Raw genomic sequence first — 57,671 nt, forward strand, 5'->3', positions numbered from 1 at the left:
AAAAGACCTTATTTTGTCCACAACTGCAAACCCTATTGCAGGAGTAATGACAATAAAAGAAAAATGACCAGAAAAACCTTTTAAATGCTCACTGATAATTTCTTTTATCTTTTGAAAATGGTGGCCTGCATTTAACTGAAATATTTCTATTAACTTTATATTAGCCTTTTTACCTGAATAATAAGCGCCATCATACCAATATGACCCTATAGATATTATTATAATATCTTCAAGTATAGATTTGCTCCATTTTACATCTTCAGCGTAAATTATTTCGAATTTCATAAAATCCATTTTGTTTAACTACTTTTATTGCCATAATTCATGCATATTAAAGACAAAACATCTATTTATTAACAATAATTCTAAATAATAAATGATCATCTAATGATTTTATTAATTTATTTGATGGAATTAATAGTTTTTTAGGAGCAAAAGGATTCCATGAAATTGATGTTGGTATAAGAACAGGGAAAAGATTATATGGTTTAAATAACTTTTTAAGTTCTTTTTTCGTATAATATTTTACATGGGTATGATCATCGGTAATTGCACTTGGTAATTTCCCTATTATTACCCTTAATCGAGAAAGGAAAGAAAGTATATTTGGTATAGTCATCAAAATTAATCCACCGCTTTTAGTAACCCGAATAATTTCGTTTAAATAATTTTCTGGATTTTTCAAATGTTCGAGTACCATAAATGAAACGACAATGTCGAAATAGCTAGACTCAAAATTAAAAATTTCACATTCCACATCAGCTTTCTGGGTTTTATCACACAGTTTATTACATCGATTTAATGACTCTTGTGAAATGTCAATCGCTCCGCAATAGGAAGCACCATTATTTTTTACAAATTGAAGCCATCTGCCAGTTCCAGGCCCAATATCAAGATATTTCTTCCCAAAAACACCAACCTCTAGTAATTGTTGTTTAACTTTAAGATCTCGAATACTCAATTCATCATCATTAAACCTGTATGACAACTTTTCTTTTTCTAAAAATATTCGGTCAAATGCTTTTTCAGTGAATTCTTTTCTCTTATCCATTATATTCAAATGAGTTATTTTTCAATCTGATTAATAAACCAATCACAAAAACGCGACATTCCATCTTTGGAGATAGAATCTTTGTAGTAGTTTTGCCCATTATTTGCAATATTTATTCTCTGCTTTTCATCTTCAAGGAGATTAATGATTACTTCTTCTAAATTGCTAAAATCCCACTTAAATGGCTGGTAGGTTTTATTTTCAATAAATATTTCAGGCCAAGTTGAGAGATGCGAAATATCCGGTTTCAATAGTACCGATCCATTAATAAATGCCTCATAATCACGCACACCAATTTCTCCCCATCCAAAAGGACTTGGTATTATCTTGGAATCTGCCATTGCTTCACGTAATTTCTTTGTAGATAACATTTTACCTTGTATAATACCTACGAGTTTGTTTTTAATAATAATTTCATCTAATCTTTTAATTAATTCTTTTCGATGGAACCCTATCAATTCTCTTTCCAAATTTGTACTGGTCTTAAGAAATAAGTCTTTACTCTTACTCTGTAAGGGTAATGTATATTTTACATAATACCTACTCATTAGTTTACTTATCAAACTCGGTATTAATTTATTTTTAGAAAATGCCGAATACATATCCCCTAAACCAATATTCCATGAAATATTAACCTTGTCAAAGTACTTATCTTCTAAAGTGAAAAATTGATTAAATGGATTTGAGTCAATAATACTAAATTTATCGTGGTAAAACTGAGTAAATATTCTACCTCCATAAAAATTTTTTTTATATAGTGTCTTATCTTTAAATAATTGTTTTTTTAAATACAAATCAATAAATGGGAGTAACTCAAAATGGGTAACGCTAGTGCTGTCAGAAGTATCCATCCAAATAACTTTATTAGAATATTTTCTAGCCTTTATTAATAAATCCAAAGTTGGACTTGGTTCTTCGATAATTGCCATTTTTTCATTTAACATCTCTAAAACAGGTTTCGAAAAAAGGATTAGTATATCACATGTAAGGCATTTTTTAGTTGGCTTAAAAAAAAAGGACAAATTATATCCTCTACCGTATAGACTATTCTTGTTAAACTTAAGCGGTAATAAGGAATAATCAACAATTCTAGATTTATCAATCAGGAGATGTACTCTTTTATTCATTTCTATCATCTTTTTTTCTATTTAATCTCTTCTCTTCGAGGATATTCTCAAGCAACACTATTTCATAGTTAATTCTCTCGTCCCATGTCCAAATATTTTCATCTGCAAATCTCTTTATTTGTGAAGAATATTCTAATACTAATTGATAGTTTTCATATAAGTGAACAAGGATATCTACTAAACCGGTAACAATATTTTCTCTATTAATAATATTCACTTTATCATTCGGAATAAATTTCTCTGTAAATACATCGGTAAAATCAATATTATTTTTCCCAAGCATAATGATACAATTTCCCATATTCATACTTTCGAGAACAGTATTGCTAAGATTTCCTAATTTGTTTAAGGATATATACACATCAGCATCTTTGTAATATCTAAATATATTCTCATGTTCCACTGCCCCCATTAATTTGATATTATCCAAAAGATCTCCATTAATGATAGCTTTACGAATATCCTCTTCTAGATATCCTTTCCCTATTATTGTTGTATTAAAAACAATATTTCTTTCTTTTAAAAGAGTCAACGCATCAATGAGGTATAAAACGCCTTTGCTTTCTGCCAATGTTCCAACAAATAATAGAGATAATAAATTTCCCTTTTTCTTATTAATTTCTGATTGATACCTTTCAACTCCATTCAGTAATACAACTCTTTCTGTCTTTCTATGGAGTAATTTTTCTAAATAAAATTCAATCCCACTTCCATCTTGGGTACATACAGCTAAATTGTATTTAACTTTATATGCGAAATATTCTGCAAATCTAATAATTTTTGACTTTATGTTCGATGCAAGCTTTTTCTGATCTGGATACAATCCAAGTAATCTAATAACAACAAATTGACGTAAAAATATTTTAACAAATCCAGCCGTTTTAATGTTAGACCTATCGAAATAATATAGTCTTTTTCCTCTATCAAAGGTAAAATAAATACAATAAATAATGGTTATCAAATCATTAAGTATGTTTTTTATTTTTGCAAAATAAAAGATGTTTAAGTATGGGATAACGAAAATATTGTATTGATCTATCTTTAGGTGCATAAACCTATTACTAACAATCTTAGATTCTTTTTCCGTCTTGCATGAAATCAGCCATGTCAGTTTTTTAGTTTTAACTAATTGTTCCGCCAATTTGACAAATGTCGGAATACCTGTAGGATTCCACTCATTTTTTGCAAAAGATTCAAACAATCCAGAAAACATTCGAGTGACTAATATATAATGATTTTGATTATTTGGGGGCATAAAGCAATTGATTTATTATTAAATCTTTAGCTTTAAAATTATTCATATGGGGATATAATATACTTTAATTAAATATTATTTAGATTACTCTTAAAATTATAATTAAATACAAATTTCAAATGTGTTTTTCTCAAAACAGAACAGTTTATACAAGAATGTAAGACATTATAAAGTTTTATTAAAAATAATCTTTAACAACATTGATTTATTTTTCCAAAATTTCTACCAACTGATGAAATACTATTCTTATGTTTATATCCAATTGAATTGCCAAATACGGCCACTATTTTACTAATAGAATTTTATTAAAGGATATTATACTAAAACATATTTTGTCTTTTATGTAAATTTGAGTATACATTTAAAATTTATTAAGGCAGAAATAATTGTTGATCAATTTGCAGGTTTTTATTCCAATCAATATATTTAGGGTTGTTTATCATTTCCTGCAAAACATATTCATCATATTCCAAAAATCCATTTTTATCAAGCCACGAAGGTATAATATTACACCTCTCATAAAGAGCTTCGTGTATTTCTTCCCATACATCTTTTAAGAGATAATCAAAAAAGTATATGTTTTTATTAGTTGTTAATGAATACGTAAATGTAGTACTTGTTAAATTAGTAAAAAAAATAGAGTCTGCTTCATTATATACCGTTTCAAAAGGTTCAACCATCTCCTCATTTACAAAATTACTATAAAGATTCTCAGATTCAGACAGTCTATCAGGATGTCTCTTAATAATTATGGATTTACTGATTTTCCTCACAGATTTCATCACTCTTAGAACTAAATTTAACTGATATGGCCAAAACGCGTAAATATTATCGTGTCTGAGGTTAGTAAGAGGATATTCTAAAAACATTATTTTATAATTTTCATTTCTATAAGTTTTTATCCTATTTTTTTGGAGTAATATGCTGTAATAATCTTGCTTTGTATTAATAATATTTATTTTATTATTATTGTTTAATACTAAATCAAATAATTTAGTATATAATTTCTTCGATGTTTTATTTGGTGTCAAATATTGATCAACTAGACTAAGATCTATAAAAGCAAGAGACCTATTTCTATTTATCCCAAAATTATTTCCATGAATAGCCCCTACGATTGAAAATTCATTTAACTTTCCCGCAAAACAAAGTGCCCGACTAAAAGTTGTACCTAAAGAATCAACCATTAATAAGCCTTTTTTCTTATTTGTCAAATACTTTTCAAAACTTCTAACTAATAATAATATTCTTTGCAACATTTCAGTTGTAACTCCATCAAAATATGATAAATAACTCACATTTAAATCTAAATTATACTTGTATATGATCTTAGTTAATATATTTTGATATACATTACTAATTTTTTGTGTCAATTGAATATCCTCTTTTGAAAGTGATCTGTATTGAAAAAAGATCGGATAAGGAGAAAACATATGCAAATAATATTGATTACTCATGAAATCTTGAAATATTTTACGAGGATTTGAGCTTATAGAATATATAGGTCTCCTTTTATTATTCGATAATCTAAAATTTTTAAAATTATTATATTTTGATTTTGCTCCGTATTTTATATTTGAAATAAATGAAGGTGGATTAGGAACTAATTTATTACTATATTTTTCTAGTACTCCGTAATATTTATCATTACCTTGAATAAAATATTTGAAATCCCAATCTTTATCCAAAATTAATGGCTTTTGTTTATTATGATCTAGTTCCTTCGTTAGTAATAATGAATGGCAATACATTAATATTTCATAACTGATTTTGTATGTAGTATACAATAATAATTTTTCTTCAATTGCCAACATTTTGGTGCTTTTAGAATACTCATTTTGTATATCTTGAAACAATTTATAAAAGACCGTTTCATTTATGGGCCAACAAATATAATTATCAAGCCAATTATTAATTCCTATTTTCTTAATTGATTTTAAATCTAATGGATATTCCATTGCGAATTAAATCTCTTTCTTTAATAAAAACCAATTAAGATCATCTTGAGGGAAATTAGGGTCTAAATGATAGGAAAAACCATAATCTATAAGTTCTAAATTAGGATATAATTTAATTAATTCACCTGCAAAATCTCTTTTGAATAGTTTCCCTTTATGTCCACGATAATTTATTTCAACTGGAGTCGGATTATAATACTCAACTATCAAAATATACTTTTTAGACACGCTAAATAACTTGTTATAAACACTTTCTAGTTCATCTGGATTTATGTGTATTAAAACACCCTTAGAGAATACCAAATCATACCTTTTTTCTGATTCGAATGACAGTATAGATTCATTAAAAGTATAAATCCACGGCATTTTTTCTAATTCAATGCACGCTGATTTATTAATTTCAATTGCTGAGAAATTTCCAAATGGAATAAGTTGTTTTAAAGCTATTAAATTTAATCCAATATTTGCACCAAACTCAACTATTGAGTTAATTTTATTAGCTCTACTTAATATTTTAGAAAAAAGATTTATATTACCGGCAACTATTTGCAGATCATTATTTCTCTCTATATAGTTAGTGCCAAATTCACCTGCCCAAAATTTTTCTTGCTCCGTTTTATAATTCATCATTATATATTCCTTCAATTAATTTATACTTTAGTTTTGCAATTTTAAAATCTGCTTCACAATCGATGTCCTGAACTGATATTTCATCAATTATTAATGGAATTGATCCCCTACAAATTAAAATCTGATTTAATAAAAAACTTTTTGTTTTTATCCAATAGAATTGTCCTGCATCATGGAAAGTGGTTTCGAAATCCTGACTTCTTTTATTGATATTTTCAGGCCAAATAAATTCTAATATATTTTCTTCCGTAATTCTAAATGCTCTTTGGATTGGGTAGCTGAATTTCACTACTGGAATAACTCCTTCGGCATTTTTTTGAATCATTAAATCGTAAGTATCTTGTAATTTGACAGATGTAACAAAAGGTGCTGTTGGATAAACACAGCATAAATAATCAAATTCTTTTCCATCTTTTTTATATTCTTCCAAAACTTCTAAAAGAACATCTGCCGTTGTTGCAAAATCATTTGAATTAAATTTTGACCTCATAAAAGGTACACTAGCCCCGTATTTTCTTGCAATTTCCGCAATCTCTTCATCATCAGTTGAAACCATTACCTCGTCAAATAATTCCGATTTAATAGCAGCTTCAATACTGTATGCAATTATTGGTTTACCTAGAAAATCGTTTATATTTTTTCTTGGAATTCTTTTACTTCCACCGCGTGCAGGTATAATTGCAATATTTCTTCTTTCTTTACTCAATCATCCCCCATTCCAGTGGTGTTCCTCTTTCATAGTCATTCCTGAATTTCTTACCTAATATTTCTTTATAGTGTTTAGGATGAAGCCCATAGCCAGGCCTGATTGATCTGACATTATCTTCTTTGATTTTTTCTCCGGCTTTTACATCCGTCACAATAAATAGCGATCTCGAAAACATTTTACTTTTCTCAGCTTTTGGGGTCAAATCATAACTAACTTTCCCTAATGCTTTTTCCACAGTCCGTATTCCTTCAACAATTTGTTTAAATTCAGCTGGTTCCATTGAAAAAGCTGAATCCGGTCCACCAAGTTTTCTATCGAGTATAAAATGTTTTTCTATGATTTTTGCCCCTAATGCAACAGCTGCTATTGAAACTGCACTCCCCATTGTATGGTCTGAAAGTCCCGGTACAACATTAAACGTATCCCGTAAATGAGGTATTGTTAGTAAATTTGCTTCTTCAACAGGAGCGGGATAAGAGGAAGTACATTTAAGCAATGCTATTTCATTGTTTCCCATTCTTCTGCATGCATTAACCGCCTCTTCAATATCTGCTAACGTAGCAATTCCTGTTGAAATTATCATAGGTTTTCCTTTAGATGCGGTATATTCAATTAAAGGTATATCTGTTATCTCAAAAGACGCGATTTTATATGCAGGAACATTCATTTTTTCCAAAAAATCAACCGCGGTCTTATCAAATGGGGAAGAAAAACAAATTAAACCAATCTCTTCAGCATACTTCTTAAGCTTTGGCTGCCATTCCCATGGTGTGTATGCTTGTTGGTATAATTTGTATAGCGTTGTTCCGTCCCAAATTGTTCCTTGCTTTATTTTAAAATATTCCTTATCAGAATTCAAAGTAATCGTATCCGCTGTATATGTTTGCAGCTTAATTGCATCTGCACCTGCTTCCTTTGCAGCTTTTATGCTTTGAATTGCTATTTCAAGTTTCTGATTATGGTTAGCCGAAAGCTCTGCAATAATAAAAGCCTGATTGCTATTTTCTATTTCTTTGTTAATTATTTTCATTAAATATTTAATTGATATTTGGCTATATCTTTATCGATTTTAATATATTCGTAACCTAATTTTTCAAAAATTTTTACTGAGGCTTCATTAACATGAAATACGATTCCATAGACACATTTTATGTCATTTTTGCTTTCCATCAAATACTTTACTCCAAGTTGTAAGATTAATGTGCCATATCCTTTTCCAAATTCTTTTGGCTCAATTAAATAATTTATTTTAGCTTTGCCTTCATCTTCAAAATCAAATCTTATGGAACCAATTGCGTTTTCATTCTTTTGTAAAATCAAGTAAAGACAATCATTGGAATTTATTTTATCCAGATACCAGCTCTTATGTTTTTCATATTCAATTTTTTCTTTATTTAGTGAATATTCCCTTATCTTTGGATCATTTGCCCACAAATATGTAACATCAGTATCATACTGTGTTGCTTTTCTTATGAATCCTTTTGATGTAAACTTAGAATGGATTATAACATCTTTAAATTCTTCATTATAAAGAATATGACTTTTTAAAATTGCTTCTTTTTTAAATTTACATTCTTCTAAAGCCTCGTATAGTTTAGGTCTTAAATCAAACGCATAAGTATATAATTTGTGAAGCTCAAGATCTTCAAATGCAGCCAACTCTATTAAATCTAAAAATTTTAACCAGTGAATTTTAAAATGATCTTTTTCAAGCGATGTATCCATTATGAACGAAATCTCCGCATTCTTATCCTTCCAGTTAATATGAACAAGCCCGCCATATCCAATACATTTTTCACCTTCTAAATAAGAAAATAAAATCTGGTCAGGCTGTTCTTGTTTAAATAATTTTGCAACAACATTTTCAAAGTAAAAATCCTGCTCTTCTTTTGTTAATGGCTTTTCCTGCCTTAAATGATAAATCTGCTCATTGCGCCATTGCATTATCAGATACCTGTCTTGCATTCGTATCGGCACAATTGAATGATCTTTGTTTGTGTATATTTGTTTGCTTAATGCTTTATACCCTGTCACAAAAACCTATGCCTTTAAATTAATAAGTAATAGTTGATTTTATTATGAATAGAACTCTAATATTTTCGTTATTACATAGTTTTGTTGTTCATCTGTCAATGTAGGATACATTGGAATGCTGATGCAATTTCTATAATAATTCTCTGCATGCGGCATATCTCCGGGTTTCCATCCTAATTCTCTGTAATAAGGCATTAAATGAACAGGTATGTAATGTATCTGAGCAAAAATATTATTGTCTCTTAAATGCATATGAAGTTCTTTTCTTTTTTCTACTTCGATAACATACAGATGATAAGCGTGTCCTTCAATAATACAGCTCTGTCCTTTGATAAATGATAAACCCTTAAATGTATTGTAATATTTTTCTGCTATTTCTCTCCGTCTTTGTGTTCCTTCCTTTGCCCTTGTTAACTGGCTTATCCCCAATGCTGCTTGTATGTCTGTTAATCTGTAATTGTAACCTAATTCTTGCATTTCATAGTACCAGTCTGAATCATCATATAGTCTTTTGCTGTAATCCTGTTGTATTCCATGCGTTCTTAAATTAAGCAGCCTCTTATACAATTTTTCATTATTTGTGGTTACCATTCCACCTTCTCCGCAAGCAATATGCTTAACAGGATGAAATGAAAATATAGCTAAATCTGCAAAATTTCCGTTTCCGCAATTCTGTTTGTTTCCTTTGCTGTCAGTAAAATATCCGCCCGGTGCGTGACATGCATCTTCTAAAATCCATAAATTAAACTCGTCTCCCAGCTCTTTAAATTTCTCTAAATTAACAGCTCTTCCGGAAAAATCTACAGGAAGAATTCCTTTATATGTTCCCTTTGGTGATGCTTCTAATAACATTTTCACTTTTTCAATATCTAATAGATATGTTTCCGGGTCAATATCAGCAAAAATAACATCTCCACCACTATACCTCACGCAATTGGCTGATGCTGCAAATGTAATAGGTGTTGTAATCACTTTATCACCCGGCTTTACATCCAATGCCATTGAACACAAATGCAAAGCAGCCGTTCCATTTGAAACTGCTGCCGCATATTTCACTCCAATATAATTTGCAAACGCTGACTCGAACTCTTTTATCTTTGGTCCCTGTGTTAACCAGTCAGACTTTAACACCTCAACAACAGCGTTAATGTCTTCATCTGTTATATTTTGTCTTCCGTATGGTATGTGCTTCATACTGTTTTTTTCTTTAAATTCTTTTCATCCTTGTTCACAGATCACTGTTTACCGTTCTTAGTTCCTGCTCTTTCCCAACAGCCAAAAGTTGAACTTTCTCACTTTCCGCGTTCTTTGTCGAAGATCCGTCATCTTATTGGGAGGACGTCCGCCGTGGCGGATCATTTTCTCATTGCTCTTCATAACTTCTTAACTTCCTAATTGCTCCTCCTCCCTTCCTCACTTTTCCACTTTCTTACTGCCCTTCCCCTTCTCCCCGCTTCCACTGTATGAATAATAGTAATAATAATTATTATAATAATAATATCCGTACGCCTTTTTGAAAGAGAAATCATTCAAAACACATCCAAGCAGCTTATGGGAATTAATACTCTTTAATTTATTATATGTCTTGTAAAAAGCATCTTTGTTTGTTTTACCTGCCCGTGCAACCAGTATTGTGCCGTCTGTAATATTGAATAGTATCTCCGCATCTGTTACTGACATAAAAGGCGGAGAGTCAAGCATTACGACATCATATTGCATTTCGAGTTCCTTAAGCAATTTGTACATTTGCTCGGAGCCAAGTATTTCCGAGGGGTTCGGCGGAAGCGTCCCGCATGATATATAACTTAAATTCTTTGTTTCTGTTGTTCTTATTACATCTTTTAAATCAAAATCACTGAAAAATATGTCGCATAAACCGGGATATCTTTCCTGCTTAAATAATGTGTGAAGTTTGGGTTTACGAAAGTCACAGTCTATTATTAATGTTTTCTTGTCAGATAATGCAAATGTCATAGCAAGGTTACCGGAAACAGATGTTTTTCCCTCTCCCGGAACAGAGCTTGTTATCAACAGTGATTTGAATGATTCGTCTTTTGTTCGGGAATATTGTATTCTGGTTCTTAATGCTTTAAATGCTTCTGCAGCAGTGTTGTTCTTTGAATCCTGAATAAGTATTCGCTGTTCGCCGCTCCCATCCTTGAGTCCTTCCATTGACGGTATCCATGACAGCATGCTTACTCCCTGTTTTTCAAGCTGTTCAGGGTCTTTTATTGTACGGTCGAGAAAATCCCTTCCAAAAGCAAACCCAACCCCAATCGCTAATCCTATTGATATACCCATTAAAATTATTTTCATTCGATCCGGTCCAACAGGTCCGAAATTTTCTATGCCCGGGTCAAGTATGAATGCATTTCCTATTCTTGCGCGTTCGTTAATTGATGCCTCCTGAAATTTTTCTTCAAGAATTAAATATAGCTTTTCGAGAGATTTTTGATTTCGTTCAAGTTTTGCATATTCAATAGTTTTTTCGGGAAGCTGATTAAATTCGTTTTCATATTTAGACAATATTCTCGAAATTATTTTGTTCTTTTCGTTTAAGGAGGTTAATGTTAATTTTGATTCAAGTATCTTATCTGTTAGTGTTATCTTATCCTGCGGGGTTTTGGAAAGTATGCCGTCTTTTACAAAAACAACCTTTTCATCATAGCTTTTTTTTAACGGTGCAATTCTTTCATTGTACAATTTTTTAACTCTTTGCTTTGATTCTTCATCTTTTAATGTCGAAAGTTCTACATCCCTGTTTACTTCCAGCTCGGCAATCTTTTTTGTAAGACCCTCAACATACGATGTATTAAACTGGTTATCAATATACTTTGTAAATTCCGGGTCAATCTTCTTAAGTTCCTCATTTAAAATCCCCAATGAACTATTTACTGCCCTTGTTTCGATTTCGGTATTGCTCTTCGCGGCATCATAAGTAGAAATATTATTAATTATTAGACCTGCCTGTGTAGTTACAGAAATTAAACCTGTCTGTTTTTGAAAATCCTGAAGAGTAGCTTCAGCTATATTCAATTCGGAATATTTCTTCTCTTTTTCGTTTGCAAGGTAATTTTTGACAGCCGTTACATCAAGCCTTCCAATTATTTTTGTGTACTCCTCAAAAACACTTGAATATGTTGTTGTTATTAATTTTGCCTCTTCAAAATTTGGATTTTCAGAAGAAATTAATAATAAATTTACTTTTTTATTTGGCTGCTCAAATTTTACCAAACCGCTTAACATTCTTCTTATTTCATTCTGTGTTGCTGCTTTTCTGGTGCCGTCTTCCAAAGTTATGATTAATCTAGTAAACTCCTTTTTGCTTTCGAAATTTTTTATAGAATCAGAAAGCGCGTTTGCCACAAGATCACGAATATAGTAACTTTTCATAAGCTCAATCTGGTTCAGAATAAAAGTCTCTGTTTGATAGCTACTCATTTCACCACCCAATAAGTCTTCGGTTAGTATATTTCCTTTGGGATTGTCAATTTTCAACATAGCCGTTGATCGATATTGGTCTTTAAGGCTCATAGCATAAAAAATGGATACTACCGCTGAAATAATTAGTATTACTGATATAGGAATAATGTTTAGCAGTACTAAGTTTAAATAGTCCATAAACCCTTTTCCTTGAATCTCTTCCTGTAATTCTAAATTGTTTATATTATTTATATTTTGGTCCATCTATTTTGTATAATTTAAGATTGATACAATCAAAGTACCGATTGATACCAGTGGTGTAATTACTACAAGAACATCTTTTACTGTTTCCCAAGTCGTCATTTCGGGTTTTAGCGGTACTGCTATTACATCCCCGGGCTGGAGTACCGGGTTAATCTTGTCAACAACTGATACTGCATCATCTTTATACAAATCTGCATACTTTAGCAATATTACTTTGTTATCTTTTAATTTCCCTGTCTTTTCGCTTGGTCTTATAAACTTAATATTATCTCCAATCCTGTCATTAATAAGACCGCCTGTTAAACTCATTATATCCAGAAAAGTAGTACCATCCGGCACCAAATATTTCCCCGGACTTTTCACTCCACCAAGTACAATGACTTCAATATTTACTTTGTCGGGGTCTGAATAATTGAAATAATTCTGCCCGATCTTTTTAGTTTCAAACTCCCCTACGCGAGTGTCGTTCTGAGCAAATATAATCCCTGAAAACAACATCAATATTGCTATAATTTTAATTCTTTTCACTATTTTTATCTTATTTGTTCTTTAAATTTGTAAAATAAGTTTTTGTAAAATAAAGTTATACTGAATTATAACTTTATTAAAAATATAAAATCACTAAAGACCTTATCACCGTTCAACACTGTAATAACCTTTGTACCAGCTAATAAATTTACTAATACCTTCTTCCAATGAAATTCTTGGCTTAAATCCAATCTCTTTTTCTAAGTCAATAACGTCTGCATTTGTCTGCAATACATCTCCCGCTTGTAATGGCAAGTATTTCTTTTTAGCTTTTTTCCTCATGCTGTGCTCTAAAACCTTAATAAAATACTTTAATTCAACAGGCTGAGAGTTCCCAATATTGTAAATTTTATAAGGTGCAATTGAATTTGAAGGATAAATTTTTTCTGTTTTCTTTTTCCGCTTTGGTATTCTTGTCATAACTTTTATCACCCCTTCAATTATATCATCAATGTACGTAAAATCTCTTTTCATTTTTCCGTAGTTATAGACCTCAATTTCTTCTTCGTTAACAATAGCTTTTGCAAATTTAAAAATCGCCATATCCGGTCTTCCCCATGGTCCGTAAACTGTAAAAAACCTTAATCCGGTCGTTGGTAAATTGTACAAATAACTGTATGTATGTGCCATTAACTCATTTGCCTTTTTGGTTGCTGCGTACAAGCTTATCGGATGATCTGCGTTATCTCTCGTCGAAAGAGGCATTTTTGTATTGAGCCCATAAACACTTGATGTGCTCGCATACACAAGATGTTCAATACCATTATGCCTGCAGGCTTCCAGAATGTTTGCAAAACCAACTAAATTACTCTGTACATAAACATCAGGATTCGTTATTGAATACCTTACCCCAGGTTGTGCAGCAAGATTTACTACATAATTAAATTCTTCATTCTCAAATAACTTAAATAAAGCCTTTTTGCCTGATATATCTATCTTTGTAAATCTGTAATTATCGTATTTATTACTTTTTATTATCCTGTTCTCTGTAATATTCTTCTTTTCAATCCCTTTTTCTAAAAGCCTTGCGTATTTTAAATTAACATCGTAATAATCATTTATATTATCAAGTCCAACAACATTGTACTCTTCATTGACAAGCCTCTCTACTAAATGATAACCTATAAACCCCGCTGCACCCGTAACCAGGACTTTGTCTCTATATTTCTTTCTGCTTTCCGCCATTCTGTCTCTTTTCTTATCAGCCTTGAGCTACAAGCTTTCTAAGTCCCTGATCAAAACTAACACACGGTTCCCAGCCAAAGGTTTTACTGATTAAAGAAATGTTCGCGAAGGAATGCTCTATGTCGCCTTTTCTTCTTTCAACATATAAGGGTTTTACATTTTTTCCAAGTAAAGTGTTTATTTGTTCAACAAGATAGTTCAGCTCTATCTGGTCGTGACAGGCGGCGTTCATTAAGAGTCCCGGCTCGCATTCTTTTGTGGCTGCAAGAAGATTTGCTTCGACGACGTTTGCAACATACGTAAAATCTCTTGTCTGCTTGCCGTCTCCGTAGATAGCCGGTCTTTCGTCATTGGAAATCATTTTTATGAACTTCGGGATTACTGCGGAATACTGGGAATTCGGGTCCTGCCTTGGTCCGAATACGTTGAAGTATCTAAGTGCAACGGTATGAAGTCCGTACACCTTCGCAAATACTCTGCAGTATTTCTCTCCTGCAAGTTTGCTGACAGCATAAGGCGATAACGGATTCGGCGTCATTCCTTCGTGTTTCGGCAGTTCGGGTGTATCGCCGTAAATTGACGATGACGACGCAAAAACAAACCTTTTCACTCCTGCTTCTTTTGAGGCATCAAGCATGTTCAGTGTTCCGCCGACATTCACTTCGTTTGAAGTAATCGGGTCATTTATTGAACGAGGAACAGACGGCAATGCTGCCTGATGAAGTACTACATCAATTCCCGCCACCGCCTGCTTAACGATATGGTAGCTTCTGATGTCCCCTTCAATAAGTTCGACATCCTTCCCGAATTCTTTCAAATTTTCCCTCTTACCCGTTGAAAAATTGTCAAGAACCCGGACTTTTTCGCCGCGTTTGAGTAATTCCTCTACGATGTTGCTGCCGATGAAGCCAGCGCCGCCGGTGACTAGGTAGTGCATTTTTATTCGTTAATAGTTAATTGTAAATTGTTTTGTAAACTGTGAACTGTGAACTGTGACGAAAGAACCGTAAACTGTAAACTGTGAACTGTGAGAACCGTAAACTGTGAACTGTGAACTGTAAGCTGTAAACTGTGAGAACCGTGAAAACAGTGAACTGTGAGCTGTAAGAGCTGTGAGCTGTGAACTGTGAGCTGTAAGAGCTGTAAACTGTGAGCTGTGAGCTGTAAGAGCTGTAAACTGTAAACTGTGAGCTGTGAGCTGTGAACTGTTCATTGTTTACTGATTACTGATTTCAAAAGACCGGAAAGCATCTTCCTGATATCATACAACTTTTCAAGAATTGTGTTCATTTGTTCTTCACCGATGTATTTCAGGTTCTTACAGATAAAAATCTGCGTTTCGAGCTCTGAACTGCTTCCCATTGCTATATACAAAAACTGAATGAACTCTTTATCATGATTTCTTCCTGCCCCTTCAGCGATATTTGAGGGTATTGATACTGCTGCCCTTCTTATCTGGTTTGTTATACCATAAATTTCCTCTTTCGGGAAACTTTTAGTAATTTCATATATTTCGGCTACTAAATCAATGCTTTTTTTCCAGACATCCAGATCTTTATGTGTTCTTATTTTTTCCATTCTTTATTCTTCCTATTACTTGTTACGGGTTACGTGTTACGGATTACGTGTTACGTGTTACATGTTACGGGTTACTTGTTACTTGTCACGTGTTACTTGTTACTTGTTACGCATTACGTGTCACGTGTCACTTGTTACGCATTACGTGTCACATGTCACTCGTCACGTGTTACGTGTTACGTGTCACGTGTTAAGTGTTACGCATTGCGTGTCACGCGTCACGGGTTACGCGTTACGGGTTACGGTTCTTATCAGCTATCAGATAATATCCTCCAGCTTTTTTACTACCTCGCCGCTCGATTAATTTTTTTGCTACAAAATATTTTATATATCTGTCTAGAGTATCAATTGGTATTTTTGTTTCTTCTGCTATACGTTTAATTTGTACTCCGGGATTTTCGTTTATAAGTTTAAGGGTTTGAATTTGGCGGTCATTTAATCCGTCATTTAATCCGTCATTTAATCCGTCATTTAATCCGTCATTTAATCCGTCATTTACTTGTTTGGTTTCAAAAAAACGCTTCCCTAATGGTACTCTTGTTATAAATATATCCTGTTCTAAAAACTCAATATCTTCGCTACCCGAGTATGCTTTAGAGTATTTGTAAACTTTTCTTATCCCTGTTCCCAATTCTTCTGAACGTCCCATTTGGGTAAAGAACTGCGCTATATGTGGGTTTTTAGGAAATGGTTCTAAATTGGAAAGATTTATTTGTCCATAACTGTGTGGTTTATTGGCATTTTTAACTTCCACTCTGTTGTGGTAAATTGTAAAAGTTGAGGGAAAAGCATTAGTGTATTCCCTGTGAATTAATAAATTAACAATCACTTCTCTGAAAATGGTATCTCTAAGTGAAATCCTCTGTGTCCCTTCAAGATAAAATCTGTCGGGTAAATGCTTTGCAATAAAGTTCATCATTTTATCATATGCTTCTATTAAATTACAGCGGATGTTTTCACGGTCATCATAACGCTCGATATCCCTTACTCGTAAAAGCACGTCTATTTTATAATGAGGTAAAACACTGTTTATTGTTTCGGGTTTCCCGAAAAGCAATAATGCTGACATTGTGAATCCTTCTAAACCCGTAGCCATATCTTTTCTAAAAAGTCCGGCAGTCCTGAAAAACTCATCATTGTTCAATTCGTTCCATGGATGCTCAGGTCGTTGGATTTTGATTATTTTCCTGACTCTGTCAACAATACCTTCAGCGAAATCAGAAGTGAAGAGAAAAGGGTATATAGTGTTTTCAGAATACAATGAATTTTTGTTTAAATATAAGTTCTTTATCTGTTCACTTGATGTAATTTCAAAGTCTCCATCCATTCCGCGGTCAAATATTTTGCTGTTACATTTATGTACCTGCGATGAGATAGGAACATATATATGTATCAATGTTTTATCTTTGTATTTTATAATTTCGGCATTCAAGAGAAATACAGGGGAAAGTTTTTGTGGATTATTGCTTAGGTTTACAATGTCTTTACATAACTTTTCTGTCTTTTCCGGGATTATTCCCTCTATTGTTTTGTCGTCTTTTATGCCTAATAAAATTGACCCCCCATTTCGATTAAGGAATGCACATACAGTTTCAAATAAATTTGACGGAAGGTCTTCTTTCGCTCTTTTAAATTCGACTGAGATGCCTTCTCCTTGTTTTATAATCCTATTTATTTTCCTAACATTCAAATAATCTTGATTGTATATATTGTGAGAGCCGTGACTGTAAGAGCCGTGAATCGTTTCACGTGTTACGTGTCACGTGTTTCTCGTCAATCGTCACGTGTCACGCGTCACGGGTTACGCTTCACGGGTTACGCGTCACGGGTTACGCGTCACGGGTTACGTGTCACTGTTCTTAAAGTCACGGGTTACGCGTCACGGGTTACGTGTCACGGGTTACGCGTCACGGGTTACGCGTCACTGTTCTTAAGGTCACGGGTTACGCGTCACGGGTTACGTGTCACGGGTTACGCGTCACGGGTTACGTGTCACGTGTTACGCGTTACGTGTTACGCATTACGAGCAAAGCTAACCCCTGATCAAAACTAACGCTCGGTCGCCAGCTAAACACCTTCTCAATAAGAGAAATGTTGGCGAAGGAATGCTCGATGTCGCCTTTTCTTCTTTCGACGTATTGTGGTTTTATATTCTTTCCGAGTAATGTGTTTATTTGTTCAACGAGATAGTTTAGCTCTATTTGGTCGTTACAGGCGGCGTTCATTACGAGTCCCGGCTCGCATTCTTTTGTTGCTGCAAGAAGATTTGCTTCGACAACGTTTGCGACATAAGTAAAATCTCTTGTCTGCTTGCCGTCTCCGTAAATAGTAGGTCTTTCGTCATTTGATATCATTTTTATGAACTTCGGAATTACTGCGGAATACTGGGAATTCGGGTCCTGCCTTGGTCCGAATACGTTGAAGTATCTTAGTGCAACGGTATGAAGTCCGTACACCTTTGCAAATACTCTGCAATATTTCTCTCCTGCAAGCTTGCTTACCGCATAAGGCGATAACGGATTCGGCGTCATTCCTTCGTGTTTCGGCAGTTCTGGTGTATCGCCGTATATTGACGATGACGACGCAAACACAAACCTTTTCACTCCTGCTTCTTTTGAGGCATCGAGCATGTTCAGTGTTCCGCCGACGTTCACTTCGTTTGAAGTTATAGGGTCGTTAATCGACCTCGGCACGGACGGCAATGCTGCCTGATGAAGCACAACATCAATTCCGGCTACTGCCTGCTTCACAATATGATAACTCCTTATATCCCCCTCAATCAGCTCTACATCCTTCCCGAATTCTTTCAGGTTTTCCCTTTTTCCCGTTGAGAAATTATCTAGAACGCGTACTTTTTCGCCGCGTTTCAGCAATTCCTCCACTATATTGCTGCCGATGAAGCCGGCGCCGCCGGTGACTAGGTAGTGCATTTTTATTCGTTAATAGTTAATTGTTTTGTGAACTGTGAACTGTAAGCTGTAAACAGTAAACGGAAGAACTGTAAAAACAGTGAATAGTAAACAGTGAGTTGTGAGCTGTGAAAGCTTAAAAAATTTAAAAATGAATGAGTTTGTGATTTTTGATTATTCACTATATATATTATTTGTTTCTTTAAAATTTGTTAAATATATTAATTTTATTTGATAGTTGATAGTTGATAGTTTTAAGAACTGTGAACTGTGAGCTGTTACCGCTTACTGCTTACAGCTTACGGCTTACGGCTTTTAAAAGACCAGAAAGCATTTTCCTGATATCATACAACTTTTCAAGTATTGTGTTCATTTGTTCTTCACCCATTTATTTCAGGTTCTTACAGATAAAAATCTGCGTTTCAAGTTCTGAACTGCTTCCCATCGCTATATACAAAAATTGTATGAACTCTTTATCATGATTTCTTCCTGCCCCTTCAGCGATATTAGATGGTATTGATACTGCTGACCTTCTTATCTGATTAGTTAGTCCGTATATTTCTTCTTTTGGAAAACTTTTAGTAATTTCATATATTTCTGATACTAAATCAATGCTCTTTTTCCAGACTTCCAGGTCTTTGTGTGTTTTTATGTTTTCCATGTTTTGCTATTTGCTTTGTTTTTATGCTCTTTTTGCTTCTATTTACTGTTCACTGTTCACTGCTCACGGTTCACTGTTTACTGCTTACTGTTTACTGTTCACTGTTCACTGTTTACTGCTCACGGTTCACTGTTTACTGTTTACTGTTTACTGCTCTTCACTGTTTACTGCTTACTGTTTACTGCTCACGGTTCACTGTTTACTGTTTACTGTTTACTGCTCTTCACTGTTTACTGCTCACGGTTCACTGTTTACTGCTCACTGTTTACTGTTTACTGTTTACTGCTCACGGTTCACTGTTTACTGCTCACGGTTCACTGTTTACTGCTCACTGTTCACTGTTTACTGCTCACGGTTCACTGTTTACTGCTCACGGTTCACTGTTTACGGTTTTTCAAAAATGTCGGTTGCTTTATCAATAAGGAAATCTTTTATTTCATGGTCGGGTACCGGCTGCTTTAAAAATTCGACGGGTTCACTGTAATCGATGTCGTCAAAATAGCAGATTTGCGCCCGATATAATTTCTCGGAAAAAAGCTGTCCATAAAGTTCATTAGCCCTTTCAGAAATTTGTTTTATAGAAAAATAATCTTTAAGAAAGAAATAGATGTCTATATAATCTTTCCACTTCGACCTTCTTCCCATAGCATAAGCTTTCATTGCGGCAAGGTCTAAAAGATTTGGCATTCGAAGGATATCTTTCAATTTTTCGGCTGCACTTATTTTAAAAGGGTATTGATAAAATGTAAATTTAACATTGTTTATATTCACGTTTAATTGTTCGGTTACTCTTCTGGTAACGGTATATTCACAACCAAAGCGTTCTATTTTCTCAATAACATTTTGATGATTGATCCTGCTGTGTTTGAAAAGGTCAAAATCTATTGACCTGCGGTGTCCGATGTGTAATGCAATAGCTGTACCTCCAACAAGGTAATATTCTCTTTTAAATTGTTTAACAAGCGGCAGAATTTCAACTTGATTTTGGCTAAACACCTGGGTGTGCATATCTTTTAATAAGCATTGAAAAATAATTATAGATTTCGGGGTAGTAGTTTAATTTTTTTCGCCCATGCAAGCCATGAAACACTTCAGATAACTTATCAAGTCCCATAATATTGATAAGATTTTTTATGTCTTTTAAGTCCCCGTAATTTAAAATCGTCTCCACAAGTAATTCGCTGCTTATTTCCTCTTTTTTATCTTCGGGCGTGTACCAGAAAAGCGAACTGTTGCTGCGTATGAATTCTTTAATTTCGGGTTTGTTCATTTTTAGCTGGTGGCTGGTAGTTGTTAGTTGATGGCTCAAAACTGTGAACAGTAAATAGTGAACTGTAAGTTGTAAATTGCCTACTTGAAATACCAATTATAAAATAGATAGCATCTAATAAATAGTGTCAATGTTTAAAACCTTTGCAAGCCCGTCTTTTATTTGCTCAAATACTTCTTTGTTTACTATTCCGATTTGCTTAACAAACCTCAGTTCTGATATTGAGCGAACCTGAAAGCAATCTGCTGATGAAATTTTATTAAGATGATTTACATTATCAGGCTCAACTTTGACCATCCAAGGTACAACACTATATTTCTCTTTCCAATCTGTGATCGGAACAATGATTTTTAAAGGTAAACGACCAAAAGCATTGTCATTTACTATAACTGCGGGTCTGGTTTTTCTTATCTCGGCGCCGATAGTAGGATCAAGATTTATGAGCCAAATCTCACCTTGCTTCATAGAAATTCTCAAAATCAATTTCGGTAAATGCTGTTAGTTCTTTGTTAGATTTGTACTCATTTATCATTTCAGAAACAGCTTTTGTGATTCTTTCTTTTACTTCTTTTTCTCTAATGAATTTCAAGGTTTTCTCTATTATCAGCATTTTATCTTCAAAAGGTAACTTACCGATTTGTTTTAATATTAATTTTGTTTCCATCTTGAAAAATAGTTAATAGTTAGAGCAGTTAATAGTTAATAGTTAATAGTTAATAGTTAATAGTTAATAGTTAATTGTCATTTGTTAAGAGATTTTTTTAGACCTATTATCATTTTGCGAATGTTATTCAGCTTGTCAAGAATAGTATTCATTTGATCTGTGTTGATATATTTTATATTATTGCTGATTATTAATTGGGTTTCTAATTCTGAAGTACTTCCAAGTGCAATGTTTAAAAACTGCAAAAACTCTTTCTCGTGCATTCATGTAGCACCTTCAGCGATATTTGAGGGTATTGATACTGCTGCTCTTCGCATCTGGCTTGTAATGCCGTATATTTCTTCTTTTGGGAAATTTCCTGTTAATTTGTAAATATCCGTAACAAAACCAATACTTTGCTTCCAGACTTCCAGGTCTTTATGTGTCTTTGTCATACTACTTTTTCCGTTTTCAGTTATCGGTTTCAGTTTTTTGTTTTTAGTTTATGAAAATCACATCCAGGTTATAATACAAAACTTTCCTTTTAATCTTTCTTATCCCTTCGGATTGAACTGTCAAGTATTCCTTGACAGTTGAACTTTGATCAAGTTCTCCTTCTCTGAAAACATTTTTTATATGAAGACTTACGTTTTGTTTTGTGGCTTCAAATAACTCCATTTTTCAAGATCAGGTGTAATACTCTTTTTATTTCCTCATTTATTTCCTCATTTATTTCCCCATTTATTTCCTCACCTATCCGCTCATTTATCCGCTCATTTATCCGCTTCTCAGGTTTGCCGGTAAGGTCGTCATTGTTGTAAATAGCATCACTTAAAGGGACTTTAGCTATAAAGACATCGTTTTCTTCAAAAATAATATGTTGATAGTTGTTAGTTGAAAGCTGATAGTTGTTAGTTGTTAGTTAATAGTTGTTAGTTAATAGTTGTTAGTTGATAGCTCTTATGCCGACAATTTTTACTATTTTTTCTTCTTTATCGTATGCCTGAATTTTAAGACAGCAAAATTTACTTCTATAAATGTTTCCGTGTCTGTAATTTTCATATCGTCTTCAAGTATTTCAGCTATTATTTTACCGCTCTTTTTTAGCAAGCTGTCCTTCTTAACCTCATCTTCTATTACTGATAAGTCTTTTATATTCCTTGATAATTCTCTTATCTTCGCGAAAGTTTCAATAATTGCTAATGTGGTTTTTGTAGCAGCTTTACTCTTTATTATTGTTGCTAGCATATAAAGACCTTTTTCCGAAAAGGCTTTTGGTAATACTCTCGTTTTCGAAAATTTTGCGGTGGAAAATTTCCCCCGCAAGAAAGCGAGTTCATCTTTTGTCAATTCAATTACATATCCGGCTGGAAATTTATCTTGATTATTTTTAACAGCCTTGTTAATGTCACGAGTTTCAACATTATAAATCGTTGCAACATCGCTGTCAAGAATTACTTTTTCATCTCTTATTTCGACGATAAGATTCTCGATTTTTTCTATACTAATAATCTCTAATTCATTCCCCATGTTCTAACTTACAAATTTTTTTGGTCTGGTGCTTATTGTTAGTTGTTTGTTGTTTGTTGTTTGTTGTTACTTGTTAGTTGTTAGCTCATAGCTCATAGCTCATAGCTCGTAGCTCGTAGCTGGTAGCTGGTGGCTGGTGGCTCGTAGCTGGTAGCTGGTGGCTCGTAGCTGGTAGCTCGTAGCGAATCAGCTGGTAATAACTTACAAATATTTTCTTTACTTGGCTGCCTGGAATTGATGCTGCCACCTACCACTTAGCAACTGCATGCCGAATCATATTTTTAATCTCTTCCCAGCTAACCAGTTTTGTTAATACCGGCATCTCATCGGTTTCTGCATCTTCAAAATAGGTTAAGCTTTTTATAGCCAGAAATGTTGAGCCATCAGCTATCAGCTATTCCCCACCTTCCGCGTTCTGTGTCGAAGATTCGCCGCGGAGAACGTCCGCCGTGGCGGATCACTTTCTCTTCAACTCCTCTACATCCGCTAAATCTTTATGTCTTCCTGATTTAATCTTATTTTTTATTAAATCAGTTTTAGAAATAACTTTAATAGTAACTTTATTAACTTTAATCTTTTTTAATGATTTATAAGATTCCTTAAAACTTAACTCTTCCAAAGCAGTTATGATGTCTATCCTAAATGGCTCTTTTCCAAAATATAATCCGTTCATCGGTTCATTAGATGTTAAATCTTCAATCTTTATTTTCTTTACGGGAATTCCAAACTCGCTCATTGATTTTAAAACTTTTTCTGCATTCCTTTTCGTATTATTTATCCATATATCAATGTCACCTGTAAATCTCGGATAACCATAAAAAGAGACAGCATATCCGCCTATCAGCATGTATTCAACTTTATTCTCGTTTAATAAAACAAAAAAATCAAGAAAATCTTTCGAGAACTCTATTTTATTACTCTTTGCTGTTTCCTTCTTCTGCATATACTTTTGTCCATCCTTTTGGCAATGCTTTTCTCCGTTTTGTTCATCTCCATAAATATATTTCTCAAAATTTCAGTAACTCCAAAATTATTGACGCTCCCGCTCTTTATTCCCCGGCTCCTAAAATCTTCTTTCTTCCTGACCAAAGTTACTTCTTCATTTTTATTCATCCTATTGTTCTTATTGTTATTCATCTTTAAATAGTTATTGCTGAAACCACGCTATAATCTCTTCCTACCAGCTGTGAGTTATAAGCTATTACTCACTTTCTCACCTATTCACTTTCTCACCTTGCTTCATAGAAATTTTCAAAATCAATTTCGGTAAACGCTGTTAGATCTTTGTTTGTTTTATACTCACTAATCATTTCAGAAACAGCTTTTGCAATTCCTTCTTTTATATCTTTTTCTCTTATAAACTTTAGGGTTTTCTCTATTATCAGCATTTTATCTTCAAAAGACAATTTACCGATTTGTTTTAATATTAATTTTGTTTCCATCTTATAATTTGTAATCAATAACGTTTGCTAAAAAGATGAACATAATGACGAATCATACTCTATTTAAAAGATCAAAACCTATTGACTTGCGGTGTCCATTGTGTAATGCAATGCCTTTATCTGACATACATCCGCTGTTTCTTCTAAAAACCCTTCACCGTTTCTTCAAGCAAAACTTTCTATCAAAGGTAAAAACCTTATCTGATTTTCAGTTAGTATTTCCCTGAACATGCTTTTTAAAGTAGTGTAACATCTGAATTTTTCTTTTGCAATCCCGGATAAAAGTGAAATAAAAGATAAAGCTTTAGGTTCAAGTTCGCGAAACATTTTCGCCGTTTCACCAATTTTCTCTATACCGTAATAATCCTTTATCTTTTCCCAGTCTTCTTTCATTCCATACTCCAGCACCTGCTTGATTATATAGCTCCTGTTCTTTTCAAAATCAAGTAAACCCCTGTCAGTATCCCAGAACAAATGCTTCGAAAACTCCTCTATTTTAATACTTTTTCTTTCCATATCTTTTCGCTTTTACCGGCTCTCAGCTACGGCTGAATGAACATAGCTCCGCTGTTTCAGTCACATTTTGGATGAAATATTTTTGCAATATAAAAAATATATTAAAATTTGTATAACTCTAAATATGTTGTTCTTAAAAACAAAAAACAAGGAACATTTTTAAAATAATTAAAAATTTTTAATTCTATCATGTTAAATATAAATATTTGTTTATAAATTTCAAAATACTCTTTTTGTCCCGAAAATTGGATGGAAGAGCAGTAAATAGTGAATAGTGAATAGTGAATAGTGAATAGTGAATAGTGACGGAAGAGCAGTGAGCAGTGAACAGTGAATAGTGAATAGTGAATAGTGAATAGGGAATAGGGAATAGGGAATAGTGACGGAAGAGCAGTGACATAAGAGCAGTGACGAGTGACGCGTAACGAGTGACGGAAGAGCAGTGACGGAAGAGCAGTGAATAGTGAATAGTGAATAGTGACGAGTGAATAGTGAATAGTGACGAGTGACGGAAGAGCAGTGACGGAAGAGCAGTGACGAGTGACGAGTGACTCTGGACAAGACATCTTATATTTTTCCTCTATGTCTGTATTTTTCATTTAATTCTTTTATCATTTCGTCGATTTCTTCTTCGGAAAATCCCTTTTTTCCTGTTTTAAGCGATGGGACACCCTAGAAATATTGGTTTATGATTTTTGTCAATTTTCTTTGATTATCATCCATTTTCAATGTTTTTGTTACTTCTCTTAATGATTTGGGAAGGACATATTTAATCTGATACATGTTTTGTGTCATCTCTGAAGCTTTCTTGACTGAAAATCCTGCTGCAGAGAGTTTCAGTACTCTTTCTAAATCCATGTATACTCCGTAGGCAACAAATGAAATACAAATATGTGCTTCGATTCTTTTTCTTAAATGATGATATATAGGCCGTATTCTTAAATCTGTTTTTGATATTCTAAATGCTTTCTCTATTTGCCAAAGATGTTTGTAATTTGATATTACAACTTCAGGATTTAATTTTGTGTTCGTTACATAACCTTTTATTCCGTCCCATTTATTATCTGCATCAAACTTCTCTCTGTCTATTGTTACTTTAATTTCACCATCTAACTTTAAATATTTGTTGTATCCACGATTGTTAATATTATTCTTGGTAAGTTTTCCAGATGCAACATTCTTCTCTAATCGCTGTAACCCTCGTGTACGATTTTTAAAATCTTTTGATGCCCTGCTTGATGAATAACTTACTATTAATGATAAATTGTTATCCTTTTTTATACTGACCGGTTTGCCATTTGTCAGATTAAGTGATAATATTTTTTCTTTTATATTTTCCGTCTCATTCTTTACTCTTGCACCTATTATGTATTCATATTCGTTATCTTCTAAACTTTTTATGTTGTCTTTTGACAATAATCCCGAGTCTGCTATTACAATAGGTTTGTTTAATTTAAATCGTTTTTCAAATTGTCTTATCATTGGGATTAACGTATGACCTTCGCTTATATTGCCCTCAAAGATATCATACCCGATCGCATATCCATCTTTTGCTACTAATAGTCCTAAATAAATTTGTGGACATTGATGCTTCCCATCTTTTGAAAAACCTGTTTTTCGAAGATCATCTTCGTCCGATGCCTCAAAATATAATGTCGTCATGTCATAGAAAATTATTTCTATTCTTCCTCCAAGTATCTTCTTTGTTCTTGCAAAAGAAATGTTTTCTACCTGTTCTTTCAATTTGCTTTGAAGTGTATCCAAAAAACGATATATGCTGTCTATTGATATCTCCAAATTCTGATATCGTTGGAGATATTCTATCGTTTTTAATTTACTACCAGGATATACTAATCTTGTAATAACTAAGTGTCTGAATAACGGTTCTTGAATTGTCCCATAACCTATGTAATCAAATATGCGACCAAACACCATCTCAGGACCAATAACCTCTATCTGCGAGTTTGATATGCTGTCTAAAAAACTTTCTATTAAAGCATCCTTTTCTTCAACTATAAAACTTAATTGATTACAAAGTTTATTTATCTCATTTTTTGCCTGTACATAATATTTTTCAATTTGTTCAGGATAGATGGAACTACCGATAGTTTTAAATACTTTGTACTTACCCGAGGTTTTAGAAATAATTTGAATGCTAACACTACCGCTTTTATTTTGTTTTTTCCTTACAAACATACGCAAAGATAGCCATGGGACACCCAAAACCGCAAGATTAAAATTATAAACTACTAATAATATATGTGCTTATTTTTGTCGGTGGATAGCTTGCGGAAAACAGGAGTGAATAGTGAATAGTGACGAGTGACGGAAGAGCAGTGACGGAAGAGCAGTGACGAGTGACGAGTGACTCTGGACAAGACATCTTATATTTTTCCTCTATGTCTGTATTTTTCATTTAATTCTTTTATCATTTCGTCGATTTCTTCTTCGGAAAATCCCTTTTTTCTAGCGATTGATTCCACAGTTCCGAATACTGCCACACCTCTTACGAATACATTTATTCTGCGTTTTCCAAAGCAGGAAACCGCAGCCGGATAGTGACTTATTAAGTTTTCAATTGTTGTGTCTCTTTTTATCTCCATAATAATTTGTTAAGATGTTTAATAATATATTATGCCGATTCATTTTTTTCCTGTCCCCCCCTATTTTTGACGACTGTTTCTTACGTATTATATTACAACCAGAAGTGTTTTTGGAAAAAATGTTTGCTTTTTTTGTAAACTTTTTTAAGAGCAGTGACGGAAGAGCAGTGAATAGTGAATAGTGAATAGGGACGGAAGAGCAGTGACATAAGAGCAGTGAACAGTGAATAGTGAATAGTTAATAGTAAATAGTGAATAGTGAATAGGGACGGAAGAGCAGTGACGGAAGAGCAGTGAATAGTGACGGAAGAGCAGGGACATAAGAGCAGTGAATAGTGAATAGTGAATAGGGACGGAAGAGCAGGGACATAAGAGCAGGGACGGAAGAGCAGTGACATAAGAGCAGTTAATAGTTAATAGTTAATAGTTAATAGGGAATAGGGACGGAAGAGCAGTGACATAAGAGCAGTGACGAGTGACGCGTAACGAGTGACGGAAGAGCAGGGACGGAAGAGCAGGGACGGAAGAGCAGTGAATAGTGAATAGTGACGAGCGAATAGTGAATAGTGAATAGGGACGGAAGAGCAGTTAATAGTGAATAGGGAATAGTGAATAGTGAATCCGCAGCGGTTCGCCACGGGGAATCTACGACAAAACGGAAAGAGCGTATGGTTAATGGGGAGTTGGGAATTGGCTGATTTAAAGGAACTTGAATATGTTGATTCATTATCTTAATTTTAATGTGGAATTATTATTGGGGATATATAATGCTTTGCAAGATATATAATACGTTATTAATTACGTTTTTGCTCGTCTTTTTTGTGACGGTTTCCGCTTATACGCAGCTAAACTGGACCCCCGCTGGACTTGAGGGGGGTGTTATTAAGAGCCTTTTTGTAAGGTCGGATGGTGTCGTTTATGCCGGTACACAAAGAGGGGTTTATCTTTCGGTGGATTTCGGGACTTCATGGACTAAAGGAACGAATAATGTATATCAATACGGAATTAATGCTGTTATTGTCGTTGGGAATATGGTTTTCGCGGCTGCTGACAACGGCGGTTTTTATGTCTCTTATGATAACGGATATAATTTTTCACTTCTTAATTCCGGATACAACATAAATACTCTTTGCAATATTGATCAAGTTATTTATGCCGGACTCGGAAATACAATTACGAATTCGGGTATTGTTTACTCAACGAACTACGGCGTTAACTGGTCGCAGTCTAACCTTCCCGGAAACACTGTGGTTAATGATATTGTTACGGATGATGTAGCACTTTATGCTGCAACGAATAACGGCGTTTACCTTGCTTATCATCCGGGTTCAAGCTGGATAAAATATGACGCGGGTATTCCCGCAAATACAAAGGTTTTCTCACTTAAAAAAGCAGGGTTTATTATTCTCGCAGCTACGGATAAAGGCATATACAGGTCATCCGATAATGGCGGCACCTGGAGTGAGGCTAATAATGGTCTTAATACAAACCTGCCCTTCTTTTCGGTTACCACTCAGGGCACTAATGCTTACACTTGCCAGTTCGGAAAAGCGGTTTACAGGTCTTCTAACTATGGTGATGAATGGGTTCCTGTTTATACCGGGCTGACTGATTTTATGATATATAAATTTGCCGTTTATAATACGTATCTGTTTGCTGCTTCAGCCGGAGGGGGTATGTATGTAACTGTTGATAACGGCGGTACTTGGTTTCCAAAAAATTCAGGTTTAAACGTCCATACTGTTAATGCCTTGCATACTGCCGGGAATGTAATGTACGCGGGTACTCATGGAGGGGGCGTTTACAGGAGTTTGAATCTCGGTGCAAACTGGTCGCCGAGAAACGAAATGCTCGGGAATACGATTGTTTACTCTTTTACGGATGCAGGGAATTTTATATACGCAGGAACTTTCGGAGGCATTTTCAGAAATAATGGTAGCGGCGTATGGGAGGCGATGAACACCGGTTTGAATGATTCTGTGGTTTTTGCTTTAAACTATAACGGCGCAAACCTATTTGCCGGTACTCAAAGCGGCGGTATTTACAGGTCTTCAAACTTCGGGAATTTCTGGACCAAACTTTCCGGTATTATTTTTAACGATACTATATATGCACTTGCAAACATTGGCTCGGAAGTTTTTGCATCAACCAAAAGAAACGGTTTCGTAAAAAGCACTGACCAGGGAGATACGTGGCAAATAATAAACAATGGATTTACGAATATTCCATATTCTCTTTCGCTGGCAGTGAAAGGCAACAATATATACTCAAGTGTTTTTTACGGGTCACCTAAGACGGGAATATTTAAATCTACTGATTCGGGCAATTCATGGGGCTGGATAAGTAATCCCGTTTCTTCAGCAAGCTACTTTGTTCATACATTTCTTAACAGTATTTTTGCTTCATATTATGGGAATAACGGCGGTGAAATACGTGTCACTACGAACGAGGGTGCTAATTGGGTGCTGATTACACCAATACAGCCTCAATGGGGTACTAACTGCGACGTTAAATGTATTAAGGTTTTTTCTGATTATGTATACGCCGGTACATCGGGTAAATCACTTTGGAGAATTCCCGTTTCGTCAGTAATTTCGGTTAAGAATATTTCGGAAAATATACCGGATAGGTATAACCTTTATCAGAATTACCCGAATCCGTTCAATGCGGGAACGGTTATCCGTTTTCAGTTGTCAGTTGAAAGCAAAATTACTATTAAGGTATATGATGTACAAGGACGCGAAATCCAAACGCTCGTAAACGAACACCTAAAACCCGGTACTTATGAATCATCATTCGACGCTGCCTTACTGTCATCGGGGATTTACTTTTACAAACTATTAATAAACGGCAGCACTCTCAACTATGCCGATACAAGAAAAATGCTCCTTCTAAAATGATTTTTATTTATAAGTAATTCTCCATTGCTTAAATATTTTAGTCAATATATTTTCACCTTTTAATAATAAAAACATTATGCCCAATTACATTACACCCGAAACCTTAAACTCTAAAACTTCTGAGTGGCTGAAGAAAGTCTCTCCGTACAATAAATCTGATTTAAAAATTAATTCGGATAAATCTGCACTGCTTGTTATTGATATGCAGAATTTTTTCCTTGACCCGGCTTCTCCAACTTTCACATGCGGAGGTCCGGTTATCTTGCCGAACATAAAAAGTCTTATAGATATATTTCGTGAGAAATCCAGACCGGTAATCTATACCTGCCATGTCCATCACCCTGAAAAATTAGACGCCGGTATTATGGAATGGTGGTGGAATGGTATGTGTATCGAAGATAGTGAAGAAAGCAAGGTTTATAAGTCCATCGCCCCCTTGAAAGGCGAGAAGATTGTTTACAAACATCGGTACTCTTCCTTTTATAATACCGATCTCGAAACCGTTCTAAGAGTTTTAAAGATTGAAGATGTTGTTATCACAGGAATAATGACAAACATGTGCTGTGAGTCAACCGCACGCGACGCTTATTACAGGGATTACAGAGTTTTTTTTCCGGCTGATGCTACGGGAAGCATAAACGAAGAAATGCATCTCGCGAGTTTGCTAAATCTTTCTTACGGCTTTGCAAAAATTACTACAACGACTGAAATTATTTCGGAAATGTAATTATAAGCAGGGTTGTCTGCTTTTCTGAATTAGTTACCCCGTTACAAATCAAAATAATTTTCCTCTGTGCTACTATGATTAAAAACTGTGTAATAAAAACAAACTTTTATAAAAGAAAAAGGCTTAACAGTTTTCTTTGTCTCCTTTGCTATAAATATTTATTAAACAACAATATAATATGTTTTCTCTGCGCTTTCTGGGTACTCTGCGGTTAAATTCTTTTTTAGTGTTTGTCTTTATTTTGTTTGTAGCTCTAGCTACGCCGTGGGCTCTGTGAACTCTGTGGTTAAAGACAGTTCTTTATTTCGAAAGAATTCTTTTTGAATTTTGCGCCCATTCTGTTATTAATTCTGCCTCCTCGTCGGATAACCTGGCGGAAGGATGCAATAGTGTATACATCGTCAGGGGCATTTCACCCTTTTTCACCGTCTTTTCAATCTCATCGAGAAGGTCTACCATTTCCTGTTTATCATAATCCGCCCACAGCGAAAAGTTCAGGTGCTCACGCCCCTCCTCAACATCATTCTTTATCAGATAAACTATCGGAGAGATTTCGCTGTACCATTGCCAGTCCGTCCGATAAGAATGACAGTCATAACAAGATTCTTCAAGCTTCCTCTGCACATTCTCCGGAACCTGCAGGTTCAGCGTTATTAATTTTGTCCTGTTTTCTACAGGATTAACTGTCTCTGGCTTTATAAATTGAAGTATGATTACTCCAAAAATTACTAACAATAATATTCCCCTTAAGAAATTTCCCATATTATGATTTTTATTCAACTTACATATTCTTCAATCTCTATAAAATGAATTTTTTCCTGCATACTTTATTAATTTTCTGTACGCTGTACGCTGTACGCTATCTCTTTGTTCTTGCTCTTTCCGCACGCCGTCCGCTGCACGCTGTACGCTATCTCTTTGTTCTTGATCTTTCTGTACGCTGTACGCCATCTCAATCGCTATCTCTCCCGTCCGCTGTAAGCTGTACGCTGTCCGCTATCTTTTCCGCTGTACGCTGTACGCTATCTCAATCGCTATCTCTTTGTTCTTGCTCTTTCTGTCCGCTGCACGCTGAACGCTGTACGCTATCTCTTCCGTCCGCTGTACGCTATCTCTTCCGCTATCTCTACCGTGTTACTCCCTGTTTAAGCATAGTTCTTTCATACGTATTTAACGCTCGAAATTGTAGTATATAAAGTACTAAACAAAAAAACCGGATTGTTAATCCGGTTTTTAATTCTTTCTCAGAGTCTTTTCTCCTTCTCTATTTGTTCTTTCCCTTATTCTCTTTGTTTCCTTTGTCATTGTCACCGCTCTTGTTATCTTTGTTCTTATTTTCCTTTTTTGTGTCTTTATCATCAGTTTTCTTTTCGTTCTTCTTTTCTTTTTCCTTCTTTAATTCTTTTTCTTCTTTTTTCTCTTCCTTCTTCAAATCTTTATTCTCTTTCTTCTCTTCCTTTTTTATGTCCTTCTCTTTCTGTTTTTCATCTTTTCTTATTTCTTTCTCTTGCTGTTTTTGTTCTTTATCCTGCTCTTTTAATTCTTTCTTTTCATCTTTTGTAATCCTTTTGGCATCTTTGTAAGAAACCCTCTTCTCTGGTTTTGAAACTGGCTCTTTCTTCGCGTCATCAGTTTTCTTAAATTCCGGCTTGTAAACGCTTATCACATCATCCTTTACACCCGTTTCATCCTTCTTATCCGATTTATTAATTTTATATTGTTTAATCTTTTTCCCTGATGATTTTTCAATGTCCTCTACGTCTGGTCCTTTGTTTATTACTGTTTTGTTCTTTATCATGACACCGTCTTTCTTTACCATATCCTTTATCATTATTTTGTTCTTGTTCTCAACGTATTGGTACCTGTGCTTTCCGCCGTCTGCGTCTGTAAAATATTTCTTCTCTACTATCGTAAATTTATCCTCTTTTATCTCTGGAGTTATTACGGCATCATTTTCTATGTATCCGCCCGGTGGTATTGGTGCCCAGGCTATGTTATCTTTGTCCTCTCTCCATTCAACCCATGCAGGCGACCAGGTCTTTCCCGGCAGCCATACGTTCCCTAACTCCTCATTGTCCGACCATCTGCCGTAATGCGAAGTGATTTCTTCCTGCGATGTCGGTGCCTTGAAATACCAGCCCGCATCAGTGTTTAGCCATTCTCCATTCGTGTAAGGTATGTAGTTCGGTGTCGTTTCACTGCTTTGTGTTAATTCCTTGTTGATAAGTTCTGCCGTCGGTCGCCAGACAAATAGATTGAATATATCCGCATCCGTCTGTGCAACTGCGGTCTTAATCCCGAATATTTCTGCAATAAATTTTGTGTTCTCACTCTTTATTTCTGATAATTTTTTTGAATCAATGTTTAATCCTATATCTTTTGCATTTACCTCTATCCATTCACCTCCGGTCGAAAGCTCATCATAAAAATATTTATAATCTACAGTAAGAAAATCTTCATTGCTTTCTTTATACTGTGCAGATTCATCGCTCGGCTTTTGATTTTGTGTTTCGATTTTGTCCTCTTTGCCGCAGGATGAGACTAATAAGGAGATAAGAACAATTACTAAAATGCTTTTTGAAACCTCCAGAGCATTCATTAAATTTCTTTTTGCTTTCATAAATTAGTTATTTGGTTTTTAAAATTAATAAATATTTTATTTATGGGGAATATTAATTTAATTATTCCGTCGTTAACCTGTTTTTGCCAACCTGTAAATTTCATAAATATTTGATTATATATTCAAGTCATTAATCGTTTCTTGCGTATAATAAAAAACCGGTCGCCGCTTTCGCAGCAACCGGTTTCGTCTATGTTTCTACGTTTGTTTTGTGTCTAATATATTCTTTTGTCTCGTCTTATAAACATATTAATATTTCGGCTCTTGTAGTAATGAACGACATGTTCTTCTTCTCTGGATTCGTTAAAGCCGGGTCCGTATTCCTGAATACTTCAAATGTCTTAGAATTAATCCCTGAATTCTCATTGTACTTTACGTTCACGTCTAATCCAATTCTAGGAACGAGATGAATGTTTTAAATAGTTTTCATAATTTCAATTTCTTATACTATCTGACTCCTTGCAATGTTCCATTTACTCCCTCAAAAATCCCTATTTTTCAATTAAATATAATTTATTGTTATTTCATTTATTTAATAATATCTAATACAGTACTAATACAGTGCTAATACAGTATAAATACAGCACTAATACTGCATAATTTTACTTGCATAAAACCTGCTTAATAATTACTTTTATAATGAATTTAATCTATCTGTCATGGCAATTATAAACAAAAAAATTCTCGGTTCGCCTGCTGGAAAAGTCGGCGATGTAGTGTTCAAAAATAATCGCGGTACTATTTATTCTTCAAGTAAACCCGCTAAATACAAAAAGACAAAGTCTGTTCCGCTTATCAAAAATCGGAAAACATTTACTCAACGTGCAGGTTTTTGTAAGTTTCTTATAAAGTCAAAGCTTATTAAAAACATCTGGAATTATTCTGACCTGCCCGGTTTCTATCCTTACCACCGTATTTTCAAATACAATTATAAATATATAACTATAAACGATATCTCCGATCAGGCAAGTATTCTCCCCGAAAACTTCAGCATCCGTTTTAGTAATTTTTATATCAGCGATAATTCGTTTTCCTATGATTTCTTGCCGTCACAACAGTTTATCGAAAAGATGAATGGTACTCTCGTGTTTGTCGCTTTCCTATACATGAATACCCCCGTTGATACTGGCTCTGAGAAAAAAGATTGTATGATTCTCCTCGTTAAAGAAGCACCCGGTTATATTATCGTACCGGACCAATATAACCACTTTGAATTTTCTTATGACGATTCTCCTTTTTCTGTCGTGAATAACTTTCAAAAAGTTATGGCATTTCCGGCTATTATATCAATAAACGAAGGTAATAAGTATGAATGGTGCAGCGGAAAATGCGAGTACATTAAAGGCACAAAGCCTCAGCCCGCTCCTGAAGCGCCTCAACAGAATACACAAACAAAAACTCCTTACAACTCAATTATAATCAAATGATTATTTGTAAATTATATTAAGTGTGTCGTTGTTTGTTTTAAACTTTATATATTTTTCCAGTTTGTCCTTGTCTGAGCTGCTCAAAATCTCATTCTTTCTTTTCGATAAGGTGAGCGTCAGCGAGGGTATGCTGTCTCCAAGATACTTAATATCCGTAATAGATGGATAAAGCATGCTCATTTCAAGTGCTAATTTATTCGTTCGAAGCGAATCTTTGAGATTAATAACATTATCCTTTTCGAGTTTTTTAACTCTCTCCTCAAGCAAACTTTTATCGTTTAATAATGCCTCCAGCTTGTCCCCGATATCTGTATCAATCCTGTTTTCTATCGATTCAATTTTTTCCGCCTGATCTAAATGTTGAAGACGTAATACAATAGAACCAAAATCAGAGTTAAGATTTTGTCTAAGAGTGTCTTCTTCTCCGATCCTATAAACATTACCTGTATAAAATATCCTTAGAGTCATTGTCGTATCGGATTTTATAAGTTTCCAGTTTAATACGTTGCGGTTTTTGTCATCAAAATTTTGTGATATTATTGTTTTTAATCTTTTCTGTTCGTTAGCATCTTTAATTATTCTGTAGAATATTACGGCACTGGGTATTGATACGATAAGCACAAAAAGCCATATCACTCGTCGTATCTTTGCTTTCACAGTATTATCTAAATATTTCTTTACCGGAAACTTTAAGTATCTTACAATTAGCACCGCCGATAGACTTATAAACACAGCGTTTATAAAGAATAAATAAAACGCTCCTCCGAAAATATATGGGTTTCCGCTGGCAATCCCAAAACCTGCAGTGCATATTGGGGGCATAAGTGCCGTAGCTATAGCTACACCGGGTATCGATGTTGCCAATCCTCTTCGCGTTCCCGCAACGATTCCTGCAATACCTCCAAAGAATGCAATGCCTATATCAAGTAGTGTAGGTGTTGTCCTCGCTATCAATTCATTCGTAGCTGAACCAAGCGGTGTTAGTATGAAATATAAAGTACTGATAAAAAGACTCAATAATATAGCAAACACAAATTCTTTCATCGATGCTATCAACAATTCTTTATCATATATACCTACACTCAGCCCCACACCAAGTATCGGCGACATTAATGGAGATATAAGCATAGCACCAATAATCACCGCCGGTGAGTTCGTGTCAAGCCCTATCGATGCTAGTATTGCCGAACTCACTAAATACCATAAGTTCGCACCTTTTATGTATATGCTGCCCTTTAAATTGCTTATTGCATACTCTTTGTCGCTGTCTGTCCTGATGTTAACAGCACTTATAAGCCACCTGAAAGTAAATTTGTTCATGCTTCTAAAATATACAATTTATTATTTACATTAAATAAAAATATAAGCACATTAATCTTTCAACATAATATTTAATCTTTAAAACCCCTTGATTATTACTTTTATCATTTCTATATTTAACGAAATGATAATACTATATGCTTAATAAACAAGAACAGATTTTTAAAGCTCTTTCCGATAGCAGTAGGATAAGAATTATTAAAATGCTGCAGAGAAAGCCGCTTTGTGTATGTGAAATACGCGAAATTCTTAATCTTGCAACATCCACCGTCTCAAAACATCTTAGCATTCTCCGTGAAGCAGGACTAATAGTGGACTGGAAAGACGGGAAATGGATAAATTATAAAATTAATCCGGCACCTGACTCCCTTGCTTCAAATGCACTGCTTTATATTCAGATGCAAATTGAAGATGATTCTACTATAAAAAATGATAGAAAGAAAATTATGGGGGTCGATAGAAACATTTTGTGCTGTAACTAATTTGGTTTCATTTCGTTTAATATAGAAATGAAACTAATTAACACTTTATTTAAAAATTAATTATTGCAATATGGAAAACTCAAATGAATTAAAAAATCTTGTAAAGGAAAAATACGCCGAAATAGCAAACCAGTCAAAGACAGTAAATGAAGCTTCGTGCTGCGGTGTTGGCAGTTGCTCTGGTGTTGATTACACGGTCTTCTCCGAAGACTATTCGAAACTTAAAGGTTACAATCCCGATGCTGACCTCGGTCTTGGATGCGGACTTCCTACCGAGTTCGCACTCATTAAAGAAGGCAACGTCGTTATTGACCTCGGCTCTGGCGCTGGCAACGATGCTTTCGTTGCACGAGCAATAACCGGAGAAAAGGGCAAAGTTATCGGTATCGATTTCACTGACGAGATGATTAATAAGGCACGTGATAATGCAGATAAACTTGGCTTCCATAACGTTGAATTTAGATTTGGCGATATTGAGAAGATGCCTGTAGCAGCAAATAAAGCCGATGTTATCATTAGCAACTGCGTACTTAATCTCGTCCCTGATAAAGTAAAAGCCTTTCAAGAAATCTTTAGAGTGCTTAAACAGAGCGGACATTTTTCTGTTTCCGATATTGTCGCATCAGGTGAACTTCCTGCTTCAATTAAATCTGGTGCCGAACTTTATGCTGGTTGCGTTTCAGGCGCCATAAAGAAAGAAGAATACCTTGATATAATTCAAAAAACCGGATTCGAAAACATAAGAATACAAAAGGAAAGAGTTATTGCAATCCCTGATAATATCTATTTGAAGTTCATTTCAGAAGAGGAACTGAAAAAGTTTAAAGAATCAGGTGTAAACCTCATCAGCATAAATGTCTATGCTGATAAACCAAAGTCTTGCTGTGAACCAGGCAGCGGATGCTGTTAAGCTAATGCAAACATCTTCCTAGCGGAAGGTAACGCAAGCATCTTGCTTGCAGATTGATAATAATAAAATCCCGTAGGGATTATATATCGGTAAGCAGCAAAGTTTGTTAAAACATTTTTAAAATCCCGTAGGGATTATATATCGGTAGTATGAACAAAACCAAAATATTATTCGTCTGCATACACAACAGCGCCAGAAGCCAGATGGCAGAAGCTTTTGTGAATGCATGCCACGGCGATAAATTCTATGCCGAAAGTGCAGGACTCGAACCCGGTACCCTTAATCCTTTAGTCGTTAAGTCAATGTCAGAAATCGGCATAGATATATCAAAGAATCTGACAAAGGACGTCTTCACTTTCTTTAAAGAAGGAAGATTGTATGACTATGTAATAACCGTATGCGACGAGGCTTCAGGACAAAGATGTCCCATATTCCCTGGGGCACTGAAGACAATCAACTGGTCTTTCAAAGACCCTTCTGCTCTCATTGGAAACGAAAACGATAAGTTAATTAAGATTGCTTCTATTAGAGACAGCATAAAGAAAAAGATTAACGAATTTCTGAAAACTTTATAAAGATTATTATGCTTGAAATAAAAGTGCTCGGTACGGGCTGTGCAAGATGCAAAGAGCTCGAAAGAATGTGTTTTGATACAGCCGCAGAAAACAACATAACCGCTGATATTAAGAAAGTTACTGATTTAAAGGAAATTATGGCTTACGGTATTATGCAGACTCCCGGTCTTGTTATTAACGGAGTTGTAAAACTTAGTGGTAAACTCCCGACAAAGAGTACACTTCTTCAGTGGATGAAAGAGCAGTGACACGTGACTCAAGAGCCGTGAATTAGTGACGGGTAAGCCGTTAATCGGGAAGAAAAATTTATTTTATTACAACAATATTTTGGATAAAAATACGAAGAGCTTTAAAAATAATATCTGGTTTGCAGCATTATTAATTGTCTTATGGTTTTTAATCTACTTTAATCTTGAAAGACTTTCTGCTTTATTCAACGATTTTTCGGGGTTATCGTCAGTAAAAGAAGGTTATGCAAGAGGAGTTGAATTCTTTGTTTACGAAGTTCCAAAAGTATTATTGCTTCTAACACTGATTGTTTTCGTCATGGGTATCGTAAGAACATTCTTCTCCCCCGAAAAAACACGTGCTTTGCTCGAAAAGAAATCTCTATTCCTTGGTAATGTTCTTGCCTCTGTACTCGGTATTTTTACTCCGTTCTGTTCATGTTCCGCTGTACCCTTATTCATTGGCTTTGTTGAAGCAGGCGTTCCGCTTGGCGTCACGCTTTCATTCCTCATTGCAGCACCGATGATTAATGAAATAGCAGTAGTACTTCTTTTCGGATTATTCGGCTGGCAGACAGCTGTCATATACGTATCAATGGGGTTATTAATAGCTATTGTTTCCGGATATATTATTGGCAGACTCAAACTCGAAAAATACGTAGAAGAATGGGTGTATGAAATAAAAAGCGGTAAACATGAATCAGTAGAAGAAAAAATTCAATTGCAGGATAGAATTGAAAGCGGATACACAGCAGTAAGGGAAATCGTCGGTAAAGTATGGCTATATATCATCATTGGTGTAGGCGTCGGTGCGGGGGCACATGGATACGTTCCCGAAGACTTCATGGCAAGCATCATGGGAAAAGATGCTTGGTGGTCGGTTCCTCTTTCAGTTTTAATCGGCATTCCTTTGTACTCTAATGCAGCAGGTATAATTCCAATAGTATCGGTTCTGATAGAAAAAGGTGCTTCGCTCGGTACTGCACTCGCATTCATGATGTCAGTAATTGCTTTATCGCTTCCCGAAGCTATCATTCTGAAAAAAGTTTTAAAAATTCAAATGATTTTTATATTCTTTGGTATTGTGGGTGCCGGTATAATGCTTGTTGGATTTATTTTTAATATAATATATTAAATGGAAAAACTTACAAAGAAACTTTCGTTCTTGGACAGGTATCTTACTCTCTGGATATTTGCTGCTATGTTTGTTGCAGTATTGACGGGGTACTTGTTTCCGGGTATTGTTGACTTCTGGAATCAATTTCAGTCAGGAACTACTAACATCCCGATTGCAATCGGACTTATTCTGATGATGTACCCGCCTCTTGCAAAAGTAAGGTATGAAGACCTCGGTAAAGTGTTCCGTAATTTCAAAGTGCTCGCTCTGTCTCTCGTTCAGAACTGGATAATCGGTCCCCTGCTTATGTTCTTTCTTGCTATAATATTCCTGCAGGATTATCCTCATTATATGGCAGGCTTGATACTGATAGGTCTTGCACGATGCATTGCAATGGTTATAGTTTGGAACGAACTTGCAAAAGGGGATACAGAATATGCCGCAGGTCTCGTAGCATTCAATTCCGTCTTTCAGGTTCTTTTCTTTTCCGTTTATGCATATTTATTTTTGACCGTTCTTCCAAATCTGTTCGGGCTTACTTCATTTACGGTTAACGTAACTATAGGTCAGATTGCGGAAAGCGTCTTTATTTACCTCGGCATTCCTTTTATTGCAGGATTTCTGACACGGTTAATACTCGTAAAGATGAAAGGAAAAGACTGGTATCACAATAAATTCATTCCAAAAATAAGTCCGATAACTTTAATAGCTTTGCTCTTCACAATTTTTGTAATGTTTTCGTTTAAAGGCGAGACCATTATTAAAATTCCGCTGGATGTCATACGTATTGCAATTCCATTGATTATTTACTTTGTCATAATGTTCTTCGTTTCATTCTTCATGGGAAAGAAGGTCGGCGCTGATTATTCAAAAACGGCGACGTTGTCGTTTACTGCCGCAAGCAATAACTTCGAACTTGCTATCGCCGTCGCAGTTGCCGTGTTTACCATAAACTCAGGAGAAGCATTCGCCGCAGTTATTGGACCACTTGTCGAAGTACCGGTGCTGATAGCTTTGGTAAATGTTTCATTGTGGCTTCAGAGAAAGTATTTCCAAAATGCAGAAAAAGGCGATATTAAACCACCGGACTTATGCCCTTAACTTTATAATTATTTTAAGATGAAAAAATTTGTTATAATATTTCTGTTGAGTTTGATTTTTGTTTCATGTCAGAAGGAAAAATTTGTCGGTACAAATGATGTTATTTATAAAGTTTACTATTTCCACCCGACCACAAGATGTGAAAGCTGTATAAACATTGAAAACTTTACTAAAGAACTCGTTACTACAAAGTATTCTTCCCCTCTTCCGATGAAGTATGAATCACTGAACATTGAAGACAAAGAAAACGAACATTTCAGAAAAGACTTTAATCTTAAATTTGGCTCTGTTGTAATAACAAAGTATAATAAAGGACAGGTTGAAAAGTACAAGAATCTCGATAGTATCTGGTCATACAGCGACAATAAGTTTAACTTTTTCAAGTACGCTGACAGTGAAATTCAGGCTTTTTTAAAATGACTATAAAAATTCTCGGCAGCGGGTGCAGCAGATGTAACAAACTCTATAAGAGAGTAACAGAGGTAGTAAAAGAAAATAATATTCAGGCAGAAGTGATAAAATCAGACGATATAAAAGAATATGTAAAGTTCGGTATAATGATGACACCCGGTTTAGTGATTAATGAGAAGCTCGTATGTTCAATAAATGTTCCTTCAGAAAAAGATATACTTAAATATATTTATGAATATTCTTAAAATTAAATTTCCCTTATGAAAAAACAGATTGTAGTATTATTGTTGATTGTTTTCACCATTATTTCATGCAAGAAAAGCAGTACAGAAAACACACACGAAACAAGCGGTGTCGTGGGTAAAGATTCCGTTAAACATAAAATTGAATTTGTTGAACTCGGCTCTGTAAACTGCATTCCCTGCAAGAAGATGCAGCCAATCATGAAATCAATAGAGGAGAAATACAAAGGGCAGGTCAAGGTTACATTTCATGATGTATGGAAAGACGATGCTCCTGCTAAGAAATACGGAATACAATTAATACCAACTCAGGTATTTCTGGATGCCAGCGGTAAAGAAATCATGCGGCACGAAGGCTTTTTCCCTGAAGAAGATATTGATAAGTTTTTTCAGTCTCAGGGCTTAACCTATAACAACTAAGCAAATGGTAGATTCAATATTTGAATTTTTAAGCAGCGCTCTTTCGGGAAATGCATATACCGCTTTATTTGCTTCGTTTGGCTGGGGTATAATAAGCGTTTTATTAAGTCCGTGTCACCTCGCAAGCATTCCTCTGGTTGTAGGATTTATTAATTCTCAGGGAGAAATATCATACAAAAGAACTTTTAATATATCCCTGGTTTTTGGTATTGGCATACTTGTAACCATTGCTCTAATAGGAATAATTACTGCTATTGCCGGAAGATTATTAGGCGATGTCGGAACCATAGGTAATTATTTAGTAGCAGTAGTGTTTTTTGTTGTCGGTTTATATTTAATGGATATTATTAAACTTCCATGGGATGGTGCAAGCATAAAGCCTACAAAACATAAAGGTATAACTGCTGCATTTATTCTTGGTTTATTATTCGGCATCGGACTTGGACCCTGTACATTTGCTTATATGGCTCCTGTACTTGGAATTGTATTTCAGGTATCTAAAACAAATATACCGTACTCTGTCGCTTTGCTTCTTGCTTTTGGCGTAGGTCATATTTTGATTATTGTTGCTGCTGGTACCTTAACAAAGAAAGTTCAGCAGTACTTAAACTGGACAGAAAAATCTAAAGCATCAACTTACATTAAACGTATATGCGGAGTGCTTGTAATATTTGGCGGTATATACATGATTTATAACACATTCTAATTAAATATCGCTCTTGTTTTCATTTTCAAATCAAATTCTTGTTCATCTTAGTAGTGGTGAATAAATCTTTTTTCTTGTCATTCCATCATGCGCGTTCTTTGTCAAAGATCCGCCGTGGAGTTCGTCTCAAAACACCCCCCGCTGTCATCCCCGCGTGTTTTTGGCGGGGATCTAACCCCGTTTTCAATGTTTTATATTTGCTTTTGTTACAAAATTTAAGTCTTGAGACAAACTCCGTGGAGAACGTCAGCTGTGGCGGATTTGTAGAAGGGGGTACCCTCTGGGTCATCCAGAAATGGAACCACTTTCTTTAACAATCTTGCTCTTATTTTTTCTTGTCATTCCATCATGTTTGTAGATGGAATCCAGAAATGGAACCACTCTGTTGAACAAACTTGTTCTTATCATCATCAACTTCTTCCTATCAACAAACAACTATAAACTTTCAACATTTTCTAAATCAGTGATAATCATAAATCAATCAGTTATTTCAGTGTGCCAAGATCTTATTCTTTCGTGTTTTCGTCGCAGAGAAGTTTATCCCGATTTTCTTTATCGGGACCGTCTTGTTTGGAGGATTTGGAGGATTGGGAGGACGTCCGCTGTGGCGGATTTGTAGATGCCTGCCTGCAGTAGGCAGGGAATCCAGAAATGGAACCACTCTCTTTAACAAACTTGCTCTTCTCATCATCAACTTCTAAGAAACCTGATTAAGTCTATGTTTAATCAACATCAATAAAATGTGTTTTTAGAGTAACGCAAGCTTCCAGCTTGCGATCTCTTTGTCTCGTTTCTGCTTTTTTATCCGCGCAAATCCGTCTAATCCGCGCAATCCGTGTTCCATTATACTATCAAGTTTCTTTCTTCCTTAATTCCACACCTGGAATTGGGGCTTCTAAGAAATAGGAATGCATCCGAATTATATTTACAACCAGTCGTTGAACCAATATAAACATAGTCATTTAAGTTAGAATTATTTGTCGATTATTTGTATTTTATCAAAAGTTAAATCAGGAGAATAAAAATGGAAGTCAAAATTGAAAACGGAAAGTTATTCATAGAAATCGATCTACAGGAGCCTACACCAAGTGCATCAGGAAAAACTCTTGTAGTTGCGACCACTCATGGAAATGTAGTTACGGATTGTGTTGTTGACGGGAAGCCTTTGATTATTGGATTGAATGCTTATGTGAAGAAATAGGAATTTCACCTAAAATATGTAACATTATGAAAGCACTTCGATATACAACAAGCGAAAAGAAGCTTTCTTTAATATTAGAGAAACTTGACATAATTGAAGCTAAGTTAAAAGAAAGCAATTTTCAAATAATGAATATTGATGAAGCTGCTAAATATCTGAGTTTCAAGAAATCTTATCTATACAAAATGACCTGCTGCAACGACATACCATTTTATAAACCGGGTAAAAAAGTATATTTCAATAAAGTAGATCTTGATAACTGGATATTAAGTCACAGACGAAAGTCAAATGAAGAAATTCAAAAAGAGGCGGATGAATATATAAGGACTCATCCTTGGAAGAATTGATATATAAAATCTATACATTAGTATTTTTCAACGGTCATAACGAAAATAATTGTTTTGTTTTCAGAAATAACATCATTAGTAAGTAAAAGAATATAATTATATTTTATTAATCAGTTTGTTAAATTAGCAGTAAAAAGACAACGAAATGAATAAGGAAATTCCGTTTCATGTTTTATCGAAGTCAACGTACATAAAGGGGCTTCAGTGCGAGAAGTCAATTTACCTGAACAAATATCATCCCGAACTAAAAGATGCGATTCCAGCAAGCAGGGAGCGGGTGTTTACAACGGGTCATGAAGTTGGTGCATTAGCTCAGCAGCTATTTCCGAGAGGTGTTGACTGCGGGTTTGAGGTAACTAGGAGTGGTCAGAAGTCTGTTGAGCTGACGGAAGAGGCGATTAATGAAGGCAAGGATGTGATTTATGAGGCGGCATTCCAGCATGAAGGAGTTCTTGTGATTGCAGATATAATGACAAAGAACGAGAACAAGTGGAAAGTTTTTGAAGTAAAGAGTTCGACAAAGGTTGCGGAATATCATATTAATGATACAGCGGTGCAGTATTATGTGATGAATAAATGCGGGATTGATATTGATGATATATCGATTGTTCATATTAACAATCAGTATGTGAGGCAGGGAGAAATTGATGTGCGGCAGTTATTTACGATAGAATCTGTTAAAGAGCAGGTGATCCCGCTTCAGGATTTTGTTGAGAATAATATAACAAAGTTCAAAGAGGTGCTGGAGGGGGAAAATGTGCCTGAGATAGATATTGGCGAGCACTGCCATTCCCCGTTTGAGTGTGATTTTAAAGGACACTGCTGGAAACATATTCCCGAGTATTCTGTCTTTGATTTGAGCAGAATTAGCAAGAAGGCATTTGAGCTATACAGAAAAGGCATTACTGAAATAAAAGATATTCCTGATGACTTTCCGCTTACAACAGCACAAGCGATTGAAAAGGAGTGTTTTCTTCTGAATAAGAATTACATTGAAAGAGATGAAATAAAAAGTTTTCTTGACGGGATTTCATATCCTCTGTATTTCATGGATTTTGAAACGATTCAATATGCGGTGCCGATGTTTGATAATTCAAGACCTTACCAACAGATTGTCTTTCAGTATTCTCTGTTTCGTAAAGGCAGCAGTGATGCAGATGCGGATCATTATGAGTTTTTAGGAGACGGCAAGAGCGACCCAAGGAAGACATTTATAGAAAATCTTTTAAGAGATGCAGGGAACGAGGGGACGATATTAGTTTATAATGCGGGGTTCGAATCCGCGAGACTGAGAGAACTTGCAAGTGATATTCCGGAATATGAGGAAGGGATAAACAGAATGCTTCCGCGAATTGCGGACCTTATGGTGCCTTTTCAGAGAAGGGCATATTACAAGCCTGAAATGAGAAGTAGTCATTCGATAAAGATGGTATTGCCTGCGATTAATCCAGAGTACACATACAAGAATTTAGAAATACAGGAGGGCGGTGCAGCGGGTATGGAGTATTTAAGGATGTCTTCTTTACAGGATGAAGAAGAGAGATGCAAGATAAGAAAGAATCTGCTGGAGTATTGCGGAAGAGATACCTGGGGTATGGCAGTGATACTGGGGGATTTATTTAGAGCAGTTGATAGTTGTTAGTGTTCTAATAACTTTAACTCTTATAATAAAATATGATTATGAAAACAACAAATAGTCTACAACCTTAAACATTATGTCATATTATCGAGTAAATAACCTCCAGGCATTTTTTTAATACAGGTTTAATATTGCTTCTGTATTCGTTTCTTTGGATAGAGCCTTTGCTTGTTTGATTTGGGATATCAGAAATACCCCGGACTATAATACAATTTGTTTTGTTTAATTTGCAAACTTTTGCAACAGAGAATGATTCCCAGTCACCACATAATATTTCTTCATTCTTGTATGTTTTTTTAATAAGCTTCCGCTTTACACTAGAATCGACATCTGTATCGGCGGATGCTATCAAGCCGGATTTAATCTTCTGAACATTCAATTTACTGAATTTATAAAAGGGCTTATATTCTATAAAAGTATCTTTATTGTAAAAATCATTTTTCATTCCCATGCCATCTGAATAATCGTATTGTACAAATTTATTACCTATTACAATATCTAAAAGATTAAGTCGAGGTGAAATAGCACCAGCACATCCTAAAACAAATATTCTGCGTGGTTTATATTTATCAATTATATATTGAGTAGCTCCGGCTGACAATGTTTTACCAGCTCCTATATTAAAAGCATAATACTTTTTGTTGCTATTAGGAAATGACAAATATTCGCCATAAGGATATTTGCGTAATGAAATATTTGTTCGAGTAATGTTTTTAAATATTTCCCATTCCTCTTTTGAGCATATTAGAATTATCTCTTTATTTGGCATAGCATTGTTTTTATAAATGCAATTTAAATAAAACAATGTTTTATTTGGAGCGTTTTATTAATGACTTGACTACTGAAGCAATACGAATAAATAATTTTAAAATATCTATTTTATAATTGGTTTATTAGTCTTGTAAATAAATAAACATTAAGAATAATTCTGTAATACAGAGTATGCCAACCGAGCAGTAAAAAGTTACGGTGGTTGTTAGGAATAACGATGTGGGCTGGAGCCATAAAAAGATACTGACTACATTAAATTCGGAATAGAGCTTGGGTGATTTTTCTGTTTTAAGGCCATCAATTGATATTCATTCCGTCTTTTATTAAAATTTCTTAATGCTAATATTTTTTACTAATTTAAAAGAAAGGATTAGTAATTGACAATAAAAGAGGGCAACGGAAACAAAAGGGAAATAAGCCGCTACATCCGGCAGGTTCTTGTATCGTGTATTGCAGACAATAATTCAAATATAATTATACAGGGACACCATTTGTCCATGCCGTTGCCATATATTTGCATGTACTTATAAATTATGATTATTACATTATGAATGGATGAACAGAAAGCCGGGACTTCAATGGCGGAGCCATGTTTGAGGCATTGAGTTGTCAAGTCAATTTTTAATGGATTTTATTTTAGAAATGAACTAATTAAGTTATATCTGAAATAAACATCAAGAGTAATTTTGCTGAGCAAGATTCACCAACCGGGCAGAGAAAAGCCACGGTGGTTGTCAGAGATGACGATGTGGGCATTAGTCAATAAAAAGAGTTTGGGACCACATCAGATTCGGCAGAGTTTGAGTGGTTTTTTCTGTTTTATACACCCGCTCAGATTCATTCCGAATACATTTCTCACAATTCTTAATGCTAGTTTTTTATTAATTAAAAGAAAGGATTTGTTGTTGACGATAAAGGAGTCGAAAAACAGATATTTTACTATTGAATTAATATTAATTGATTTGTGGGATTTTAACTTTTATTTGAAATTGATTTACAACAATGGAGATAAGGAGAAGCATATCCAATTATACTATGAATACAGAGAAGTTAAATCTATCATTAGTAATTTCAGGGATACTGCTTTTGCTTTGAAATCAAATAATTATAATTCCTTTGAATTTGAGGATGAATATCAAAGAGATGAATATGAAATAGATTTAATAAATGAGGACCCAAAAAGTAATTTCAAGAATTTAGTTTTTAGACACAATGAATATGATGACCCAGAGTTTATACCGTTTTTAAATCAAAGAGCAAAAAGAGTAGAAGAAGAATTACTTAACATTGTCGTAAGCAAGAGGGATTTGCTGGATGCTGCGTATGAATTAGAGAAGGAATTAGTTGAGGAAATCACAAATATTTCAAAATTAATTGTATAAGAATATGAAACTTTATGGACATAACGGCCAATATGTAGAATTGCATATAAGCCCAAAAACAAAGAGTATAGATTCCTGGGTATGGATAAATCATAAAGTTAAGAATGATTTTCATGAAATGTCATACGATATGGAATCGTTACAATATGAAGATGTGCTTAGATTAATAAGAATATTTAGAAGATATGCCACAGAGACAGATAAATCTGTTAAAAATAATATTGAATGTTTTTATGCAGAGAATAAAGACATATGCAATGATAGGTATTTAAGTGCAATAAAGGAATATAATGAGATTAAAAATTTATATAATGAAAAGGATTTTGTATTGTATGATGCGGGATTAAATTTTATACGGCCAGATATATATATGATACAAAGAGATAAGAATGCAGATAAATCACTAATCAGGTTTTATTTTGTCTTCATATTTGATGAATGCCTTGGGTATTCGTATGAATGCTTTGTAGATGTGTATGCAACAAATAATGAACTTTTAAAAGCAGCTTACGAATTGGAAATAGAACTTTGCGAATATCCATATTTAACAAATCCAAGAATATATATTGATGAGCAAAACAATGTTTTATAATATAATATTAAAAGAAAGGATAAATAAATGAATAACATATTCGGTTATTTAAGACCAAAAGAAAGTGACAAGGGAATGTATGATTCAATTATTAAGAAATACTCCCTTGAAAATACGGTTAATTCACTGTGGTATCACAGTGCAGGATGCGACTTCCAGGGTTTGTATTTTAGCGGCAAAAGAAATAATCTGTCCGAAATAACTGGCGGTAAACCTGATTTGTTCATTTATACAGATATGGACAAAGACATAATTGAAAAGATAAGACAAGGGAAATTATTTAATGTTGGAGATAAAATCATAACAGTTAACAGTTATATCGAACTTGATTTTGAAGAAGACATTAAAGATTATTTTCCGTCTTCTATAAATAAAGATTCGATAGACTACAAGGCGGATTATTATTCTGTTTTCCTGTTTGACTTAAACCTTGGAGAAAATGAGGGCGACGTTCCACTTTTGTATTTTGTGTGGGAGAATACTGCATTTTTGAAGGCATTTGTAATTGAAAGGAGTGTAAAAATAAAATACTTCCAGAAGCCCAGAGAGTACGGATTCGGCGGAGGATGGATTGCCTCACAGGTTTATCTGCTCTTCTTTCTTGGTTTAATGGAAACAGAATATCTGTTTCTTGAAAATGCTCATAATTATATTAGTTCCCTAGATAAGGTAAAGGATGTAATAACTGAGGATAAAGTTCTCTATGAAAAATTTATGTGCACAGAAAATAATTTTCCAGATGTAAAACATATTGGAGCGACACATGGCAATTGGTTTCCTCCATACAAGGATACTAGATTTTATGATTATTACAATATTATGAGATTGTTTAAAAATACAAACGTAATACCAAATATGACTTTTGATCAAAGAATAAGTAGTATAATGTCAGCGTTGAGAATTAGATAGATGAATTGAGTCAGTTTGAATTGAACTTGATATGAAACTGCTTGAATTGGGTGCTCTTGATAACTGATATTGAAACAATATAATTAAACAGAAAGGAGTATTAATGAATGACTTAAAGAGGAAAAGGTACAAAGATTGTCAACGGGAAGTAAAGATTACCGAAGAGCTGAAAAATGAATACGGACAGGTTTCGGGAAAGGAAGAATTTAAACTGAACGCCGATGGCAATCTGCTTTTTAGTTTTATTTGGGATGAAAAAGGGGGTCTTGTTTCGGCTGAAGAAAATAAGTACGAAGATTCAGGCAGGATTAAAAACCACTATTACAAAAAATCGGGAGAGTCCGGACGTACTGAATATTTTTACAGTAACAAAGGTGTACTCATTAGGGAAAAATCAACGATTGAAAACAAAATTACACGAGATAAAATGGTAATTGTGTATAAATACAACTCAAAGGGAAAGTTAAAGCACTTGAAAAGTGTAACGACTTCTTACGATGAAGACAACAATATAGTTGATGTGGATGTGTATGAAGAGGATGAAGAAACAGGATTCAGTGTCTGAAAAACAATTTTATTAATTAAAAGCATATAATATGACTTATGTAGATTGCTGGAAAAATATAAAGGATGTTAGATGGCTACTTTACTTTGTGAGAAATAACAATAAATTGAGCGAGGACTATGCAGTAAAGCTTGGGCTGATGAAGTTTGCACTAAATACCGCTAAGGATGTGAACAGACTATCAGGCAAGGAGAGAAGAATGTTTGAACATATTGAAGAACTTATTACTGAAAATATGATAACGGGTAATGAAGGCTTAAGATTAGAAAACAAACGGAAAAGCTATTTAAACAAACTGAAGAGTGAGCCTTTGAATGTAAAAGATATGTTTGAGTTTAACACTTACTTTGCGATGTTGACAGAGGACCCATTAAATGCAGCAGAAAAAGTTTACATAAATGCACTTAAATTCATTAGAAATTTTGCAGAAGGGAATAAGCAAATTATACTTGATTTCAAGAGGAAGCTTGCAGATGACTTCAGGGAAATATTAGGGGGAATAATTGAAGAGGGGGTTGAATTCGACTTAGAGCCCGAGGTAATAATGGATTTTGACAGGAATTCCATTTACAAAGAACATATCTTTAGTGATGTTTACTTTGACGGAGATGATAAAGAGGAATTCAACCTCAAAGGCTTTTACAATTTGTGGGAAAAGGAACAGAATGTGATGTGGATGCTGTACTTTCTTTTCCAATGCAGGAATACAAACGATGAGAAGATAAGACAGTTTACTTTAAACACACTGATTGAAGCAGTAACAAAGGCAGGCAACAAGAACCTGCTTGAATTATTCAGCAATCATCTGAAGATGGTTCAGGACGCGATATACGGAACAGTCAGCAAAGAAGAGGTTTATGCAACATCCTACAAAGACAACGTTTTGCCGTTTATGGGGTTCTTTATGTTCAGGAATATGGTGTATGCGGCTATAAATGCACTTAAATACATGAACACAGAGTCTGCGGTGACAAATGCCTTTAGATTCTTATACAGAGCAATAGGTTATCACAGTGGCAAAGATAAATCATTTTGTAAAACTATATCAAAAGAAATAAGTGAAAACCTGAAAAAAGAGTACAGTAATCCTTTTGATGATTTCTTTCATAAGGCAGACATTAGCTATGACGGAGTAGCAATACTAAAAAAACATAATTATAAGCCGATATCACATAACGGAAAATGGAATTTTGTACCAAATAATTATTTTTAAATTAAACTAAATAATAATGAATAAAGAATATTTGTTTACATCAGAGTCGGTATCAGAAGGCCATCCTGATAAAGTTGCTGACCAAATTTCGGATGCAATTCTGGATGCATATCTCGAAAAAGATAAATACGCAAAAGTTGCCTGCGAGACATTGATATCAGGAGATTTACTCGTCATATCCGGGGAATTTAAGTATAATTCAGAGGATGAGATTGACCATAAGCAAATTGCGTTCGATGTAATTAGAAAGATTGGATATGATAAAGGTAGTTTCGGATTTGATTTTGATAAATGCGAATTTATACCATCTATTAAAGCACAATCCTCTGATATAAATATTGGAGTTGAACAGGGAAATAATACAGGTGCAGGAGACCAGGGACTTATGTTCGGATATGCGACTAATGAAACACCCGAATACATGCCGTTACCTATTTTACTGGCACATAAATTAATGTTCAGGCAGGCAGAGCTCAGAAAAAGCGGAGAAATTGACTGGCTGGGACCCGATGCAAAAGCACAGGTGACGGTGAAGTACAGAAACGGGAAACCTGTATCTGTTGAAAAAGTTGTTCTTTCCACACAGCATAAGAGCTATATAAGAAATTCTGAGATAAGATACACGGTTACAAAAGAAATTATTGAGAAAGTGATTCCAAAAGATCTGCTTTCAAAAGATGTTTCAGTACTTATTAATCCAACTGGATCATTTATAGAAGGCGGACCGAAAGCTGATACTGGACTTACCGGAAGAAAGATAATCGTGGATACCTACGGTGGAAGCTGTCCGCACGGCGGCGGAGCTTTTTCAGGAAAGGACGCTACAAAGGTCGACAGGTCAGCGGCTTATATGGCAAGGTTTGCTGCAAAGAACATTGTTGCAAAAGGACTTGCTGATAAGTGCACGCTGCAGGTTGCCTATGCAATAGGTGTTACAGAGCCGATATCGATGATGGTGAATACTCATGGAACCGGTAGGGTATCAGATGAAGAGACAGAGAAGTTTGTGAAAGAAAACTTTGATTTTACTCCTAAAGGAATAATAGAAAGGCTGGATTTACTGAGACCAATATATTTTGATACAGCTGCATACGGACATTTTGGTAGAGTCGGGTTTGAATGGGAGAAGGTTTTTTAATAAATATAAATCAGAAGTAATCAGTATTTATAAATTAAATGGAAAGGGGTTTATAAATGGTAAATCTTAGTACACGACAAAAATAAGGTGAAACAAAAAAGATAGCTCCTGATGTTAAGTTATTAATTTGACAATAAATTAAATAACAAAAGGAGCTAAGAATGAGTTACAATTATAATCAATTATTAAATATATTTCAATTTCATTTCAACTGGAATTTAGCAAGGGTTTCTTTCCTGACAACTTTCGTGATAAGTTTTTTGCAGTGCTCGACAGTAAATTTACGTAGAGTAGCCCTTCGAATGAAGTCACAGAATGTTGACTCAAATTACAGGAGGATACAGAATTTCTTTCAGAAATATGGTTTAAGACAAAAAGAGTATTCAATATTTTTGAGATCCCTGTTACCAAAGGATGCTAAATATTGGTTAGCAATAGACAGAACAAACTGGAAGTTCGGAAAGACAAACATCAATATTTTAATGATAGTAGTCATATACAAAGAAATCGCCTTTCCATTATGCTGGGAAGCACTGGAAAAGTTTGGAAACTCAAGCTCAACCGAAAGAATAGCTTTACTTGAAAAAGCAGTAAAGATATTGGGAAAAGACTCAATAAAAGGAATATTAGGAGATAGAGAGTTCATAGGTGTAAAATGGTTTAGGTATTTAATGAAAGAGGAAATTGGTTTTCACATCAGAGTGAAATCAAACATAAAAGTTGGTAGTAAAACTAAAGAAAGCAGAAAAGAAATAAAGGATTTATTAAAATATTTCAAAGTTAATATTCCCAAAGAATTACCGAATAAACATGATGTTTTCGGATATAGATTGCACGTATCAGGAATGAAAACCAAAGATGACTATTGCATAGTAATAAGCAATAAAGACAATACGGAAGCTCTTAAAATCTACCGACAAAGATGGTCAATCGAGAATATGTTTGGCGCATTCAAGACCCGGGGATTTAATTTTGAAGACACACATCTGCATCATTTATACAAGATCGAGAAATTAATATTTCTAATAAGCATAGCTTATGTCTGGTCAATATTCACCTCATTATGGCTGGATTCGAAAGTAAAGATAAGAGTCAATAAATATGGTAGAAAAACAATTAGTTATTTCAGGAGAGGTTTAGATTATTTGATTAATATGCTACACCAAATACTTTCGGGAAAAATGCATAATGAATATATTGAAGTCATTAAATTATTGTCGTGTACTTAGATGGTAAATGGATTAGTAATAGTAACAGCTGTTATGCTTATTGTTTCGAAATTTCTGGATTGTTATACTACGGATGTGAAAGCCTCAAAGACGGCTGACAAAGCAGGATATGAGGTAAACCCACTAACAAGGTGTCTGATGATAAAATTAGGGTTTAGAAATGTGATATGGTGGGGATTTGTTTTGATATCTATATTTGTATCTTTAATTGCATATGAGGTAATGACTGAAAACAACATTTACTATTCAATTGGATATATATCACTTGGTTTTACAATTTCTCTGGCTCAGTTTGATGTTGCCGGGCACAATTATTATAACACACAATCTTTCTTCACCAGAACTCTCTGGAAAATCTACAGCATCTTCAACAAATAACACAACCTAAATAATTAACAGTTAATAATTAAAAGGCAGGGACACAGATTGTCCCTGCGAGGGGCATATATTTGCTAATATGAAGTAACATTAATTAGAATGAGAGTTACGGGAATAATAAAGACAGGAAAACTGATAATAGTTCTTTTAGTGCTTTGTTTGTTTGGACTTTCTTGTAAGGAAGCTCCAACAGAAGCAGAGGAGCTTATTTCGGGAATAACGGGAAAGATTACTGCTGCAAGCACAGGCAATAATGTTGTTGGTGCATCGGTATATACTGTTCCGTCTTCAAAGAGTACAACAGCGGATAATAACGGATATTACGAACTGAAAGAAATTAATCCTGGTACATATACAGTCACAGCTGCTAAGTCAGGATTTAATACTGCCTCTGTAAATATAGTTGTAGAGGAAGGAAAAATTAGCAGGGGTGACATTCAATTGGTTGAGGAAGGACCTGAATTGTCGGTTCAGCCGATGACGATTGATTTCGGAACGACACAGATAAATGCAACGATAACCGTTTCAAACAGCGGGGTTGGAACGCTTAACTTTACGGCATCAAAGAATGCAGGATGGCTGAGCATTAGTCCAGCAGCGGGAGCGGTTACAAACACACCGGTTACTATTAATCTAACGGCAGACAGGAGCAAGGTAGGGTTTGGAAATTATTCTGACGTGATACAGATAAATTCCAACGGAGGAAACAAGCAGGTTAATGTTATGATGGTAAAGCAGGATCCGAATGCTCCTTACCTGAATGTATCACAAAATCAATTAAATTTCGGAGCTTCGCAAAGCAGTTTAACATTTGATGTTTCAAACGGAGGTGCTGGGAATCTGAACTGGTCAATAACTAAAGACCAGAGCTGGATTACTGTTAATCCCCTTTCCGGAACGAATACAGCGTCAGTGACAGTAAGCGTAAGCAGAAACGGTTTACCGAACGGACAGAATTTTACTGGGAATGTAACCATATTATCTAATGGAGGAACAAAGGTAATACCTGTAACCATGTCAACAGGACTTCCTTTTACAGGAACATGGAGCACAATGACTCCTTATCTTGCAGGAATCAATCCGGAATCAAATTCAATACTTGCCGTAGAAAACTCAAACAACATCTGGGCAGCGGGTGACAAGATATGGTATTACAACGGAAGTACATGGACAGAGCAGACAAAACCGGACGGAGTAGGAACGATTAATTCTATATCATTTAATTCGGCAACGGAAGGGTGGGCTGTATCATATAACGGAGTAATAAAATACAACGGAAGCGGATGGACAAAGGTGACAACGGTACCTTCAATATGGACTTACAACTATGTGATTGTTTTAAGGCAGAATGTGATATTCCTGTTTTCGTACACATACGTCCTGAAATCATTTGACGGAGGAACAACATGGCAGACTGAAAATCTTAACTTTATAGGTCTCGACGGCGTGAGAATGGCAGATAAAACTTCAAACGGGAATGTGCTTTTTGTAAGCTTTGCACAGGGCACGATTGCAAAGTATGACGGAATAAGCTGGAATACGCTTTACGATGCGCATTATGTCGGGAACGGACTGCCATATATGCGATACTCTCTTTCTGCAGTTAATCCAACAAATGTCTGGTTATCAACACAATTTTACGGAATTGAGAAATATAACGGAACGGCATTTCAGTCCGAGCTGACTTTTTCAGGATATACAGAACTATACACAATAAGCATGGTATCTGAGACAAACGGATGGGCTGGAGGCTCGAAGCTATACCAGTACAACGGAAGCGGATGGACGGCAAAGACAGGAATATTGAGTGCGGCTGTTATTTCGCTGAAAATGATTTCAGAGAACGAAGGATATGCAATAACCGAAAGCGGAACAGTTTTAAAATATAATTAACATTTTATAAACATAAAATTATAGAATCATGAAAAACACATTTAAATTATTAACTGTAATCATAGCAGCGGCGGTAATTTACTCATGCAGCGGTAGCGTTGGAGAGGAAAACAGGGTTGAAAGCAGCGGTTCAAGACCTGACTGGATTTACAAACCGACCACAAAGGATAACCAGTACGTTTTAGTAACGGGTGAAATGACGAAAGCAAAGGACAGGGCTTTCGGCATGAATCAGGCATATGCAGACGGGATGAGAAAACTGCTTAATATGATGATTAATGATGTAAAGACACAATCTTCGCAGGTATTAAGAGGTTCGAACGTAGAGGAAGGCGATGTGGAGAAATACAGCGAGTTTGCGGTAGCTTGGATTTCGCAGACATACACGGTTGCTAATGTTGAAAATCCGGAAACTTACTGGGAGAAGGTAAAAGTTGATACTCCTTACGGGGAAACGTATTACTATGACTGTTATTCAAGGGTTAGGATTACAAGGGGTGATTTTAATAAATCGCTAACTGGTGCTTTTGAGAGCATGAAGAAAAGAGCACGTGACGACAACAAGAAGACAGTTGAGGATGTTGCGGAGAAACTAATTGAAGACCTGAATAACGGAAAATGAAGATTGCATTAACAGTCTTAGTATTGATGTTCAGCTTAGAGCTTGCAGGGCAGGTTCCCGAATGGATTGGGAAAACCCCAAAGGGATATATACATGATTACTATACAGGAAAAGGTGTTAGCAAAACATCGAGAGCTGAATCAGTATCTCTTGCGAATGAAGACGCTGTTGTATCAATAGTAAAAACCGGAAAGATAACAGCCGATTTTACCGAGCATGACAGCACGGGTTATGAGCAGAGAGGATTTGATGCAGATGCAGAAATGAACATAATACTGAAGACTGTCAGAGAGGTAAACATTACAGGCGAATCGAAGACAATAAAAGGACTGAAGCTTGTAGAGACATATTCAGAATACAATCAGGGATATTATGAATCATGGGTTTTAGTATCCGTTCCCAAAACAAACCCTCTGGACATGCCCTCGCCTATAACTAACATGATAAAATCAGCCGTGATACCGGGATGGGGGCAGTTCAGCAGGGGGAGCAAGATAAAGGGAGCAGCGTTTTTGACTTTGACAGCAGGTTCGCTTATATCGGGGTTTGTGATGAATGAGCTGAGCAACAATGCCTCGAAGGATGCGCAAAGTTCGAGAACACAGCAAAGAAGGGATTTCTACAATGAGCAGGCGAGGGCATATAATACATTCAGCGTGATTTCATTTATTGCTGCCGTGGGGTTTTATGTATGGAATATAGCTGATGCGATTGCGATAAAGGAGGTGGTGGTGTATGCGGGGGTGGAGGAAATTTCAAATAATATATGTTTAAAAATTCAAATTAATTTGTAGGTCTGATGAGTTTAGATCAGAAAAAGTTTGTAATGAGGGAATATTTTTTCCGAATATGTGAAGAGTTGTAGTATATTATTAATGAGTATTGAATCAGACTGATATGAAAAACTGAAGTCGGGAGCATTTTGATTTATTGGAAAACGCTGAAATGGTAATAAATAATAATTTAAATAATAATATAATGAAGGACAACACACTCTATTTTGTGTTAATATCGATAGTGGTTTTATTTATTATCGTTATTAACTTATTATAAATAAGTAAAGATAAAATCATACCGGAGATTTTGGTAAGATTTAACTATTAAAATTTGTTAAAGACAAAGAACGAAATAGCTTTATTGGTTTCTGCAGCCGTAATTATATCTATTGCAGTGTGGGTAATCTATACACCACAGAAAAGAAAAGACCCTGTTCAGGAACACAAGATGACAGTGATTGATACAACAAAGAATAAAACAAGAAACATAGATTCGATTGATTATGAAGATGAGG

General features: G+C 34.8%; 64 protein-coding genes, 1 pseudogene and 2 riboswitches (2 of these 67 only partly in view). Of the genes and pseudogenes, 28 read left to right on the forward strand and 37 right to left on the reverse strand.

Features of this window, described 5'->3' with window-relative positions:
* From WC644_01435 to WC644_01585, 31 genes and pseudogenes are all read right to left on the reverse strand, one after another.
* Positions 1-285: the beginning of an asparagine synthetase B family protein gene (locus WC644_01435; protein MFA5010590.1), read on the reverse strand. 1,383 nt of this gene lie to the left of the window's left edge; 285 of the gene's 1,668 nt are visible here — the first part of the coding sequence; the start codon lies at positions 283-285; the stop codon falls past the left edge of the window.
* A 61-nt stretch (positions 286-346) separates the two neighbouring features.
* Entirely contained in the window at positions 347-1,051 is a 705-nt protein-coding gene (locus tag WC644_01440; GenBank protein MFA5010591.1) for a class I SAM-dependent methyltransferase, read from the reverse strand.
* 14 nt (positions 1,052-1,065) lie between these two features.
* Positions 1,066-2,178 carry a hypothetical protein gene (locus WC644_01445; GenBank protein ID MFA5010592.1) on the reverse strand — a complete coding sequence of 371 codons (1,113 nt, stop codon included), beginning with the start codon at positions 2,176-2,178 and terminating at the stop codon, positions 1,066-1,068.
* Positions 2,171-3,433 carry a glycosyltransferase gene (locus WC644_01450; GenBank protein ID MFA5010593.1) on the reverse strand — a complete coding sequence of 421 codons (1,263 nt, stop codon included), beginning with the start codon at positions 3,431-3,433 and terminating at the stop codon, positions 2,171-2,173. Before WC644_01450 ends, WC644_01445 begins: the two co-directional genes overlap by 8 nt.
* Before the next feature lie 371 nt (positions 3,434-3,804).
* Positions 3,805-5,391: a hypothetical protein gene (locus WC644_01455; protein MFA5010594.1), complete on the reverse strand. Its 1,587-nt coding sequence runs from the start codon at positions 5,389-5,391 to the stop codon at positions 3,805-3,807.
* Positions 5,392-5,397: 6 nt separating this feature from the next.
* Positions 5,398-6,018 (reverse strand): pseudaminic acid biosynthesis-associated methylase, encoded by a 621-nt coding sequence (locus WC644_01460; protein MFA5010595.1) that lies wholly within the window; start codon positions 6,016-6,018, stop codon positions 5,398-5,400.
* Entirely contained in the window at positions 6,008-6,727 is a 720-nt protein-coding gene (gene pseF / locus WC644_01465; protein ID MFA5010596.1) for a pseudaminic acid cytidylyltransferase, read from the reverse strand. The genes WC644_01460 and pseF overlap by 11 nt, the downstream gene beginning before the upstream one ends.
* Positions 6,720-7,772 carry a pseudaminic acid synthase gene (pseI, locus tag WC644_01470; GenBank protein MFA5010597.1) on the reverse strand — a complete coding sequence of 351 codons (1,053 nt, stop codon included), beginning with the start codon at positions 7,770-7,772 and terminating at the stop codon, positions 6,720-6,722. The genes pseF and pseI overlap by 8 nt, the downstream gene beginning before the upstream one ends.
* Positions 7,760-8,695, reverse strand: a complete 936-nt coding sequence (locus tag WC644_01475; GenBank protein MFA5010598.1) for a GNAT family N-acetyltransferase — start codon at positions 8,693-8,695, stop codon at positions 7,760-7,762. The genes pseI and WC644_01475 overlap by 13 nt, the downstream gene beginning before the upstream one ends.
* A 111-nt stretch (positions 8,696-8,806) precedes the next feature.
* Positions 8,807-9,958, reverse strand: a complete 1,152-nt coding sequence (pseC, locus tag WC644_01480; protein ID MFA5010599.1) for a UDP-4-amino-4,6-dideoxy-N-acetyl-beta-L-altrosamine transaminase — start codon at positions 9,956-9,958, stop codon at positions 8,807-8,809.
* Positions 9,959-10,177: 219 nt separating this feature from the next.
* On the reverse strand, positions 10,178-12,385 hold the full coding sequence (locus tag WC644_01485; protein ID MFA5010600.1) for a polysaccharide biosynthesis tyrosine autokinase: 2,208 nt from the start codon (positions 12,383-12,385) through the stop codon (positions 10,178-10,180).
* 66 nt (positions 12,386-12,451) lie between these two features.
* The gene (locus tag WC644_01490) at positions 12,452-12,979 is read right to left on the reverse strand and encodes an SLBB domain-containing protein (protein ID MFA5010601.1); all 528 of its coding nucleotides are present in this window, start codon (positions 12,977-12,979) and stop codon (positions 12,452-12,454) included.
* A gap of 105 nt (positions 12,980-13,084) precedes the next feature.
* The gene (locus WC644_01495; GenBank protein MFA5010602.1) at positions 13,085-14,164 is read right to left on the reverse strand and encodes an NAD-dependent epimerase/dehydratase family protein; all 1,080 of its coding nucleotides are present in this window, start codon (positions 14,162-14,164) and stop codon (positions 13,085-13,087) included.
* Positions 14,165-14,180: 16 nt separating this feature from the next.
* Positions 14,181-15,101: an SDR family oxidoreductase gene (locus WC644_01500; protein MFA5010603.1), complete on the reverse strand. Its 921-nt coding sequence runs from the start codon at positions 15,099-15,101 to the stop codon at positions 14,181-14,183.
* Positions 15,102-15,110: 9 nt separating this feature from the next.
* Positions 15,111-15,377 (reverse strand): hypothetical protein, encoded by a 267-nt coding sequence (locus WC644_01505; GenBank protein MFA5010604.1) that lies wholly within the window; start codon positions 15,375-15,377, stop codon positions 15,111-15,113.
* Positions 15,374-15,742, reverse strand: a complete 369-nt coding sequence (locus WC644_01510; protein ID MFA5010605.1) for a four helix bundle protein — start codon at positions 15,740-15,742, stop codon at positions 15,374-15,376. Before WC644_01510 ends, WC644_01505 begins: the two co-directional genes overlap by 4 nt.
* 232 nt (positions 15,743-15,974) lie before the next feature.
* Positions 15,975-17,432 carry an RNA-binding domain-containing protein gene (locus WC644_01515; GenBank protein MFA5010606.1) on the reverse strand — a complete coding sequence of 486 codons (1,458 nt, stop codon included), beginning with the start codon at positions 17,430-17,432 and terminating at the stop codon, positions 15,975-15,977.
* Positions 17,433-17,748: 316 nt separating this feature from the next.
* Positions 17,749-18,672 carry an SDR family oxidoreductase gene (locus tag WC644_01520; GenBank protein ID MFA5010607.1) on the reverse strand — a complete coding sequence of 308 codons (924 nt, stop codon included), beginning with the start codon at positions 18,670-18,672 and terminating at the stop codon, positions 17,749-17,751.
* A gap of 367 nt (positions 18,673-19,039) precedes the next feature.
* A complete protein-coding gene (locus tag WC644_01525; GenBank protein MFA5010608.1) occupies positions 19,040-19,312 on the reverse strand; it encodes a four helix bundle protein in 273 nt (90 codons plus the stop codon).
* A 384-nt stretch (positions 19,313-19,696) separates the two neighbouring features.
* Positions 19,697-20,320 (reverse strand): nucleotidyl transferase AbiEii/AbiGii toxin family protein, encoded by a 624-nt coding sequence (locus WC644_01530; protein MFA5010609.1) that lies wholly within the window; start codon positions 20,318-20,320, stop codon positions 19,697-19,699.
* Positions 20,301-20,621: a hypothetical protein gene (locus WC644_01535; GenBank protein MFA5010610.1), complete on the reverse strand. Its 321-nt coding sequence runs from the start codon at positions 20,619-20,621 to the stop codon at positions 20,301-20,303. The genes WC644_01530 and WC644_01535 overlap by 20 nt, the downstream gene beginning before the upstream one ends.
* A gap of 75 nt (positions 20,622-20,696) precedes the next feature.
* Positions 20,697-21,047 carry a type II toxin-antitoxin system PemK/MazF family toxin gene (locus WC644_01540; GenBank protein MFA5010611.1) on the reverse strand — a complete coding sequence of 117 codons (351 nt, stop codon included), beginning with the start codon at positions 21,045-21,047 and terminating at the stop codon, positions 20,697-20,699.
* Positions 21,034-21,246 (reverse strand): hypothetical protein, encoded by a 213-nt coding sequence (locus tag WC644_01545; GenBank protein ID MFA5010612.1) that lies wholly within the window; start codon positions 21,244-21,246, stop codon positions 21,034-21,036. The genes WC644_01540 and WC644_01545 overlap by 14 nt, the downstream gene beginning before the upstream one ends.
* A gap of 77 nt (positions 21,247-21,323) precedes the next feature.
* Positions 21,324-21,680, reverse strand: a pseudogene (locus WC644_01550) (four helix bundle protein).
* A gap of 523 nt (positions 21,681-22,203) precedes the next feature.
* Positions 22,204-22,755: an ORF6N domain-containing protein gene (locus tag WC644_01555; protein MFA5010613.1), complete on the reverse strand. Its 552-nt coding sequence runs from the start codon at positions 22,753-22,755 to the stop codon at positions 22,204-22,206.
* Between the two features lie 457 nt (positions 22,756-23,212).
* Positions 23,213-23,698: a nucleotidyltransferase gene (locus WC644_01560; GenBank protein ID MFA5010614.1), complete on the reverse strand. Its 486-nt coding sequence runs from the start codon at positions 23,696-23,698 to the stop codon at positions 23,213-23,215.
* On the reverse strand, positions 23,662-23,868 hold the full coding sequence (locus WC644_01565) for a hypothetical protein (GenBank protein MFA5010615.1): 207 nt from the start codon (positions 23,866-23,868) through the stop codon (positions 23,662-23,664). Before WC644_01565 ends, WC644_01560 begins: the two co-directional genes overlap by 37 nt.
* Positions 23,869-23,984: 116 nt before the next feature.
* Positions 23,985-24,197: a hypothetical protein gene (locus WC644_01570; GenBank protein ID MFA5010616.1), complete on the reverse strand. Its 213-nt coding sequence runs from the start codon at positions 24,195-24,197 to the stop codon at positions 23,985-23,987.
* 165 nt (positions 24,198-24,362) lie between these two features.
* On the reverse strand, positions 24,363-24,713 hold the full coding sequence (locus WC644_01575) for a hypothetical protein (protein MFA5010617.1): 351 nt from the start codon (positions 24,711-24,713) through the stop codon (positions 24,363-24,365).
* A gap of 672 nt (positions 24,714-25,385) precedes the next feature.
* Positions 25,386-26,909, reverse strand: coding sequence for an IS1634 family transposase (locus tag WC644_01580; protein ID MFA5010618.1), 1,524 nt, complete (start codon positions 26,907-26,909; stop codon positions 25,386-25,388).
* Positions 26,910-27,097: 188 nt separating this feature from the next.
* Positions 27,098-27,316 (reverse strand): DUF1858 domain-containing protein, encoded by a 219-nt coding sequence (locus WC644_01585; GenBank protein MFA5010619.1) that lies wholly within the window; start codon positions 27,314-27,316, stop codon positions 27,098-27,100.
* Positions 27,317-28,122: 806 nt separating this feature from the next.
* On the opposite strand from WC644_01585, the gene WC644_01590 reads away from it, so the two are divergent.
* Both WC644_01590 and WC644_01595 read left to right on the forward strand, forming a co-directional pair.
* Complete coding sequence (locus tag WC644_01590; GenBank protein ID MFA5010620.1) at positions 28,123-30,216, forward strand: T9SS type A sorting domain-containing protein; 2,094 nt, start codon at positions 28,123-28,125, stop codon at positions 30,214-30,216.
* Between the two features lie 76 nt (positions 30,217-30,292).
* Entirely contained in the window at positions 30,293-30,943 is a 651-nt protein-coding gene (locus WC644_01595) for an isochorismatase family cysteine hydrolase (protein ID MFA5010621.1), read from the forward strand.
* Positions 30,944-31,243: 300 nt separating this feature from the next.
* Here WC644_01595 and WC644_01600 read toward each other — a convergent pair whose 3' ends face one another.
* The 4 genes from WC644_01600 to WC644_01615 form a co-directional block, all read right to left on the reverse strand.
* On the reverse strand, positions 31,244-31,705 hold the full coding sequence (locus WC644_01600) for a heme-binding domain-containing protein (GenBank protein MFA5010622.1): 462 nt from the start codon (positions 31,703-31,705) through the stop codon (positions 31,244-31,246).
* Between the two features lie 30 nt (positions 31,706-31,735).
* A complete protein-coding gene (locus WC644_01605) occupies positions 31,736-31,894 on the reverse strand; it encodes a hypothetical protein (GenBank protein MFA5010623.1) in 159 nt (52 codons plus the stop codon).
* Between the two features lie 313 nt (positions 31,895-32,207).
* Positions 32,208-33,563: a DUF6600 domain-containing protein gene (locus WC644_01610; protein MFA5010624.1), complete on the reverse strand. Its 1,356-nt coding sequence runs from the start codon at positions 33,561-33,563 to the stop codon at positions 32,208-32,210.
* A gap of 238 nt (positions 33,564-33,801) precedes the next feature.
* A complete protein-coding gene (locus WC644_01615; protein MFA5010625.1) occupies positions 33,802-33,945 on the reverse strand; it encodes a hypothetical protein in 144 nt (47 codons plus the stop codon).
* Between the two features lie 277 nt (positions 33,946-34,222).
* Between WC644_01615 and WC644_01620 the strand changes: the two genes are divergently transcribed.
* Entirely contained in the window at positions 34,223-34,990 is a 768-nt protein-coding gene (locus tag WC644_01620) for a hypothetical protein (GenBank protein MFA5010626.1), read from the forward strand.
* On the opposite strand, the gene WC644_01625 is transcribed toward WC644_01620, so the two are convergent.
* On the reverse strand, positions 34,991-36,310 hold the full coding sequence (locus WC644_01625) for a DUF389 domain-containing protein (GenBank protein MFA5010627.1): 1,320 nt from the start codon (positions 36,308-36,310) through the stop codon (positions 34,991-34,993).
* 137 nt (positions 36,311-36,447) lie between these two features.
* On the opposite strand from WC644_01625, the gene WC644_01630 reads away from it, so the two are divergent.
* The 13 genes from WC644_01630 (at position 36,448) to WC644_01690 (ending at position 45,691) form a co-directional block, all read left to right on the forward strand.
* Positions 36,448-36,792: a metalloregulator ArsR/SmtB family transcription factor gene (locus tag WC644_01630; protein MFA5010628.1), complete on the forward strand. Its 345-nt coding sequence runs from the start codon at positions 36,448-36,450 to the stop codon at positions 36,790-36,792.
* A gap of 70 nt (positions 36,793-36,862) precedes the next feature.
* Positions 36,863-37,702 (forward strand): arsenite methyltransferase, encoded by an 840-nt coding sequence (locus WC644_01635; protein ID MFA5010629.1) that lies wholly within the window; start codon positions 36,863-36,865, stop codon positions 37,700-37,702.
* 149 nt (positions 37,703-37,851) lie between these two features.
* Entirely contained in the window at positions 37,852-38,277 is a 426-nt protein-coding gene (locus tag WC644_01640) for an arsenate reductase ArsC (GenBank protein ID MFA5010630.1), read from the forward strand.
* An 8-nt stretch (positions 38,278-38,285) separates the two neighbouring features.
* A complete protein-coding gene (locus WC644_01645; protein MFA5010631.1) occupies positions 38,286-38,525 on the forward strand; it encodes a thioredoxin family protein in 240 nt (79 codons plus the stop codon).
* Between the two features lie 79 nt (positions 38,526-38,604).
* A complete protein-coding gene (locus WC644_01650; GenBank protein MFA5010632.1) occupies positions 38,605-39,639 on the forward strand; it encodes a permease in 1,035 nt (344 codons plus the stop codon).
* A complete protein-coding gene (gene arsB, locus WC644_01655; protein ID MFA5010633.1) occupies positions 39,640-40,722 on the forward strand; it encodes an ACR3 family arsenite efflux transporter in 1,083 nt (360 codons plus the stop codon). It begins immediately after the preceding gene.
* Positions 40,723-40,740: 18 nt separating this feature from the next.
* Positions 40,741-41,142 carry a nitrophenyl compound nitroreductase subunit ArsF family protein gene (locus WC644_01660; protein ID MFA5010634.1) on the forward strand — a complete coding sequence of 134 codons (402 nt, stop codon included), beginning with the start codon at positions 40,741-40,743 and terminating at the stop codon, positions 41,140-41,142.
* Entirely contained in the window at positions 41,139-41,378 is a 240-nt protein-coding gene (locus WC644_01665; protein ID MFA5010635.1) for a thioredoxin family protein, read from the forward strand. Before WC644_01660 ends, WC644_01665 begins: the two co-directional genes overlap by 4 nt.
* Before the next feature lie 15 nt (positions 41,379-41,393).
* A complete protein-coding gene (locus tag WC644_01670) occupies positions 41,394-41,795 on the forward strand; it encodes a thioredoxin family protein (GenBank protein ID MFA5010636.1) in 402 nt (133 codons plus the stop codon).
* A 4-nt stretch (positions 41,796-41,799) separates the two neighbouring features.
* Positions 41,800-42,501: a cytochrome c biogenesis protein CcdA gene (locus WC644_01675; protein ID MFA5010637.1), complete on the forward strand. Its 702-nt coding sequence runs from the start codon at positions 41,800-41,802 to the stop codon at positions 42,499-42,501.
* A 1,018-nt stretch (positions 42,502-43,519) separates the two neighbouring features.
* Positions 43,520-43,702: a hypothetical protein gene (locus WC644_01680; GenBank protein MFA5010638.1), complete on the forward strand. Its 183-nt coding sequence runs from the start codon at positions 43,520-43,522 to the stop codon at positions 43,700-43,702.
* A gap of 26 nt (positions 43,703-43,728) precedes the next feature.
* On the forward strand, positions 43,729-44,049 hold the full coding sequence (locus tag WC644_01685; GenBank protein ID MFA5010639.1) for a helix-turn-helix domain-containing protein: 321 nt from the start codon (positions 43,729-43,731) through the stop codon (positions 44,047-44,049).
* 145 nt (positions 44,050-44,194) lie between these two features.
* Entirely contained in the window at positions 44,195-45,691 is a 1,497-nt protein-coding gene (locus tag WC644_01690) for a DUF2779 domain-containing protein (GenBank protein MFA5010640.1), read from the forward strand.
* A 76-nt stretch (positions 45,692-45,767) separates the two neighbouring features.
* Here WC644_01690 and WC644_01695 read toward each other — a convergent pair whose 3' ends face one another.
* Positions 45,768-46,457, reverse strand: coding sequence for a 5'-methylthioadenosine/S-adenosylhomocysteine nucleosidase (locus WC644_01695; GenBank protein ID MFA5010641.1), 690 nt, complete (start codon positions 46,455-46,457; stop codon positions 45,768-45,770).
* A gap of 139 nt (positions 46,458-46,596) precedes the next feature.
* Positions 46,597-46,707: riboswitch (SAM-I-IV-variant riboswitch) on the forward strand.
* 418 nt (positions 46,708-47,125) lie between these two features.
* A riboswitch (SAM-I-IV-variant riboswitch) is annotated at positions 47,126-47,236 on the forward strand.
* A 206-nt stretch (positions 47,237-47,442) separates the two neighbouring features.
* On the opposite strand from WC644_01695, the gene WC644_01700 reads away from it, so the two are divergent.
* From WC644_01700 to WC644_01755, 12 genes are all read left to right on the forward strand, one after another.
* On the forward strand, positions 47,443-47,841 hold the full coding sequence (locus WC644_01700) for a hypothetical protein (protein ID MFA5010642.1): 399 nt from the start codon (positions 47,443-47,445) through the stop codon (positions 47,839-47,841).
* Between the two features lie 4 nt (positions 47,842-47,845).
* Entirely contained in the window at positions 47,846-48,433 is a 588-nt protein-coding gene (locus WC644_01705) for a hypothetical protein (protein ID MFA5010643.1), read from the forward strand.
* Between the two features lie 27 nt (positions 48,434-48,460).
* Positions 48,461-49,342, forward strand: coding sequence for a hypothetical protein (locus tag WC644_01710; GenBank protein ID MFA5010644.1), 882 nt, complete (start codon positions 48,461-48,463; stop codon positions 49,340-49,342).
* A gap of 103 nt (positions 49,343-49,445) precedes the next feature.
* Positions 49,446-49,907, forward strand: a complete 462-nt coding sequence (locus WC644_01715; protein MFA5010645.1) for a hypothetical protein — start codon at positions 49,446-49,448, stop codon at positions 49,905-49,907.
* A gap of 31 nt (positions 49,908-49,938) precedes the next feature.
* Positions 49,939-51,120, forward strand: coding sequence for a hypothetical protein (locus tag WC644_01720; GenBank protein ID MFA5010646.1), 1,182 nt, complete (start codon positions 49,939-49,941; stop codon positions 51,118-51,120).
* A gap of 16 nt (positions 51,121-51,136) precedes the next feature.
* Entirely contained in the window at positions 51,137-52,258 is a 1,122-nt protein-coding gene (gene metK, locus WC644_01725; GenBank protein MFA5010647.1) for a methionine adenosyltransferase, read from the forward strand.
* 161 nt (positions 52,259-52,419) lie between these two features.
* Positions 52,420-53,487, forward strand: coding sequence for an IS4 family transposase (locus WC644_01730; GenBank protein MFA5010648.1), 1,068 nt, complete (start codon positions 52,420-52,422; stop codon positions 53,485-53,487).
* Positions 53,488-53,865 carry a hypothetical protein gene (locus tag WC644_01735; GenBank protein MFA5010649.1) on the forward strand — a complete coding sequence of 126 codons (378 nt, stop codon included), beginning with the start codon at positions 53,488-53,490 and terminating at the stop codon, positions 53,863-53,865.
* A 99-nt stretch (positions 53,866-53,964) separates the two neighbouring features.
* A complete protein-coding gene (locus WC644_01740; GenBank protein ID MFA5010650.1) occupies positions 53,965-55,758 on the forward strand; it encodes a carboxypeptidase regulatory-like domain-containing protein in 1,794 nt (597 codons plus the stop codon).
* A 28-nt stretch (positions 55,759-55,786) separates the two neighbouring features.
* On the forward strand, positions 55,787-56,380 hold the full coding sequence (locus WC644_01745) for a hypothetical protein (protein ID MFA5010651.1): 594 nt from the start codon (positions 55,787-55,789) through the stop codon (positions 56,378-56,380).
* Positions 56,377-57,174: a hypothetical protein gene (locus WC644_01750; GenBank protein MFA5010652.1), complete on the forward strand. Its 798-nt coding sequence runs from the start codon at positions 56,377-56,379 to the stop codon at positions 57,172-57,174. The genes WC644_01745 and WC644_01750 overlap by 4 nt, the downstream gene beginning before the upstream one ends.
* Positions 57,175-57,487: 313 nt before the next feature.
* On the forward strand, positions 57,488-57,671 hold the 5' end (the start) of the coding sequence (locus WC644_01755) for a hypothetical protein (GenBank protein MFA5010653.1). It continues 623 nt past the right edge of the window; only the first 184 of its 807 coding nucleotides appear in the window; its start codon is at positions 57,488-57,490; its stop codon lies beyond the right edge, outside the window.

Source organism: Ignavibacteria bacterium (assembly GCA_041649015.1).
GTDB lineage: Bacteria > Bacteroidota > Ignavibacteria > Tepidaquicellales > Tepidaquicellaceae > CAIKZJ01.

Bases quoted from the DNA above. Each gene is read 5' to 3' on its own strand.
- WC644_01440 (MFA5010591.1), bottom strand. From the start codon at position 1,051: ATGGATAAGAGAAAAGAATTCACTGAAAAAGCATTTGACCGAATATTT.
- WC644_01445 (MFA5010592.1), bottom strand. From the start codon at position 2,178: ATGAATAAAAGAGTACATCTCCTGATTGATAAATCTAGAATTGTTGAT.
- WC644_01450 (MFA5010593.1), bottom strand. From the start codon at position 3,433: ATGCCCCCAAATAATCAAAATCATTATATATTAGTCACTCGAATGTTT.
- WC644_01455 (MFA5010594.1), bottom strand. From the start codon at position 5,391: ATGGAATATCCATTAGATTTAAAATCAATTAAGAAAATAGGAATTAAT.
- WC644_01460 (MFA5010595.1), bottom strand. From the start codon at position 6,018: ATGAATTATAAAACGGAGCAAGAAAAATTTTGGGCAGGTGAATTTGGC.
- WC644_01475 (MFA5010598.1), bottom strand. From the start codon at position 8,695: ATGCAAGACAGGTATCTGATAATGCAATGGCGCAATGAGCAGATTTAT.
- pseC (MFA5010599.1), bottom strand. From the start codon at position 9,958: ATGAAGCACATACCATACGGAAGACAAAATATAACAGATGAAGACATT.
- WC644_01485 (MFA5010600.1), bottom strand. From the start codon at position 12,385: ATGGACTATTTAAACTTAGTACTGCTAAACATTATTCCTATATCAGTA.
- WC644_01495 (MFA5010602.1), bottom strand. From the start codon at position 14,164: ATGGCGGAAAGCAGAAAGAAATATAGAGACAAAGTCCTGGTTACGGGT.
- WC644_01500 (MFA5010603.1), bottom strand. From the start codon at position 15,101: ATGCACTACCTAGTCACCGGCGGCGCTGGCTTCATCGGCAGCAACATC.
- WC644_01505 (MFA5010604.1), bottom strand. From the start codon at position 15,377: ATGAACAGTTCACAGCTCACAGCTCACAGTTTACAGTTTACAGCTCTT.
- WC644_01510 (MFA5010605.1), bottom strand. From the start codon at position 15,742: ATGGAAAAAATAAGAACACATAAAGATCTGGATGTCTGGAAAAAAAGC.
- WC644_01520 (MFA5010607.1), bottom strand. From the start codon at position 18,672: ATGCACTACCTAGTCACCGGCGGCGCCGGCTTCATCGGCAGCAATATA.
- WC644_01525 (MFA5010608.1), bottom strand. From the start codon at position 19,312: ATGGAAAACATAAAAACACACAAAGACCTGGAAGTCTGGAAAAAGAGC.
- WC644_01530 (MFA5010609.1), bottom strand. From the start codon at position 20,320: ATGCACACCCAGGTGTTTAGCCAAAATCAAGTTGAAATTCTGCCGCTT.
- WC644_01540 (MFA5010611.1), bottom strand. From the start codon at position 21,047: ATGAAGCAAGGTGAGATTTGGCTCATAAATCTTGATCCTACTATCGGC.
- WC644_01545 (MFA5010612.1), bottom strand. From the start codon at position 21,246: ATGGAAACAAAATTAATATTAAAACAAATCGGTAAGTTACCTTTTGAA.
- WC644_01555 (MFA5010613.1), bottom strand. From the start codon at position 22,755: ATGGGGAATGAATTAGAGATTATTAGTATAGAAAAAATCGAGAATCTT.
- WC644_01560 (MFA5010614.1), bottom strand. From the start codon at position 23,698: ATGCAGAAGAAGGAAACAGCAAAGAGTAATAAAATAGAGTTCTCGAAA.
- WC644_01565 (MFA5010615.1), bottom strand. From the start codon at position 23,868: ATGAATAAAAATGAAGAAGTAACTTTGGTCAGGAAGAAAGAAGATTTT.
- WC644_01570 (MFA5010616.1), bottom strand. From the start codon at position 24,197: ATGGAAACAAAATTAATATTAAAACAAATCGGTAAATTGTCTTTTGAA.
- WC644_01575 (MFA5010617.1), bottom strand. From the start codon at position 24,713: ATGGAAAGAAAAAGTATTAAAATAGAGGAGTTTTCGAAGCATTTGTTC.
- WC644_01580 (MFA5010618.1), bottom strand. From the start codon at position 26,909: ATGTTTGTAAGGAAAAAACAAAATAAAAGCGGTAGTGTTAGCATTCAA.
- WC644_01585 (MFA5010619.1), bottom strand. From the start codon at position 27,316: ATGGAGATAAAAAGAGACACAACAATTGAAAACTTAATAAGTCACTAT.
- WC644_01595 (MFA5010621.1), top strand. From the start codon at position 30,293: ATGCCCAATTACATTACACCCGAAACCTTAAACTCTAAAACTTCTGAG.
- WC644_01600 (MFA5010622.1), bottom strand. From the start codon at position 31,705: ATGGGAAATTTCTTAAGGGGAATATTATTGTTAGTAATTTTTGGAGTA.
- WC644_01605 (MFA5010623.1), bottom strand. From the start codon at position 31,894: ATGGCGTACAGCGTACAGAAAGATCAAGAACAAAGAGATAGCGTACAG.
- WC644_01610 (MFA5010624.1), bottom strand. From the start codon at position 33,563: ATGAAAGCAAAAAGAAATTTAATGAATGCTCTGGAGGTTTCAAAAAGC.
- WC644_01620 (MFA5010626.1), top strand. From the start codon at position 34,223: ATGGCAATTATAAACAAAAAAATTCTCGGTTCGCCTGCTGGAAAAGTC.
- WC644_01625 (MFA5010627.1), bottom strand. From the start codon at position 36,310: ATGAACAAATTTACTTTCAGGTGGCTTATAAGTGCTGTTAACATCAGG.
- WC644_01630 (MFA5010628.1), top strand. From the start codon at position 36,448: ATGCTTAATAAACAAGAACAGATTTTTAAAGCTCTTTCCGATAGCAGT.
- WC644_01635 (MFA5010629.1), top strand. From the start codon at position 36,863: ATGGAAAACTCAAATGAATTAAAAAATCTTGTAAAGGAAAAATACGCC.
- WC644_01640 (MFA5010630.1), top strand. From the start codon at position 37,852: ATGAACAAAACCAAAATATTATTCGTCTGCATACACAACAGCGCCAGA.
- WC644_01645 (MFA5010631.1), top strand. From the start codon at position 38,286: ATGCTTGAAATAAAAGTGCTCGGTACGGGCTGTGCAAGATGCAAAGAG.
- arsB (MFA5010633.1), top strand. From the start codon at position 39,640: ATGGAAAAACTTACAAAGAAACTTTCGTTCTTGGACAGGTATCTTACT.
- WC644_01660 (MFA5010634.1), top strand. From the start codon at position 40,741: ATGAAAAAATTTGTTATAATATTTCTGTTGAGTTTGATTTTTGTTTCA.
- WC644_01665 (MFA5010635.1), top strand. From the start codon at position 41,139: ATGACTATAAAAATTCTCGGCAGCGGGTGCAGCAGATGTAACAAACTC.
- WC644_01670 (MFA5010636.1), top strand. From the start codon at position 41,394: ATGAAAAAACAGATTGTAGTATTATTGTTGATTGTTTTCACCATTATT.
- WC644_01675 (MFA5010637.1), top strand. From the start codon at position 41,800: ATGGTAGATTCAATATTTGAATTTTTAAGCAGCGCTCTTTCGGGAAAT.
- WC644_01685 (MFA5010639.1), top strand. From the start codon at position 43,729: ATGAAAGCACTTCGATATACAACAAGCGAAAAGAAGCTTTCTTTAATA.
- WC644_01690 (MFA5010640.1), top strand. From the start codon at position 44,195: ATGAATAAGGAAATTCCGTTTCATGTTTTATCGAAGTCAACGTACATA.
- WC644_01695 (MFA5010641.1), bottom strand. From the start codon at position 46,457: ATGCCAAATAAAGAGATAATTCTAATATGCTCAAAAGAGGAATGGGAA.
- WC644_01705 (MFA5010643.1), top strand. From the start codon at position 47,846: ATGAAACTTTATGGACATAACGGCCAATATGTAGAATTGCATATAAGC.
- WC644_01710 (MFA5010644.1), top strand. From the start codon at position 48,461: ATGAATAACATATTCGGTTATTTAAGACCAAAAGAAAGTGACAAGGGA.
- WC644_01715 (MFA5010645.1), top strand. From the start codon at position 49,446: ATGAATGACTTAAAGAGGAAAAGGTACAAAGATTGTCAACGGGAAGTA.
- WC644_01720 (MFA5010646.1), top strand. From the start codon at position 49,939: ATGACTTATGTAGATTGCTGGAAAAATATAAAGGATGTTAGATGGCTA.
- metK (MFA5010647.1), top strand. From the start codon at position 51,137: ATGAATAAAGAATATTTGTTTACATCAGAGTCGGTATCAGAAGGCCAT.
- WC644_01730 (MFA5010648.1), top strand. From the start codon at position 52,420: ATGAGTTACAATTATAATCAATTATTAAATATATTTCAATTTCATTTC.
- WC644_01735 (MFA5010649.1), top strand. From the start codon at position 53,488: ATGGTAAATGGATTAGTAATAGTAACAGCTGTTATGCTTATTGTTTCG.
- WC644_01740 (MFA5010650.1), top strand. From the start codon at position 53,965: ATGAGAGTTACGGGAATAATAAAGACAGGAAAACTGATAATAGTTCTT.
- WC644_01745 (MFA5010651.1), top strand. From the start codon at position 55,787: ATGAAAAACACATTTAAATTATTAACTGTAATCATAGCAGCGGCGGTA.
- WC644_01750 (MFA5010652.1), top strand. From the start codon at position 56,377: ATGAAGATTGCATTAACAGTCTTAGTATTGATGTTCAGCTTAGAGCTT.